General features: G+C 70.4%; 54 protein-coding genes (2 of these 54 only partly in view). 31 read left to right on the top strand and 23 right to left on the bottom strand.

Going from position 1 to position 56196, the window contains the following annotated elements:
• From AC07EQ_RS32190 to AC07EQ_RS32165, 6 genes are all read right to left on the bottom strand, one after another.
• Positions 1 to 396, bottom strand: the 5' portion of a protein-coding gene (locus tag AC07EQ_RS32190) for a roadblock/LC7 domain-containing protein (protein WP_478391596.1). It extends 30 nt beyond the left edge of the window; the window shows 396 of its 426 coding nt (coding positions 1-396); its start codon is at positions 394 to 396; the stop codon falls past the left edge of the window.
• A 30-nt stretch (positions 397 to 426) separates the two neighbouring features.
• Positions 427 to 2577 (bottom strand): sensor histidine kinase, encoded by a 2151-nt coding sequence (locus tag AC07EQ_RS32185; RefSeq protein WP_478391595.1) that lies wholly within the window; start codon positions 2575 to 2577, stop codon positions 427 to 429.
• 127 nt (positions 2578 to 2704) lie between these two features.
• Complete coding sequence (pepE, locus tag AC07EQ_RS32180) at positions 2705 to 3442, bottom strand: dipeptidase PepE (RefSeq protein WP_478391594.1); 738 nt, start codon at positions 3440 to 3442, stop codon at positions 2705 to 2707.
• A 57-nt stretch (positions 3443 to 3499) separates the two neighbouring features.
• On the bottom strand, positions 3500 to 4240 hold the full coding sequence (locus tag AC07EQ_RS32175) for an ESX secretion-associated protein EspG (RefSeq protein ID WP_478391593.1): 741 nt from the start codon (positions 4238 to 4240) through the stop codon (positions 3500 to 3502).
• A 101-nt stretch (positions 4241 to 4341) separates the two neighbouring features.
• The gene (locus AC07EQ_RS32170) at positions 4342 to 4734 is read right to left on the bottom strand and encodes a phage holin family protein (RefSeq protein WP_478391592.1); all 393 of its coding nucleotides are present in this window, start codon (positions 4732 to 4734) and stop codon (positions 4342 to 4344) included.
• 93 nt (positions 4735 to 4827) lie between these two features.
• Positions 4828 to 5793: a Ppx/GppA phosphatase family protein gene (locus tag AC07EQ_RS32165; protein ID WP_478391591.1), complete on the bottom strand. Its 966-nt coding sequence runs from the start codon at positions 5791 to 5793 to the stop codon at positions 4828 to 4830.
• A 252-nt stretch (positions 5794 to 6045) separates the two neighbouring features.
• Between AC07EQ_RS32165 and AC07EQ_RS32160 the strand changes: the two genes are divergently transcribed.
• Positions 6046 to 7092 carry an LLM class F420-dependent oxidoreductase gene (locus tag AC07EQ_RS32160; RefSeq protein WP_358575497.1) on the top strand — a complete coding sequence of 349 codons (1047 nt, stop codon included), beginning with the start codon at positions 6046 to 6048 and terminating at the stop codon, positions 7090 to 7092.
• Positions 7093 to 7105: 13 nt separating this feature from the next.
• Here AC07EQ_RS32160 and AC07EQ_RS32155 read toward each other — a convergent pair whose 3' ends face one another.
• Entirely contained in the window at positions 7106 to 7252 is a 147-nt protein-coding gene (locus AC07EQ_RS32155; protein WP_478391590.1) for a hypothetical protein, read from the bottom strand.
• A gap of 23 nt (positions 7253 to 7275) precedes the next feature.
• On the opposite strand from AC07EQ_RS32155, the gene AC07EQ_RS32150 reads away from it, so the two are divergent.
• A complete protein-coding gene (locus tag AC07EQ_RS32150) occupies positions 7276 to 7836 on the top strand; it encodes a TetR/AcrR family transcriptional regulator (RefSeq protein WP_478391589.1) in 561 nt (186 codons plus the stop codon).
• 83 nt (positions 7837 to 7919) lie between these two features.
• Here AC07EQ_RS32150 and AC07EQ_RS32145 read toward each other — a convergent pair whose 3' ends face one another.
• The gene (locus AC07EQ_RS32145; RefSeq protein WP_478391588.1) at positions 7920 to 9266 is read right to left on the bottom strand and encodes an MFS transporter; all 1347 of its coding nucleotides are present in this window, start codon (positions 9264 to 9266) and stop codon (positions 7920 to 7922) included.
• Positions 9267 to 9507: 241 nt separating this feature from the next.
• Here AC07EQ_RS32145 and AC07EQ_RS32140 point away from each other — a divergent pair, with 241 nt between their 5' ends.
• On the top strand, positions 9508 to 10287 hold the full coding sequence (locus tag AC07EQ_RS32140) for a cupin domain-containing protein (RefSeq protein WP_235883447.1): 780 nt from the start codon (positions 9508 to 9510) through the stop codon (positions 10285 to 10287).
• Here AC07EQ_RS32140 and AC07EQ_RS32135 read toward each other — a convergent pair.
• Positions 10235 to 10639: a hypothetical protein gene (locus AC07EQ_RS32135; RefSeq protein ID WP_478391587.1), complete on the bottom strand. Its 405-nt coding sequence runs from the start codon at positions 10637 to 10639 to the stop codon at positions 10235 to 10237. The genes AC07EQ_RS32140 and AC07EQ_RS32135 overlap by 53 nt on opposite strands.
• Before the next feature lie 417 nt (positions 10640 to 11056).
• Here AC07EQ_RS32135 and AC07EQ_RS32130 point away from each other — a divergent pair, with 417 nt between their 5' ends.
• The 3 genes from AC07EQ_RS32130 to AC07EQ_RS32120 all read left to right on the top strand — a co-directional run bounded on the left by AC07EQ_RS32130 (position 11057) and on the right by AC07EQ_RS32120 (position 13485).
• Entirely contained in the window at positions 11057 to 11479 is a 423-nt protein-coding gene (locus AC07EQ_RS32130) for a hypothetical protein (protein ID WP_478391586.1), read from the top strand.
• Positions 11480 to 11557: 78 nt separating this feature from the next.
• Entirely contained in the window at positions 11558 to 12472 is a 915-nt protein-coding gene (locus tag AC07EQ_RS32125; RefSeq protein WP_478391585.1) for an ABC transporter ATP-binding protein, read from the top strand.
• Entirely contained in the window at positions 12469 to 13485 is a 1017-nt protein-coding gene (locus tag AC07EQ_RS32120) for an ABC transporter permease (protein ID WP_478391584.1), read from the top strand. Before AC07EQ_RS32125 ends, AC07EQ_RS32120 begins: the two co-directional genes overlap by 4 nt.
• A 30-nt stretch (positions 13486 to 13515) precedes the next feature.
• Here the strand turns inward: AC07EQ_RS32120 and AC07EQ_RS32115 are convergent, their stop codons facing one another.
• Positions 13516 to 13971 (bottom strand): nuclear transport factor 2 family protein, encoded by a 456-nt coding sequence (locus AC07EQ_RS32115; protein ID WP_478391583.1) that lies wholly within the window; start codon positions 13969 to 13971, stop codon positions 13516 to 13518.
• A gap of 93 nt (positions 13972 to 14064) precedes the next feature.
• On the opposite strand from AC07EQ_RS32115, the gene AC07EQ_RS32110 reads away from it, so the two are divergent.
• A complete protein-coding gene (locus AC07EQ_RS32110; RefSeq protein WP_478391582.1) occupies positions 14065 to 14631 on the top strand; it encodes a TetR/AcrR family transcriptional regulator in 567 nt (188 codons plus the stop codon).
• 112 nt (positions 14632 to 14743) lie between these two features.
• A complete protein-coding gene (locus AC07EQ_RS32105) occupies positions 14744 to 16243 on the top strand; it encodes an amino acid permease (RefSeq protein WP_478391581.1) in 1500 nt (499 codons plus the stop codon).
• Positions 16244 to 16311: 68 nt separating this feature from the next.
• Here the strand turns inward: AC07EQ_RS32105 and AC07EQ_RS32100 are convergent, their stop codons facing one another.
• Positions 16312 to 16575, bottom strand: a complete 264-nt coding sequence (locus AC07EQ_RS32100; protein ID WP_397528071.1) for a UBP-type zinc finger domain-containing protein — start codon at positions 16573 to 16575, stop codon at positions 16312 to 16314.
• Between the two features lie 106 nt (positions 16576 to 16681).
• Between AC07EQ_RS32100 and AC07EQ_RS32095 the strand changes: the two genes are divergently transcribed.
• Positions 16682 to 18247 (top strand): Na+/H+ antiporter, encoded by a 1566-nt coding sequence (locus AC07EQ_RS32095; protein ID WP_478391580.1) that lies wholly within the window; start codon positions 16682 to 16684, stop codon positions 18245 to 18247.
• A 243-nt stretch (positions 18248 to 18490) separates the two neighbouring features.
• Here the strand turns inward: AC07EQ_RS32095 and AC07EQ_RS32090 are convergent, their stop codons facing one another.
• Positions 18491 to 19234 (bottom strand): IclR family transcriptional regulator, encoded by a 744-nt coding sequence (locus tag AC07EQ_RS32090; RefSeq protein WP_478391579.1) that lies wholly within the window; start codon positions 19232 to 19234, stop codon positions 18491 to 18493.
• 219 nt (positions 19235 to 19453) lie between these two features.
• On the opposite strand from AC07EQ_RS32090, the gene AC07EQ_RS32085 reads away from it, so the two are divergent.
• Positions 19454 to 20647, top strand: coding sequence for an NAD(P)/FAD-dependent oxidoreductase (locus tag AC07EQ_RS32085; RefSeq protein ID WP_478391578.1), 1194 nt, complete (start codon positions 19454 to 19456; stop codon positions 20645 to 20647).
• A 198-nt stretch (positions 20648 to 20845) separates the two neighbouring features.
• Here the strand turns inward: AC07EQ_RS32085 and AC07EQ_RS32080 are convergent, their stop codons facing one another.
• The 4 genes from AC07EQ_RS32080 to AC07EQ_RS32065 all read right to left on the bottom strand — a co-directional run bounded on the left by AC07EQ_RS32080 (position 20846) and on the right by AC07EQ_RS32065 (position 25887).
• Positions 20846 to 21460, bottom strand: a complete 615-nt coding sequence (locus tag AC07EQ_RS32080; RefSeq protein ID WP_478391577.1) for a sarcosine oxidase subunit gamma — start codon at positions 21458 to 21460, stop codon at positions 20846 to 20848.
• A complete protein-coding gene (locus tag AC07EQ_RS32075; RefSeq protein ID WP_478391576.1) occupies positions 21447 to 24299 on the bottom strand; it encodes a glycine cleavage T C-terminal barrel domain-containing protein in 2853 nt (950 codons plus the stop codon). Before AC07EQ_RS32075 ends, AC07EQ_RS32080 begins: the two co-directional genes overlap by 14 nt.
• Positions 24296 to 24562, bottom strand: a complete 267-nt coding sequence (locus AC07EQ_RS32070; protein WP_478391575.1) for a sarcosine oxidase subunit delta — start codon at positions 24560 to 24562, stop codon at positions 24296 to 24298. The genes AC07EQ_RS32075 and AC07EQ_RS32070 overlap by 4 nt, the downstream gene beginning before the upstream one ends.
• 104 nt (positions 24563 to 24666) lie before the next feature.
• Entirely contained in the window at positions 24667 to 25887 is a 1221-nt protein-coding gene (locus AC07EQ_RS32065) for a sarcosine oxidase subunit beta family protein (RefSeq protein ID WP_478391574.1), read from the bottom strand.
• A 96-nt stretch (positions 25888 to 25983) separates the two neighbouring features.
• On the opposite strand from AC07EQ_RS32065, the gene AC07EQ_RS32060 reads away from it, so the two are divergent.
• The 5 genes from AC07EQ_RS32060 (at position 25984) to AC07EQ_RS32040 (ending at position 33411) form a co-directional block, all read left to right on the top strand.
• The gene (locus AC07EQ_RS32060; RefSeq protein ID WP_478391573.1) at positions 25984 to 26640 is read left to right on the top strand and encodes a GntR family transcriptional regulator; all 657 of its coding nucleotides are present in this window, start codon (positions 25984 to 25986) and stop codon (positions 26638 to 26640) included.
• A gap of 249 nt (positions 26641 to 26889) precedes the next feature.
• Positions 26890 to 29361, top strand: a complete 2472-nt coding sequence (locus tag AC07EQ_RS32055; RefSeq protein WP_478391572.1) for a GcvT family protein — start codon at positions 26890 to 26892, stop codon at positions 29359 to 29361.
• A gap of 106 nt (positions 29362 to 29467) precedes the next feature.
• Positions 29468 to 30661 carry a glycine cleavage T C-terminal barrel domain-containing protein gene (locus AC07EQ_RS32050; RefSeq protein ID WP_478391571.1) on the top strand — a complete coding sequence of 398 codons (1194 nt, stop codon included), beginning with the start codon at positions 29468 to 29470 and terminating at the stop codon, positions 30659 to 30661.
• Between the two features lie 213 nt (positions 30662 to 30874).
• A complete protein-coding gene (locus AC07EQ_RS32045) occupies positions 30875 to 31717 on the top strand; it encodes a methylenetetrahydrofolate reductase (RefSeq protein WP_478391570.1) in 843 nt (280 codons plus the stop codon).
• Entirely contained in the window at positions 31714 to 33411 is a 1698-nt protein-coding gene (locus AC07EQ_RS32040; protein ID WP_478391569.1) for a formate--tetrahydrofolate ligase, read from the top strand. Before AC07EQ_RS32045 ends, AC07EQ_RS32040 begins: the two co-directional genes overlap by 4 nt.
• Positions 33412 to 33474: 63 nt before the next feature.
• Here AC07EQ_RS32040 and AC07EQ_RS32035 read toward each other — a convergent pair whose 3' ends face one another.
• Complete coding sequence (locus AC07EQ_RS32035) at positions 33475 to 33687, bottom strand: DUF397 domain-containing protein (RefSeq protein ID WP_478391568.1); 213 nt, start codon at positions 33685 to 33687, stop codon at positions 33475 to 33477.
• The gene (locus tag AC07EQ_RS32030; RefSeq protein WP_478391567.1) at positions 33684 to 34541 is read right to left on the bottom strand and encodes a helix-turn-helix domain-containing protein; all 858 of its coding nucleotides are present in this window, start codon (positions 34539 to 34541) and stop codon (positions 33684 to 33686) included. The genes AC07EQ_RS32035 and AC07EQ_RS32030 overlap by 4 nt, the downstream gene beginning before the upstream one ends.
• An 881-nt stretch (positions 34542 to 35422) precedes the next feature.
• On the opposite strand from AC07EQ_RS32030, the gene AC07EQ_RS32025 reads away from it, so the two are divergent.
• The 6 genes from AC07EQ_RS32025 (at position 35423) to AC07EQ_RS32000 (ending at position 40382) form a co-directional block, all read left to right on the top strand.
• Entirely contained in the window at positions 35423 to 35824 is a 402-nt protein-coding gene (locus tag AC07EQ_RS32025; RefSeq protein ID WP_478391566.1) for a helix-turn-helix domain-containing protein, read from the top strand.
• A 201-nt stretch (positions 35825 to 36025) separates the two neighbouring features.
• Complete coding sequence (locus tag AC07EQ_RS32020; RefSeq protein WP_478391565.1) at positions 36026 to 36298, top strand: hypothetical protein; 273 nt, start codon at positions 36026 to 36028, stop codon at positions 36296 to 36298.
• A 45-nt stretch (positions 36299 to 36343) separates the two neighbouring features.
• A complete protein-coding gene (locus AC07EQ_RS32015; protein ID WP_478391564.1) occupies positions 36344 to 38062 on the top strand; it encodes an alpha/beta hydrolase in 1719 nt (572 codons plus the stop codon).
• Positions 38063 to 38088: 26 nt separating this feature from the next.
• A complete protein-coding gene (locus AC07EQ_RS32010; protein ID WP_478391563.1) occupies positions 38089 to 38412 on the top strand; it encodes a hypothetical protein in 324 nt (107 codons plus the stop codon).
• 33 nt (positions 38413 to 38445) lie between these two features.
• The gene (locus AC07EQ_RS32005) at positions 38446 to 38679 is read left to right on the top strand and encodes a hypothetical protein (protein WP_478391562.1); all 234 of its coding nucleotides are present in this window, start codon (positions 38446 to 38448) and stop codon (positions 38677 to 38679) included.
• Between the two features lie 17 nt (positions 38680 to 38696).
• Entirely contained in the window at positions 38697 to 40382 is a 1686-nt protein-coding gene (locus AC07EQ_RS32000) for a hypothetical protein (protein ID WP_478391561.1), read from the top strand.
• Here AC07EQ_RS32000 and AC07EQ_RS31995 read toward each other — a convergent pair.
• On the bottom strand, positions 40377 to 42458 hold the full coding sequence (locus tag AC07EQ_RS31995; protein ID WP_478391560.1) for an NB-ARC domain-containing protein: 2082 nt from the start codon (positions 42456 to 42458) through the stop codon (positions 40377 to 40379). The genes AC07EQ_RS32000 and AC07EQ_RS31995 overlap by 6 nt on opposite strands.
• Before the next feature lie 103 nt (positions 42459 to 42561).
• On the opposite strand from AC07EQ_RS31995, the gene AC07EQ_RS31990 reads away from it, so the two are divergent.
• A complete protein-coding gene (locus tag AC07EQ_RS31990) occupies positions 42562 to 43416 on the top strand; it encodes an SAM-dependent methyltransferase (RefSeq protein WP_478391559.1) in 855 nt (284 codons plus the stop codon).
• Here the strand turns inward: AC07EQ_RS31990 and AC07EQ_RS31985 are convergent, their stop codons facing one another.
• The 3 genes from AC07EQ_RS31985 to AC07EQ_RS31975 form a co-directional block, all read right to left on the bottom strand.
• A complete protein-coding gene (locus AC07EQ_RS31985; protein ID WP_478391558.1) occupies positions 43417 to 44004 on the bottom strand; it encodes a DUF1349 domain-containing protein in 588 nt (195 codons plus the stop codon).
• Positions 44005 to 44043: 39 nt separating this feature from the next.
• Positions 44044 to 44457 (bottom strand): universal stress protein, encoded by a 414-nt coding sequence (locus AC07EQ_RS31980; protein WP_478391557.1) that lies wholly within the window; start codon positions 44455 to 44457, stop codon positions 44044 to 44046.
• Positions 44458 to 44555: 98 nt separating this feature from the next.
• Positions 44556 to 47069, bottom strand: a complete 2514-nt coding sequence (locus tag AC07EQ_RS31975; protein WP_478391556.1) for a DEAD/DEAH box helicase — start codon at positions 47067 to 47069, stop codon at positions 44556 to 44558.
• A 145-nt stretch (positions 47070 to 47214) separates the two neighbouring features.
• On the opposite strand from AC07EQ_RS31975, the gene AC07EQ_RS31970 reads away from it, so the two are divergent.
• The 9 genes from AC07EQ_RS31970 to AC07EQ_RS31930 all read left to right on the top strand — a co-directional run bounded on the left by AC07EQ_RS31970 (position 47215) and on the right by AC07EQ_RS31930 (position 55825).
• Positions 47215 to 47412 carry a hypothetical protein gene (locus AC07EQ_RS31970; protein ID WP_478391604.1) on the top strand — a complete coding sequence of 66 codons (198 nt, stop codon included), beginning with the start codon at positions 47215 to 47217 and terminating at the stop codon, positions 47410 to 47412.
• 46 nt (positions 47413 to 47458) lie between these two features.
• A complete protein-coding gene (locus AC07EQ_RS31965) occupies positions 47459 to 47740 on the top strand; it encodes a type II toxin-antitoxin system prevent-host-death family antitoxin (protein WP_358575539.1) in 282 nt (93 codons plus the stop codon).
• On the top strand, positions 47737 to 47997 hold the full coding sequence (locus AC07EQ_RS31960) for a type II toxin-antitoxin system RelE family toxin (protein ID WP_478391555.1): 261 nt from the start codon (positions 47737 to 47739) through the stop codon (positions 47995 to 47997). The genes AC07EQ_RS31965 and AC07EQ_RS31960 overlap by 4 nt, the downstream gene beginning before the upstream one ends.
• 143 nt (positions 47998 to 48140) lie before the next feature.
• Entirely contained in the window at positions 48141 to 48698 is a 558-nt protein-coding gene (locus AC07EQ_RS31955) for a hypothetical protein (protein ID WP_478391554.1), read from the top strand.
• A gap of 120 nt (positions 48699 to 48818) precedes the next feature.
• Entirely contained in the window at positions 48819 to 50684 is a 1866-nt protein-coding gene (locus AC07EQ_RS31950) for a methylmalonyl-CoA mutase family protein (protein WP_478391553.1), read from the top strand.
• A complete protein-coding gene (scpA, locus tag AC07EQ_RS31945) occupies positions 50681 to 52885 on the top strand; it encodes a methylmalonyl-CoA mutase (RefSeq protein ID WP_478391552.1) in 2205 nt (734 codons plus the stop codon). The genes AC07EQ_RS31950 and scpA overlap by 4 nt, the downstream gene beginning before the upstream one ends.
• Before the next feature lie 2 nt (positions 52886 to 52887).
• A complete protein-coding gene (gene meaB, locus AC07EQ_RS31940) occupies positions 52888 to 53889 on the top strand; it encodes a methylmalonyl Co-A mutase-associated GTPase MeaB (protein WP_478391551.1) in 1002 nt (333 codons plus the stop codon).
• Positions 53890 to 53934: 45 nt separating this feature from the next.
• A complete protein-coding gene (locus AC07EQ_RS31935; RefSeq protein WP_478391550.1) occupies positions 53935 to 54291 on the top strand; it encodes a GntR family transcriptional regulator in 357 nt (118 codons plus the stop codon).
• 331 nt (positions 54292 to 54622) lie between these two features.
• The gene (locus tag AC07EQ_RS31930; RefSeq protein WP_478391549.1) at positions 54623 to 55825 is read left to right on the top strand and encodes a cytochrome P450; all 1203 of its coding nucleotides are present in this window, start codon (positions 54623 to 54625) and stop codon (positions 55823 to 55825) included.
• A 64-nt stretch (positions 55826 to 55889) separates the two neighbouring features.
• Here AC07EQ_RS31930 and AC07EQ_RS31925 read toward each other — a convergent pair whose 3' ends face one another.
• Positions 55890 to 56196 carry the 3' end of a WD40 repeat domain-containing serine/threonine protein kinase gene (locus tag AC07EQ_RS31925; protein WP_478391548.1) on the bottom strand. 1841 nt of this gene lie beyond the right edge of the window, so only the last 307 of its 2148 coding nucleotides appear in the window; the start codon falls outside the window, past its right edge; it ends in the stop codon at positions 55890 to 55892.

Below are 56196 nucleotides of genomic sequence, written 5' to 3'. Positions count from 1 at the left end.
TGCTCTTGGGGCCGAGCTCAGGTAATTGCCCACCCTGATCACCAGGAGGTTCATCTCGTAGGCGATCGTTCCCACGTCCGCTCCTTCTTCTCCCAGTATCGCCAGGCATGCTCCGGCGCCCGCTGCCGTTATGAAGACGAACGCGTGGTCCAGCTCCACCAGCGTTTGCCGGACTCCGCCGCCGCCGAAATGCCTTCCCGTTTCCTTCGCCAGGCTTTGGAAGGCCGCCGCCATCGCCGCCAAGTGCTCCGCGTCCGCTGTGGACAGACCCGCCGAACGGGCCATCAGCAGGCCATCCGCCGAGAGCACCACTCCCTCGCGGGCTCCCACCACCCGGGCCACCAGGTCGTCCAGCAGCCAGTTCAGCTCACCATCGGGGCCGATCCTGTCGGTCATCCGCGCATTTCCCCTTCGTCGCCGGACTGGTCATTCCGGTTCCTCCGCCCGCCGCGCTGCGCGCGTTCCGCGTTGGAAAGCGGCCATGTTGCCACGGCTTCGCTCCGACGAGTGCCCGGCACGCCCGGAATCGCCGTCACCCGACTCCGAATTGCGGGCATCCGGGCGAATTCGCGGCGGGGTCGGCAATCTCGGTTCGGCTTCCTCCCATTCCGCCGGGCGGGTGAAATCCGTCCTGGTGTCGAACATCGGCTCGGTCGCCAGGATTTCGGTCGGCAGGAGAACCGTCGCCACCGTGCCGTTCTCGGCGGCCTCTTGCAGGACGACCTTGATGCCGCGGCGCGCGGCGAGCTGCGCCACCACGAACAGCCCGAGCCGGGGATCGCCGCGCAACGTGATGTCCTCGAACCGCGGTGGCGTCGACAGCCGCACGTTGGCGTCGTCGCGGTCCGCCGGGCGCATTCCCAGCCCTTCGTCCTCGATCCGCACCAGCACGCCGCGCCGCTCGTTGCTGCCGTACACCTGGACTTCCGAGCGCGGCGAGGAGAACGACGTGGCGTTGTCCATCAGCTCCGCCAGCAGGTGGATCACGTCGCCCACCGGCGCACCCACCAGCGACACGTCGGGCATCGGGTGAATCCGGATCCGGTCGTAGAGCTCGGTTTCGGCGACCGCCGCACCCACCACGTCCGCCAGCCGCACCGGCTTTCGCCACTGCCGCCCCGGCTGCTCGCCGGCCAGGATGATCAGGTTCTCCGCGTTGCGGCGGGCCCGGGTGGCGAGGTGGTCGAGCCGCAGCAGCGCGTCCTGCCGCTGCGGGTGCTCCTCCCCTCTCGCCAACTCGTCGAGCACCTTGAACTGGCGGTGCACCAGCCCCTGGTTCCGGTGGGCGATGCCCAGGAAGACCTTGTTGATGCCGGCCTTCGCCTGGTTCTCCCGCACCGCCGCGGCGACCGCGGTGTGGTGCGCGGTGTTGAAGGCCTCCGCCACCTGCCCGATCTCGTCGTTGCCGTGCTCCAGCGGGGAGAGCTCGGTCTCGACGTCGATCTGCTCGCCGCTCTTGAGCCTGGACATGATGTCGGGCAACCGCCCGCTGGCCAGCCGCAGCGTGTCGTCGCGCAGCTTCGCCAGCCTGGTCACCAGCGTCCGGTCGACCAGCCTCCGGGCGTTGCGCGCGGCGAGCACGATGCCGACCAGCACGGCCAGCAGCGCCGCGAGGCTGCCCACGATCACCTGGACGAACCGGTCGGTCCCGTTCTGCAGGCCGAGGTCGGAGGTGGTCTTGGCCTGCTCGATGGCGATCTCGACCAGGTCCTCGGCGACCGCGTTGGTGGACTGCCGCCACTCCTCCTCGTCGACGGCGAACGTCCCGCTGCGCTGCGGCGGGTGCTCGACGAGCGCGTTCTCGAAGCCGACCAGGCGCTGCCAGTCGGGGCTGGCGATGAGTCGCCGGTACAGCTCGATCGTGCTCGGTGCGGCGGCGGGCACCGCGGTTTCCAGCCTGGAGCGGTAGGCGCCGACCAGGGCGGCGAAGGACAGGTGGTCCTCGGTGTTGAACTCGCCGCCGACCAGCGCGGCACCGCCCAGCGATGCGGCCTGGGACATCTGGTCGGCGGCGCGGAACACGTCGGTCGCCACCAGGGCGGCCTGGCTGACGGCCAGGTCCGGCGTCACCCGCGACTGGGTGTCGAACAGGTTGACGCCGGCGTCGAGCAGCCGGTTGTAGAAGCGGAAGGTCTCCGCCCGCGACGAGTTCCCGGCATCCGCTCGGGCGCGCTGGTGCGGCAGCCGGACCAGCAGCGCGTCGAGGTCGCGCGCCCGGATCGCGATCCGCGACGGCGCCTCCTCGGCGAGCTGCCCGAGGTTGGCGCGCATCTCGCCGACGGCCGTGTCGGTCCTCGCGCGTTGCGCGATCAGCGCGGCCGGGTCGATGTCCGGGCGGCTGAGCCGCTCCATCGCCAGCTGGCGCTCCTTCTGCAGGGCCGCCAGGCTGTTCACCGCCGGGATCGAGGCGTTCTTCACCCCGACCGCGATCACCCTCGCGCTGTAGCCGTCGTAGACGGTCAGCGACGAGAACCCGAGCCAGAGGGCCAGCAGGATCACGCTCGGCACCACGCCGATGCGCGTCAGGCGGGCCCGGATCGTCCTGTAGTCACTACCCGAACTGCTCGTCCGCGTCACAGTGCTCCGCTATGTCGAACCGCCCTGCGACCAGCCCGCTTCCGCACCAGCGCGGGCGGTCGCGCGGCTGAACACTAGCACAGGGTGATCATGAAAACACGGAAACGTTTCATCACCGTTGCCGCGGTCAGGCGTCGTAGTGCGGCTCGGAGCGGAGCAGGAACGTGGCGTCGTCGCCGGGCCCGAGCTCGCGGGGCTCCGCGCCACGGGTGAACAGCCGCGCGCCGGTGCCGCCGCCGAGCTCGGCGTGCTCGCCGCGGACCCGCAGCCAGGAGCCTTCCCGGAGACCCAGCACGGGCACGTCGTTGTCCTCCAGGAACTCCGCGATCCGCTGCTCGCGGGTCTCGCCCATGTGCGTGCTGCCCGGGTCGGGGTCCAGGTAGTGCGGGTTGATCTGGAACGGCACCAGCCCGATCGCCTCGAACGACGGCGGCTCGACGATCGGCATGTCGTTGCTGGTCCGCAGGCTGGGGCAGGCCATGTTGGTGCCCGCGCTCGCGCCCATGTACGGCGTGCCGCCGCGCACGGCCTCGCGCAGCGCGGTGACCAGGCCGAGCCGGTGCAGCGTGGACAGCAGGCGGAAGGTGTTCCCGCCGCCGATGAACACGCCCTCGGCCTCGCGCACCGCCGCCACCGGGTCGTCGGCCCGGTGGATGCCGTCGACGGTGACGCCCAGCGGCGCGACCGCGGCCTGCACGGTCGCCGCGTAGCCGTCGTGGTCGCGCTTGGCGAACGGGACGAACAGCAGCCGCCCGCGACCGGCCAGCAGCTCGGTCACGGCCGGCATGGCGTGTTCGAGGAAACCCGTGCCGTGCTTCATCGAACTGGACAGCAGCAGCAACTCCACGTCGGCCTTCTTTCCCATCGGACGGTCTTCCAGGGCCAGGCTATCCCCGGCCGCCGCCCTCCACAGTGGACAGGCTCAGCGGGGCAGGGGCTGGGTGCGCTCGCTGGTGCCTTCCCACAGGTCCTCGACGTACTCCTGGAGGGTCTTGCCCAGCAGGTAGGCGCCCGCCGGGGCGACCACGGTGAACGTGTCGTCCGGTGACTCCGGGATCACGGCGGCGCGGCCGGACGGCGCGTGCTGCACCTCGACCCCGAACGGCCCGCTGCGCACCGCGCCGGAGGCGACGCGCAAGCCGACCGTCAGGTGGGCGGTCATCCTGTCCGCGCGCCGCAGCAGGTCGCCGATGGCCTGCGCGTCTTCCGGCGGCACGCGGCGGCGCTTGAGCTCGTAGGCCAGCCAGTCCACCTGGCGATCTCCGCGCTGCTCGGCGTCGGCGCGCGCCTCGGCCAGCACGCGGGTCGGCACGGTGACCTCGCAGCCCTCGGCCGGTTCGCGGTCCGGCAGGCAGCCCACCAGCGCCGGCCACGGCGCATCGGGGCGGACCTTCTTCGCGGTCACCGACCCGTCCTGCACCAGCACCCGCGCCGCGTGTCCGTTGCCGACCGCCACGACGGCGCGCAGCTCGGCCTCACCTGGGACGTTGACCTGCGCGAATCCGAACACCGATGCGCGCGCCAGGTTCGCGGTCAGCTCGGCCCAGGGGCCGTCCGGCGACTCGTGGGCGGTCTGCGGCCGCGCGATCAGGAACGCCTCGATCTCCGGCCCGACCGCGTGATCGCGCAGCAGGCCGCCGAACTCCCGCAGGCTGCATCGCATCGCCGGCTCCGTGGTCCATCAAGATCCCCTGTGGGCGGCAGGATATCCGGGGCGCTGCCCGCTTCGCGGCGTTTTGTTTTGGCCGGGATCGCCGGGTGTCGTCAGCGCTCTTCGACCTGGGGCCGGGCGGTGCGGCGCACGATGCCGGCCAGGGCGCTGCTGACGATCGTGACGATCAGCGCGCCCCAGAACGCCGACCAGAAGCCGTCGACGTGGAACGGCAACTGCAGCTCGCCGGCCAGGTAGCTGGTCAGCCAGAACAGCAGCGCGTTGACCACCAGGCCGAACAGCCCGAGCGTCAGCAGGTAGAGCAGGCAGCCCAGTGTCTTCGCGACCGGCTTGAGCACCACGTTGACGATGCCGAAGATCACCGACACCGCCAGCAGCGTGAGGATCTTCGCGGTGGTGTCCTCGCCCTCCAGCGTGATGCCGGGCAGCGCGGTGGTGATCCACACCGCGACCATGGTGATCAGGATGTACAGCAGCGTTGCCACGACGCGCCCCTCCCTGCCGGCTTCCGCAACGAACATCATCGACGCTACCGGTGTCCGGGGATCGCGCGCTCGCGCGGCGTTGTGATCTCCGGTTCAGCTGAAGAGGGTCGCCATCAACCGGAGCGCGTCGCCGTCGGTGTCGTCGTGCGCCTCGGCGAACCGGAAGACCAGGCCTTCGCGCAGGCCCCAGGGGCAGATCTCCAGCTCGTCCACGCCGATGGTGCGCAGGATCAGCTCGGCGACGATGGCACCGGCCAGGATGCGGCGGGCGCGGCTGCGCGACACGCCGGGCAGCGCCGCCCGCTGCTTCTGGTCCAGCTCCGCGAGCCGCGGGATCCAGGGGCGCAGCTTGGCGCGGAGCAGCCGGTCTGGGTGGCGGGCCATCCTGCCCGGCGAGCTCTCGGTGAGCACGGCCAGCTGCCGCAGCACTTTGGACAGCGCCACCGGATGCCCGAGGTCGCGGTCGGCGAAGGTGCGCAGCGAGCCCGGGATGGTGCCGCGGACCGCCGCGACCAGCTCGTCGACCTGCTGCGGCTCCGGCGGATCGTCCGGCAGGTACTGCCTGGTCAGCCGGGCCGCGCCGAACGGCAGCGAGACCACGTCGGTGGGTTCGCCGCCGGTGCCGGTGGCCACGTCGATGGTGCCGCCGCCGATGTCCACCATGGTCAGGACGGTGCCGCAGCGACCGTGCCAACGGCGGGCGGCGTGATAGGTGACGGCGGCCTCGTCGCGCGGGCTGAGCACGCCGATGCGCACCCCTGCCGCCTCGCTCAGCCGCTGCCGCAGCTCCGCGCCGTTGGCCGCGTCCCGCACCGCCGAGGTCCCGTACGCGATCAGCGCGTCGGGTTTCTCGTCGATGGCCGCGTTCACGCAGTGCCGCACCGCCCGCTCCGCGTGCTCGACGCCCAGCTCGGTGACCAGGCCGTCCGCCCCGGTGTGCTCGGCGAGCCTGGTCCGGGCCTTCGCGCTCCAGTCGGCGCGCGGCATCCGGGACCGGTCGAGGTCGACGATTTCCAGGCGCGCAGCAGTGGACCCGATGTCCAGCAGAGCCAATTTCATGCCGCGACCGTCCGCGCACCACGCGGCTCGCGGCGCGGCGTGGTGGAGGTAATTGGCGGCATGCTCCCATTGTCCGGGTCATTTCGGTCGAAAATCCCGCCACGCCAAGGTTTTCTTGAGAGTTGTGTCACATTCTCGGGGCCAGGCGCCATCTCCCGGCGCGACTTACCCGGCGGTAGCCTCTGGACTAACTCGGCGGCGTGGCCGACGCCCCGGCATCGCCGCTCGCCACAGACCGGAAAGGTTCGGCCGATGCGCATCGGGATGCCGCTGAACTACAGCGGAGGGTTCAAGGAAACCGTCGACGACCTGGCCACCTACGAGAAGGCCGGACTGGACATCGTGTACGTCCCCGAGGCGTACTCGTTCGACGCGGTCAGCCAGATGGGCTTCATCGCCGCCCGCACCGAACGCCTGGAGATCGCCTCCGGCATCCTGCAGATCTACACCCGCACGCCGACGCTGACCGCGATGACCGCGGCGGGCCTGGACTTCGTCTCCGACGGCCGGTTCACCCTGGGCATCGGCGCGTCCGGGCCGCAGGTCATCGAGGGCTTCCACGGGGTGCCCTACCACGCGCCGCTGGGCCGGACCCGCGAGATCGTCGACATCTGCCGCCAGGTCTGGCGCCGCGAGAAGGTCCAGCACGAGGGCAAGCACTACAGCATCCCGCTGCCCGCCGACCAGGGCACCGGGCTGGGCAAGCCGCTGAAGATCATCAACCACCCGGTGCGCGACCGGATCCCGATCATGATCGCCGCGATCGGGCCGAAGAACGTCGAGCTGGTCGCCGAGATCGCCGAGGCCTGGGAGCCGATCTTCTACCTGCCGGAGCGGGCGGCCGAGGTGTGGGGCGAGCCGCTGGCGGCGGGCAAGGCGAAGCGCGACGCGTCGCTGCCCCCGCTCGACGTGGTCGCCCAGGCGCCGCTGGCCATCGGCGAGGGGCTCGACGACCTGCTGGACTTCGCTCGGCCGCACGTGGCGCTCTACGTCGGCGGGATGGGCGCGAAGGGCAAGAACTTCTACAACAACCTGGCCCGCCGCTACGGCTTCGAGGCCGAGGCGGAGCTGATCCAGGACCTCTACCTCAGCGGCAAGAAGGAGGAGGCCGCCGCGGCGGTGCCCCGCGAGCTGCTGGAGAAGACCTCGCTGGTCGGCACCGCGAGCCACGTCAAGGAGCGGCTGGCGGCGCTGAAGGAATCGGGCGTCACGACCCTCAACGTGACGCCGCTGGCGGGCGATGCGGCCGGCCGGGCCAAGCTCATCGAGCAGGTCAAGCAGCTCGCCACCGACGTGTGAGGGTCCCGCAATTTCAATGGAAATCGGACCTCTGATTTCCATTGAAATTGCGGAAGTTGTCCACAGCCTCCGGCGTGTCGGGACCTGACACGCCGGAGGACCGCAGTTTCAATTGAAACTGCGGGAAGATCGGTTGGAACTGCGGGAAGATCGGCGTCATCTTGTCAATGGCAAGATGGGCGCATGAGCACGGAGCGGCCCTACCACCACGGAGATCTCCGCCAGACCCTGCTGGACGCGGCGGTCGAGATGATCGCCGAGAACGGCCCGGCGCAGCTGAGCCTCCGGGACCTGGCCCGGCGCGCCGGCGTTTCGCACGCCGCGCCGCGGCACCACTTCAAGGACAAGGCCGGGCTGTTCACCGCGCTGGCCGCGGAGGGCTACCGGCTGCTCGCGGAAGCCCTGGCCGCCGACCTGACGCTGATCGAGCTCGGCGCCCGCTACGTCGGCTTCGCGGTGGCGCACCCGTGCCACTTCGAGGTGATGCACCAACCGGACCGGTGCCACCTCGACGATCCCGACCTGCTCGCCGCGAAGGCCCGGGCTTGGGGCGCCCTGCGGGCGGGCCTGCCCGCGACGCTCGGCGACGCCGAAGCCGACCGGGCCGCGCTCGCCGCGTGGTCCATCGCGCACGGCTTCGCGACGCTCCGCCTGACCGGCAACCTCCCGGCGGCGGCGCGCGACCGGGATCCCGCCGAGGCGTTCCGCGAGATCGCCGGGCTCCTCGACGTCGACCCTGACTAGGGCGTTTCCGCAGGTGAATGCCCGTGAGCACGTTGGGCTGCCATGGCAACCCAACGTGCTCACGGGGCCTGACCAGGCGATACCTAGGCTTCCGCCGCCGCTTCGCGGGCGTGCTGGGGCTCCGCCGAACCGGCCTTGTGGGTCTCGCGCAGCAGCAGCACCGAACCGAGCGTGCACAGGCCCATCAGCAGCAGGTACACCGACACCGACGCCGAGCTGCCGGTGGCCGCCAGCAGGGCGGTCATGATGAACGGCGTGCCGCCGCTGACCAGGATCGCCGCCAGCTGGTAGGCCAGCGAGGCGCCCGAGTAGCGGACGCGCGGGGCGAACAGCTCGCTCAGGTACGCCGCCAGCGGCCCGTAGGTCAGGCTCGACCCGATGCTGCCCACCGTCGCCGCGATCGCCACCCCGGCGATCGACGCGGTGTCGACCAGCCAGAAGAACGGGAACGCCCACACCGCCAGCAGGACCGCACCGGCCACGATCAGCGGGCGCCTGCCCCAGCGGTCCGACAGCGCGCCGCTGGCGAAGATCACGACGATGCCGACCGCCGACGACACCAGCGTCACCGCCAGCAGCGACTGGCGCGGCATGCCCAGCTCGCGGGTGCCGTAGTCGAGCAGGCCCGAGATGCTGATGTAGAAGATCGAGTTGGTGGCGAACAGCAGGCCCGCGCCCAGCAGCACGGTCCGCTTGCTGGTGCGCAGCACCTCCATCAGCGGCGCCTTGACGACCTCCGCGTCCGCCTTCTCCTTGCGCTCCTTCAGCTCCTGGAACACCGGGGTGTCCTCGATCTTCATCTGGATGTACAGCACGACCGGCGCCAGCACCGCGCTGGCCAGGAACGGGATCCGCCAGCCCCACGCCTGGAACGCCTCGGGGCTCAGCGCCGCGCCGACGGCGAGGAACGTGATGTTGCCGAGGATCACGCCGAACGGCACGCCCATCTGCCCGAAGGTGCCCGCCATCCCGCGCCGGCCGCGGCCGGCGTTCTCCGTGAGCAGCAGGACGATGCCGCCCCACTGCCCGCCGACCGCGATGCCCTGCAGGAACCGCAGCGTCACCAGCAGGATCGGCGCGAACACGCCGATGGAGTCCGCGCCGGGCAGCACGCCGATCAGGAACGTCGCCGTCCCCATCATGATCAGGCAGGTCACCACGGCCGGCTTGCGGCCGATCTTGTCGCCGAGGTGCCCGAAGATCAGGCCGCCGACGGGCCGGGCGATGAAGCCCGCCCAGAACGTCGCGAAGGACAGCAGGACGCCGATCAGCGGGCTGGCGCCGGGGAAGAACAGGTGGCCGAAGACCAGTGCCGCGGCCGTTGCGTAGATGAAGAAGTCGTACCACTCGATGGAGCTGGCGATCAGCGCCGCGATCATCAGCTTCTTGGGGGTCCTGCTGGCGTGCGTCGTCGGGTCACTCGCCGTCATCGACAGACTCCCTTGACTTGATGGCTGGAGACCAAGATCACTTTCAGACCGACCGGTTGGTACGACTGTGATGTGCGTCTCTGCTCTCGTCAAGACCGAATTCACATCCAGACCGAAGCCGTCTCAGTGCCCCATTCGCGCGTTCGGCTGGTCACGACGGAGTAACTCGCCCGGCCTACCTCGCGCCAGGACTGGCGGTACTCGATCGCGTCGGCCGGTTCGAGCAGGAGAGACTGTCGGTGTGACTGGATCGACGCTGCTGCACCTGCTGCCGCTGAAAACCTTCCACGCCGACCGGAACTCCCCCGTCAGATCCGCCAGCCTCGAGACCGAGGGCTTCGTGCACTGCTCGCCGGACGAGCGCACCACGCTCGCGGTGGCGAACACCCTGTACCGCGAAACGACCGAACCCATGGTGGCGCTGGAGCTGGACCCCGCGAAGCTGTCGGCGCCGGTGCGCTGGGAGGAGCCGAATCCGGCGCCCCCGGCGGGGACGCCGGCGGATGCGCTGTTCCCGCACGTCTACGGGCCGCTGGAGCGGGAGGCGGTGATCGGCGTCCGCTACGCCCGGCGCGACGCGGCGGGGCGCTACCTGAGTCTGGAGACGCGCAGCCGGACCGCCGAGGAGTTCGACCTGCTGCCGCACCCGGAGGGCGGCTGGTACCGGCAGACCTGGGCCGGACCGGTCCGGATCGAGCACAACGGCGGCACCCGGTCGAGCGCGACGATGATCTACTTCCTGCTGCCGCCCGGCCAGTTGTCCGCCTGGCACACGGTCGCTTCCGACGAGCTGTGGCTGTGGCACCGGGGCGGGCCGCTGACCCTCTGCCTCGGTGGCGACGGGCCGCGCCCGGTCGACGAGCCCGAGCGGTTGGTGCTCGGCGCGGGCGCCGGGCAGGCGCCGCAGGCCGTGGTCCCGGCCGGCACCTGGCAGTGCGCACAGGCCGCCGCGACGGCCGAGACGCTGGTCAGCTGCGTTGTTTCGCCAGGATTCGACTTCGCCGACTTCCGCGTCCTGTAGGCGGGTCGAAGGAGTGCCGGGGCCCGGGGCGGCGCATCGCGCCGGGACCGCCGGCAGGTGCCGCGGCCCGGCCGCGGACCGCCTCGGCGGACGTCCGGAGCATCGCGAGGACCACTGCGAACGCGGCGGCGAGGGCGTTTCGCCGGGGTCGCCCGCCCGGCGCCGCTCGCTGCTGCCGGTACTCGGCGACGAGTCTGCCGGTCTCGCGATGCCGGCCCCGCGCGGTCTCGCGGCGCGGCACGCCGGAACCGAGCATCTTGCGCTCCACCCAGGACATCGTGATCAGCGAGCCGATGATCGCTCCGATTCCGATCGAGACAGCCCATGCGAACCCTGCCAGCGAATTGATCACCGGCACCACCCCCCCACGACGCAGCGGGCCACCGGTTCCAGCGACTCTTGCCGTCGACGCGAAACGACACCGCACCAATGCCGTTTTCGCTGTGGCCCTTGGAGATTCACCGTAATTCGGGACGTTCATGACCGCTGGGTGTGAACGGCGCCACTCGCCCGAACAGGTGAAAAGTGATCAGGTTCGCCGGTTCGCCGGACGGCGGGCTCGGCGTGATCGGGCGGACAGTTCTTGATCGGGCAAAACGCGCGGAACCGGAGCTACCATCGAAAACGGTCCGGCCGCCGCCGGCACCCGGTCGCCCGAGAAGGCGCGGCGCCGGGCAACCCGCCGCGATCGGCGCGCGTGTTCCACAGCAGCCCGCTGTTCGCACCGGGATCGCCGACGGGCCGCGATTTCAGGGGAGGTAATCGGGTCGTGAGGGGTTACACCGTCCACCTGCTGTTCCATCTGCTGGCGATCGCGGCCGGTGCCGCGTGCGGCATCGCGGGCGGGCTGTGGTGGTTCGGCGGCGACCCGAGCGGCCTGTGGCTGGGGATCGGCGCGCTCGCCGTCGGGGTCATCGTGCTGATCCTGGAATCCCTCTACATCAGCGCCGACCAGCCGGCCACGCCGCCGCGGCAGCCGGCGCGACCACCGCTGGAGTCGCGGCCGCGGATCCCGCTGCCGCCCCGCGAGCGCACCCGGCCCGATCTCGAACCCGTGGCGGCCCCACCGTCGGACACGCTGCTCCAGCCCTCGATGGACGCCGCCAAGTCCGTCGACCAGGAGACCAAGACCTCGGCGCTCGATGCGCTCGACGCGCAGTGGAGCGACGACCGGTCGACCCGCCAGGCCTGATCCGCGACCGATCGCACGCAACCCGAACGCACTCCGCCGCGTCCTACGGACGCAAGATCCACAACCAGGAGTGCCACGATGGCTACGCAGGACCATGCAGTCCTAGCCAGGGACGTGCGGCGCAGATTCGGTGCGGTGGAAGCCGTGCGCGGGCTGGACCTCGACGTTCCCTATGGCGAGGTGACCGCGCTCGTCGGACCGAACGGCGCGGGCAAGACGACATTGCTGTTGATGCTGGCCACCCTGCTGGCGCCCGACTCGGGCGAGCTGCGGGTGGCCGGCCTGGACCCGGTGGCGGATCCGCTGGCGGTGCGCCGGCGGCTCGGCTGGATGCCGGACGCCTTCGGCGTGTACGACCAGTTGACCGCTCGCGAGTACCTGGACTTCTTCGCGGCCGCCTACCGCCTCCCGGCCGCCGACGCGCGGACCCGGTTGGCCGAGCTGCTCGAACTGGTGCACCTGGCGGAGTTCGCCGACCAACCGGTGCACGTGCTCTCGCGCGGGCAGAAGCAGCGCCTCGCGGTCGCCCGCGCGCTCGTGCACCGGCCGTCGGTGCTGCTGCTCGACGAGCCCGCGTCGGGCCTCGATCCGCGTTCCCGCGTCGAGCTCCGCGACCTGCTGCGCGCCCAGGCCGCGGAAGGCACCGCGGTGCTGGTGTCCAGCCACATCCTCAGCGAGCTGTCCGAAGTCGCGGACCGGGTCGTGTTCGTCGACGGCGGCCGGACCGCCGGCCAGCACCGGATGGACGAGCTCGATCATCGCGCGGTGTGGCGGGTGCGCGCGCTCTCCGGCGACCTGTCAGTCGCGTTGGAGCGGCACGGGATCGAGCACGCCGCCCACGCCGCCGGGGTCGACGTGCAGGTCGCCTCCGAGCAGGCCGCGGCGGAACTGCTCGCGCGGCTGATCGCCGACGGCGTGCAGGTGTCGAGCTTCGCCCCGACCGGCAACCACCTGGAGTCCGCCTACCTGGCCTACACCGAGGAGCGCCGATGACCTTGAGCGGCATCAAGATCGTGGCCGAGCAGGAGTTCCGGGTGCGGCTGCGCACCGGCCGGTGGCGATGGCTGCTGGCCGCGTGGTTCGTCGTCGTCGCGGGCTTCGCCGCCCTGCTCAGATACTCCCTGGCGATCGTGTACGAGGACTCCCGCATCGCCTCCGAGAACACCGGTATCCCGCTGTTCGGCGGCGTGATGCTGTTCGTGCTCGCGCTGGCGCTGCTGGTGGCGCCGGCGCTGACGGCGCAGTCGATCAACGGCGACCGCGAGCGCGGCACCCTCGCCACGGTGCAGGCGACGCCGCTGTCGGCGTGGGAGATCACGCTGGGCAAGTTCGCGGCCGCCTGGATCACCGGGCTGGTCTTCCTCGGGCTGACGCTGCCGTTCGTCGTGTGGGCGCTGTTCGAGGGCGGCGTCGGGCCGTTGCGCGCGCTCGCGGTGCTCGCGATCGTCGCGCTGCTGATCGGCGTGATCTGCGCGATGGCGCAGGGCCTTTCGGCGCTGTTCGCGCGCGGGATCACCTCGACGCTGATGTCCTACCTGCTGGTGTTCGCCCTGACCGTGGGCACGGTGATCGTCTTCGGGCTTTCCCTGCCGCTGACGATGACGGAGAAGACGTACACGCCGACCGCGGAGGAGGCAGCCGCCTACGGATCCGAGACCTACACCTACGACGTGCCGCAGCCGCAGTACGTCTGGTGGCTGATGGCACCGAACCCGTTCGTCGTGCTCGGCGACGCCGCGCCCGCCCCGCCGAGCTGGATCAACCCGCGCACCGGTGAGGAGGAACCGATCGTCGCGATGGATCCGCTGAGCTCCATCGGGCTGATGGCGCGCAGCATGCGGGCGGAGCAGGACGGCTACGACAGGGATGCCTTGGCGGCGAGCCCGGCCGTGTGGCCCTACGGGCTCGGGTTCAACCTGCTGCTCGGGGCCGGTGCGCTGTGGCTGAGCGCGAACCGGCTGCGCACGCCGGTGCGCGGGCTCACCCGCGGCGTGCGGATCGCCTGACGCCGCCGATCCGCTGAGCCGCTGCCCGGCTCAGCGGATCGGCAGCAGCACGCCGCGCTCGGATTCCGGGCGCTGGCCCCGGATCCGGCGTTCGGCCTCGGTGATCGCGACGTCGTTGATGCTGGCCTCGCGGCGGCTCATCAGCCCGTCCTCGGTGAACTCCCAGAGCTCGTTGCCGTAGCTGCGCCAGCACTGCCCGGCGGCGTCGCGGCACTCGTACTGGAAGCGGACCGCGATGCGGTTGCCGCGGAAGTCCCACAGTTCCTTGCGCAGCGCGTAATCCAGTTCGCGCGCCCATTTGTCGCTCAGGAAGGCCACGATCTCGTCCCGGCCGGTGACGAACCGGTCCCGGTTGCGCCACACCGAATCCGGCGTGTAGGCCAGCGCGACCCGCTCGGGGTCGCGGGTGTTCCAGGCGTCTTCGGCGGCCTGCACCTTCTGGGCCGCGGTCTGCTCGTCGAACGGCGGGTAGGGCGGACGTGACATCGCTCGTGGCTCCCAACTGGAGAACGGTCGTTCTCCGCAACGTCCGCTAGGATAGAGAACGATCGTTCTCCCGACAACCCCGGAGTGTTTCGCGTGCAGCGCCACGAGGCCGAGTCGAAACTGCTGGACACCGCCGAAGCCCTGTTCTACGAACGCGGCATCCAGGCCGTCGGCATGGCCGAACTGCGCACCGCGTCCGGGGTGTCGCTCAAGCGCCTCTACCAGTGCTTCGCCTCCAAGGACGAACTGGTCGAGGCCTACCTGCGCCGCCGCGACGAGCGCTGGCGCAGCGCGCTGTCGGCCCACGTCGCGCGAGGCGACCGCACCCCCGAGGAGGCCGTCCTCGCGGTCTTCGACTGGCTGCACGACTGGTTCGACGAGCCCGGCTTCCGCGGCTGCGCGTTCCTCAACTCCTTCGGCGAGCTCGGCGGCAGCTCGCCGGGGGTCGCCGCCGCAGCACGCGACCACAAGGCCGAACTGCGCCGCTACCTGGGAGAACTGGTCGGCGGACTTGGCGTCGCCGACCCCGACCAGCTCACCGAACAACTGCTCGTCCTGGTCGACGGCGCGACCGCCACGGCCGCCGTCGGCGGGAACCCCGGCCCGGCCCGCAGCGCTCGCGCCGCCGCGGCCGCCCTGATCACGGCCGCCCCACGATGAGCCGGATCATCTTGCCGGGAGTGACCTGAGCCACAATCCTGTCTTCAGGTATGCCGATGCGGCGCGAGCGGGCCGACGGTCCGCCCGGGCACCTGGGTGAGGAGGGCCACCCATGTCAATCATGCGTGTCAAGTCGGTCGAACAATCCATCCGAGATGCCGAGGCCCCGGAATTTCGCCTGCGCCGCGTGCTGCGTGCGGTCGATCTCCTGGGCATCGGCATCGGCGCCATCATCGGCACCGGCATCTTCGTGCTGACCGGCGTCGCCGCGGCCACCGATGCCGGGCCCGGCATCGCGATCTCGTTCGTCATCTCCGGAATCGCGTGCGGCCTGGCCGCGCTCTGCTACGCCGAGTTCGCGTCGGTCGTGCCGGTGGCCGGCTCGGCCTACACGTTCTCCTACGCGTCGATGGGCGAATTCCTGGCCTGGATCATCGGCTGGGACCTGATGCTGGAGTTCGTCCTCGGCGCGTCCACCGTGTCCGTCGGCTGGTCCAGGTACTTCGTCGCGGCGCTCGACACGATCGGCCTGGGGCTACCGGCGGCGTTGACCGCCGCGCCCGGCGCCGGCGGCGTGGTGAACCTGCCCGCCGCGATCATCGCCCTGATCCTCACCGTCGTCCTGGTGGTCGGCATCCGGCTCAGCGCCGCGGTGACCAACGTGGTCGTGGCGATCAAGCTCGTCGTGGTGCTGTTCTTCATCATCTTCGGCGCGTTCTTCATCAAGGTGTCCAACTGGAGCCCGTTCATCCCGCCGCACCAGCCGCCGGAGCCCGGCGCAGTGTCGGCACCGCTGGACGAACCGCTGGTCAACGCGTTCTTCGGGCAGACCGGGTCGTTCGGGCTGAGCGGCCTGGTGGCGGGCGCGGCGCTGGTGTTCTTCGCCTACATCGGCTTCGACATCGTCGCCAGCGGCGCGGAGGAGACCCGCAAGCCGCAGCGCGACATGCCGATCGGCATCCTCGGTTCGCTGGCCGTCTGCTCGATCCTGTACGTGCTGGTGTCGCTGGTGATGACCGGCGTCGTCAAGTACGACCAGCTCAACACCGCGGCGCCGATGGCCACCGCGTTCCAGGCGATCGGCGCGCCGTGGGCGGCCGGACTCGTCTCGCTCGGCGCGATCGCCGGCCTGACCACGGTGATCCTGATCCTGATGCTGGGGCAGGCCCGGGTCGGGTTCGCGATGAGCCGGGACGGCCTGCTGCCGGTGTGGTTCGCCAAGGTGCACCCGAAGTTCCGCACGCCGTACCGGATCACCGTGATCACCGGGATCGTGGTGGCGGCCATCGCCTCGCTGACGCCGATCAACGTGCTCGCCGAGATGACCAACATCGGCACCCTGTTCGCGTTCGTGCTGGTGTCCATCGGCGTCCTGGTGCTGCGCCGCACCCGGCCGGACCTGCCGCGGGCCTTCCGGGTGCCGTGGGTGCCGGTGATCCCGATCCTGGCCGCGGCGGCCTGCCTGTACCTGATGCTCAACCTGGTCGGCTGGACGTGGATCCGGTTCGGCATCTGGATGCTGATCGGCCTGATCGTCTACTTCGTGTTCAGCAAGCGGCACAGCAGGCTCGGCAAGGGCGAGAGCGCCGAGAAGGCCACCGGGGAGGGCTGATCCGCTGCGCGAACCGCTCGTGAGCGATGGTTCCGGTAAGAACCGGAGTCACCGCTCACGAGCGGGGCTCAGCCGAGCCGTTCGTCCACGTAGCACCAGGTCCAGGACTCGCCCGGTTCGAAGGAGCGCACCACCGGGTGGGCGGTCCGGTGGAAGTGGGCGGTGGCGTGCCGGTTGGGGCTGGAGTCGCAGCACCCCACGTGCCCGCACTGCGTGCAGATCCGCAGGTGCGCCCAGACGTGCTGGCCGGCGGCGAGGCAGTCCTCGCAACCGTCCTCGCGGCCGGGCGTCGGCGCGAGGTCCGCCGCCTCGCGCAAATGCGCACAACTCATCAGAACCTCCAGGTGCCGAGCGCGGCGTCTGCGGCTCGAACGACAATGTGCTGTCGAACGTAAGCCACCGGCTGCGGATTCCGCAGGCGCCTCGACCGGAGACAGCATGCACGACCTACCCGCGTTGATGGCCCTGCTCGCCGGGGCGCTCGCCGTGACCGCCGTTTCCCGCCGGACCGGGATCTCCGCGCCGCTGGCGCTGGTCGTGGTGGGCCTGGCCGTGTCGTCGATCCCCGGCGTGCCGGACTACACGATCGATCCCGACCTGGTGCTGCTGGTGATCCTGCCGCCGCTGCTGTACTCGGCCGCGCTGAACAGCTCCACCATCGGGATCCGCGCCAACCTGAAGCCGATCGGGCTGCTCGCGTTCGGGCTGGTGCTGTTCAGCACCGCCGTGGCGGGGGTGCTCGCGTGGTGGCTGGTGCCGGGCATGCCGCTGAGCGTGGCGCTGGTGCTGGGCGCCGTCATCGCGCCGCCGGACGCGGTCGCGGCCACCTCGATCGGCCGCCGGCTCGGGCTCCCGCGCAAGATCATGACCGTGCTCAGCGGCGAGAGCCTGGTCAACGACGCCACCGCGCTGACCGCCTACCGGGTGGCCGTGGCCGCCGCGATCGGCACCGGCTACTCGCTGCTGGCCGGGGTCGGCATGTTCCTGCTGGCCACGGTCGGCGGCGTGGTGATCGGCTACGCCATCGGCTGGGTCGTGCACCGCGTCCGGCGGCTGCTGCGCGACGACATGCTGGAAAGCGCGGTCGGGCTGATCGTGCCGTTCTTCGCGTACCTGGTCGCCGAGGAGGTGCACGCCTCCGGGGTGCTGGCCGTCGTGGTGGCCGGGCTGTACCTGGGGCATCACGCGCCGTCCGGCAGCGCCGCGACGCGGCTGCAGGACCGGGCGGTGTGGAACGCGGCGGACACGCTGCTGGAAGCGGTCGTGTTCGCGCTGATCGGCCTGCAACTGCGCAGCGTCTTGGAAAGCGTGTCGACGGGCTTCGGGCCGCTGGTCGTCGCCGGTCTCGCCCTCACCGCCGGGATGGTGCTCGCCCGCGGCGCGTGGGTCTTCCTCGTGATGTACCTGCCGGAACTCCTCCGGCGGCGCAGCCCGGACTGGCGGCACAAGGTGATCGTGTCGTGGGCCGGGATGCGGGGCGTGGTGTCGCTGGCCGCCGCCTCCGCGATCCCCACCGCGACGCTGGCCGGGGAACCGTTCCCGCACCGCGACGAGGTCCTGTTCCTGACCTTCTTCGTGACGCTGGCGACGCTGCTGCTGCACGGCACGACGCTGCCCTGGCTCATCGGGTTCCTCGGCGTGCGGGGCACCGAGGACTACACCGACGCGCTCGCCGAAGCCGAAGCGCAGCACAACGCCGCCCGCGCCGCGCAGGAACGGCTCGACGAGCTCACCGCGGAAGCGGAGCCGCCAGGCGACGTGGCCGAGCGGCTGCGCCGCGCCGCGCAGCAGCGCAGCAACCAGGCGTGGGAGCGGCTGGGCCGGTCCGCCGACGAAGTCGGCGAGAGCCCGACGGCGGCGTACCGGCGCCTGCGCGGCGAGATGCTGGCCGCGGAGCGGGCGGTGTTCGTGCAGTTCCGCGACGACCGCCGCATCGACGACGAAGTGCTGCGCCGCGTCATGCACCAACTGGACCTGGAAGAACTCTGGCTCTCCCGCGACTGAAATCAACATTTGGGTCACGTTGCGTAGCGGTGCGGGTAGCGGAACCTCAGAGGCCGCCTCGACTGCGGGATCCCCGACTTGAGTATGTCCAAATACGCGGCATCGGGGCTGTCCTCGCGAGACGACCTCTGAGAACCCGCGGCGGTGCCGGTCGCGAGCGTGGCGAAAGAGAAAGCGGCTGCGCCGCTTGCCTCGCGGCAGGGCAACAACAGGCACGTGGGAATTTCCTGGTTGTAGCCGCGGCTACGTCAGGAAGCCGAGCTGCGAGGAGAGTTCCTTGGCGGCGATGCGCATCGCGCCGACGACCTCGCGCATTCGCTTGCGGGAGAAGCGGTACGACGGGCCGGAGGCGCTCAGCGCCGCGATCACGTCGCCCTCGTGGTTGTAGACGGCGACCGCCGCCGCGTTGAGCCCGAGTTCCAGTTCTTCGTAGCTCGTCGCGTACCCGTCGCGGACGATCAGCTCGAAGTCCTTGCGCAGCTCCCCGGCGTTGGTGACCGTTCTGGTCGTGTAGCGCTCCAGCTGCCGGACGAGCACCTCGTCCTGGTCCTCCCGCGGCGCGTGCGCCAGCAGGACCTTGCCGCTGGACGTGGCGTGCAGCGGGGTGCGCTGGCCGACCCAGTTGTGCGCCGTGACGGCCGCCGTGCCGCGGGCCTGGCTGATGTTGATGGCGACGTCGTTGTCCCGGATCGCGATGTTGACCGTCTCGCCCAGGTCGGCGGCCAGCGATTCGCAGAACGGCCGGCCCAGCCGGGGCAGGTCCATCCGCTCGGTCGCCGCGCCCGCCAGCCGCACGATGCCGAAGCCGATCGCGTACTTGCCGCGCTCCCCCAGCTGTTCCACCAGGCCCCGGGCTTCCAGCACGCTCACCAGCCGGGAGGCCGTCGACTTGTGCACTCCCAGCTCCCCGGCGATCTCGGTGATGCCGGCTTCCCCGTTGCGCGCCAGCAGTTCCAAGACGGTCACAGCCCGGTCGACGGACTGCACCAGAGCGCCAGAACTCCTTCCGCGTGCTTCAGCTGCGCTACCCACCGGTCAACCGTATCCGTTCGAGGTGCACATCCCGGAACCATCCGTTGTCCCTCTTGACGTTGTCGCAACATAAGGGTCAGATTTGTTGCGAATACTACGCTCTGTTCCTCATTGTGCAACGGAGGTCGGCTTGTTGTCACTCTCTGCGGCCGCCCCACCGGCCGTGATCGAGGCATGAACACGGTGGTCGTCGTCGGCTCGTCGGTGGCGGGCTGGCGGGCCGCGCAGGAGCTGCGCGAGCAGGGCTTCGACGGGCGGCTGGTGATCGTCGGCGCGGAACCGCACCGGCCCTACGACCGGCCGCCGCTGTCCAAGGAATTCCTGGCCGGGAAGCTGCAACCGGAGGAACTCGCACTGGGCAACGAGCAGGAGGAGGCCGACCTCGCCGCCGAGTGGCGGCTGGGCGTCCCGGCGGCGCGGCTGGACTCCCGGCGCGGCGCAGTGGTGCTCACCGACGGCAGCGAGGTCCGCGCCGACGGCGTCGTGCTGGCCACCGGATCCGCCCGGCGGAGCCTGCCGGGCAGCGCCGAAGCCGCCGGCAGCCACCGGCTGCGGACCGTCGACGACGCGATGGCGCTGCGCGGGGACATCCGCGCCGGCGCTCGGGTGGCGGTCGTCGGCGGCGGGCTGATCGGCACCGAGATCGCCTCGACCTGCCGGTCCCTGGGCGCGGAGGTGACCCTCGTCGACGCCCAGCACCTGCCGCTGGCGCGCACCCTGGGCATCGAGCTGGCGCCGCTGTGCTTCGCGCAGCACGAGGACCACGGGGTTCGCGTGCGGTGCGGAACGCCCGCCCAGCGCGTGCTCGCCGACGACCGGGTCACCGGCGTGGAGCTCGCCGACGGCCGGGTGATCCCGGCCGACGTGGTGGTCGTCGAGGTCGGCGCGGAGCCCGCCACCCGGTGGCTGCGCGGGTCGGGGCTGAAGCTCCGCGACGGCGTCGTGACCGACTCCGGGTGCGTGACCGCGCTGCCGAACGTGGTGGCGGTCGGCGACGTCGCGCGCTACCAGCCGTCACACCGGTCGCGCACGGTGCGCAGCGACCACTGGTCGACGGCGATGAACCAGCCGCCGGTCGCGGTGCGCAACCTGCTCGCCGGGCGCACCGCGGCGGCCTACACCGGGGTGCCGCACTTCTGGTCGCAGCAGTACGGTTCGACGCTGCAGTTCGCCGGGTACGCCGGGCCGAAGGACCGGATCACCGTGGTGGACGGCTCGCTGAAGGCCCGCCGGTTCGTCGCGACCTACGAGCGCGGCGGCCGGACGATCGCGGTGTTCGCGATGAACAGCCCCAAGCAGTTCGCCACCCACCGGCGGCGCCTCATCACGGCCCTGGCGAACTCCGCGCAGCCCAGAACCGTGAGGTGAACGGTCCGTTCGCTCCCCCTAAGCAGGCGAACGGTCCGTTCGCGTCGTTCCCTACGCCACCGCAGAGCGAACGGACCGCTGGGTCCGCCTATGGGAGTGAACAGGCCGTTCGCTCCCATCCGTCCAAGGCGCGCGCTGGAGCGAACGGACCGTTCGTCTCAGGGGGTGAGGTGAACGGGCCGTTCACTTCACCCCGGATCAGCCGGCGGTGAACTCCTGCACCGCGTCCAGGAGCAGGTCCGCCAGGTAGTCGGCGAAGGAGTTGCGGACGAGGATCCGGTAGGCCGGCTCCGGGGTCAGCTGCCAGAGGACCGCCTGGGTTCGGCCCAGCAGGGTCTGGGCGCAGCGGCCCGGGGTGAAGGACCTCGGGTGCAGGTCCAGGGAGCAGATCTTCTCCAGGACCTCGCGGGACAGCGGGCCGGACAGGCGCAGTGCCGTGCGGTTCGCGGATACGTCCACTGTGGATCCCAGCGAGTCCGCGAGCGCGCCGCGGACCGAGGCGACCAGCTCGGCCGCGCGGCCGTCCGGGGCCACCAGGAGCCACTCGTCCGGGCCGAGCCAGAGGGCCGCGGCGTTCTCGTCGCCCGAGACGAGGTTCGGTTCGTGGTGCGGTAGCGCGAGATCCAGCGCGTGCTCGACGCGCGCCACCGCCGGGCTGCCCGGGTGCACCCGCAGGTTCACCTGGGTCAGGAACGGTTCCTCCGCCAGCCGCAACCGATCGGTGCCGATCGCGGCGAACTCCGCCGCGCGGCCGGCGAGCGGGCTGCGGCGCAGGGACAGGGTGTCGACCTGTGCGGGGCTAGCGACCGTCACGGCGGGCTCCTTCGACGTCGTAGAACAGCGGTTTGGTCACCTCGACCGGGATCGACCGGCCGTCGACCGGCACGTCCAGCACCTCGCCGATGCGCTGACTTCCGTTGCGCACCAACGCCATCGCGAACGTCCGGTCCAGGATCGCGCTGCGGTAGCTGGACGTGACGTGCCCGAGCATCGGCACCGGCGGCTCCAGCGGGATGCCGGGCTCGACCAGGTGCGCGCCCTCCGGCAGGAGCTCCGCCGGGTCCAGCGGCAGCAGCCCGACCAGCTGCTTGCGGTCGGTTCGCGCGGTGTCCGGGCGGGCGAACGAGCGCCTGCCGATGAAGTCCTTGCGCTTCGACACCACCCAGTCCATGCCGAGGTCGTGCGGGGTCACGGTGCCGTCGGTGTCCTGGCCGACGATCACGAACCCCTTCTCCGCCCGCAGCACGTGCATCGTCTCGGTGCCGTAGGGCGTGATGCCGAAGTCCCGGCCCGCCTCGTGCACCGCCTCCCACACCGCCAGGCCGTACCAGGAGGCGACGCTGACCTCGAACGCCAGCTCGCCGGAGAACGAGATCCGGCTGATCCGCGCCGGAATCCCGTTGCCCAGCACGGTTTCCCGGAACTCCATGAACCCGAACGCCGCGGCCGAGACGTCCAGGTCGGGCGCCAAGCGGGCGACGACCTCCCGCGAGTCCGGGCCGACCACCGCCACCGTCGCCCACTGCTCGGTGACCGAGGTGCAATGCACCGCCAGGTGCGGCCACTCGGTCTGCAGCCACTCCTCCAACCACTCCAGCACCACCGCGGCGTTGCCGGTCGTGGTGCTCATCAGGTAGCGGTCCTCGGCCAGCCGCATCGAGACGCCGTCGTCGAAGACCATGCCGTCCGCGGTGCACATGACGCCGTAGCGGGCCTTGCCGACCGGGAGCTTGGCGAAGGCGTTGGTGTAGATCCGGTTCAGGAACTCCGGCGCGTCCGGCCCGACGATCTCGATCTTGCCCAGCGTCGTCGCGTCCTGCATCGCCACCCCGGTGCGGGCCGCCAGGCATTCGCGCCGCACCGCCGCGGCCATGTCCTCGCCGGGACGCGGGTAGTACCAGGGACGCTTCCACTGGCCGACGTTCTCGAACTCCGCGCCGTGCGCCACGTGCCAGGAGTGCATCGGCGTGGTCCGCACCGGGTCGTGCAGCACTCCCCGGTCCCGCCCGGCCAGCAGGGCGAACGACACCGGCACGTAGGGCGGCCGGAACGTCGTGGTGCCCACCTCGCCCGGCGATTCGGCCAGCAGCGCGTCGGCGATCACGCCGATGGCGTTGACGGCGGAGGTCTTGCCCTGGTCGCTGCCGGTGCCGATCGTGGTGTAGCGCTTCACGTGCTCGACCGAGCGCATCCCGGCGCCGACCGCGCGCCACACGTCGGCGACCGTGGAATCCCGTTGCAGGTCGACGAAGTGGTCCGTCCACCGCGCCGGGTCGCCTGACTCGCCGGGCACCAGCCACAGCGGGCGCGGCTGCGTGACCGGCCGGTCGCCGGTCACCGGCGGGACGGGCGGCGCGGCGATCCGGAAGCCGCTCGCGGTCGCCGCCTCGGCGCCGGCCGACAGGCCCTGGGCGAGGCAGCCGGCGAGGTCGTAGGTGCCGCGCGCGGCCCCGATCACCTTGGGCAGCCCGGGTTTCTGCGCCGGCACGAACCCGGCCACCAGCTGGTCCCAGCGCACCGCGCCGCCCGCCTGGCTGAACAGGTGCACGGCCGGGCTCCAACCGCCGCACACCGCCAGCAGATCGCAATCGACTTCCACCGGCGGGCCTGCGATCAGTCCCGCGCCGTCGATCTCGGCGATCCGCGCGGACGACACCCGCCGGTCCCCCGCCGTGCCGACGACGGCGGAGCCGGTGAACACCTGGGCGCCGATCGACCGGGCCTGCTCGACGAGCCGTTGCGGCGGTTCGGGCCGGGTGTCGACGACCGCGCGGACGTGCGCGCCCGCGGCGGCCAGGTCGAGCGCCGCTCGGTAAGCGCTGTCGGACGTCGTGACCACGACGGCCTCCCGGCCCGGCAGCACCGCGAAGCGCTTGATGTAGCTGCGCACCGCCGAGGCGAGCATGATGCCGGGCCGGTCGTTGTCGGCGAAGACCATCGGCCGCTCGTGCGCCCCGGTGGCCAGCACGACCTGCTGGGCGCGCACGTGCCACAGCCGCTGGCGGCTGCCGCGGCGCTCGGCGATGAGCAGGTAGTTGTGGTCGTAGTGGCCCACGGCGGTGGCGCGGGTCAGCACCCGCACCTCGGGCAGGTCGACGAATTCCCTTCCCGCGCGGGAGATCCATTCGACGGCGGGCCGGCCGTCGATGCGCTCGCCGCCGTCCAGCAGCGACCCGCCGAGCTCGCGGCCCTGCTCCACCAGCACCACCCGGGCGCCGCTGCGCCCGGCCGCCAGCGCGGCGGCGATCCCGGCGGGACCGGCGCCGACCACGACGACGTCGGCGTGCACGTACTTCTTGTCGTAGACGGCGGGATCCGGCGCGTTGCTGAGCCAGCCGATGCCCGAGAGGCTCGCGACCTGCAAGCCGTCGTAGAGCTCCAGCCGCGTCGCGGGCACCAGCGGCTCCGGGCCGCCGTCGAGCACCTGCACCAGCGCGTTCGGTTCGGTGCAGTCGGCGGTGACGATGCCGCGCGGGCGGTCCCGGTAGATCGACGGGCCCACCTCGATCCGGCCGCTCGCGAGCAGCGCCGAGGCGAGCGTGTCGCCGGGATGCCCGGCGAAATCCATGCCGTCGAAGGTGAAGCGCAGCGTTCGGGTCCGGTCGATGCGACCACCCTCCGGCAGACGGGGAGGAGGAGTGAGCCGTGTCATGGCGCCACCTTTCCGGGCATCTCCGGGTGCATCTCGTTGGTCGCGGTGTCGCGGACGACGTTGAACCAGCGCCGGCAGCCCGCGGAGTGCGTCCAGCGCTCGTGGAACGACCCGCGCGGGTTGTCGCGCACGAACAGGTACTCGGCCCAGGCGGCGTCGTCGACGTCGGCGGGGATCTCGGGGTAGTCGACGTGGGCCTGACCGCCGTAGTGGAACTCGGTCTCGTCCCGATCGCCGCACCAGGGGCAATGGATCAGAAGCATGAGGACTCCAAACCTGATCGAGATCTTGGGGTCCGCAATTTCCATTGAAATCGGACCTTCGATTTCAATGGAAATTGCGGAGGACGGGAGACGAGGCGACCTCCTCAGTGGGCGACGGCGGCCGCGCCGTGCTCGTCGATCAGGGCTCCGGTGCGGAACCGGTCGAGGCCGTAGGGCTCGTTGAGCGGGTGCGGGCGGCCGGTGGCGATCGTGTGCGCGTACACCCAGCCCACGCCGGGCGTGGCCTTGAAACCGCCGGTTCCCCAGCCGCAGTTGAGGAAGAGGTTCTCGAACGGCGTCGGCCCGATGATCGGCGAGGCGTCCGGCGTGACGTCCACGGTGCCCGCCCAGGTCCGGATCACGTGCGCCCGCGCGAAGATCGGGAACAGCTCCAGCGCCGCGGCCATCTGGCGCTCGATCACGTGCACCGATCCGCGCTGGCCATAACCGTTGTAGGAGTCGATGCCCGCGCCCAGCACCAGTTCGCCCTTGTGCGCCTGGCTGCAGTAGACGTGCACGTGGTTGGACATCACGACGCACGGGTGGATCGGCTCCAGCAGCTCGGAGACCAGCGCCTGCAGCGGGTGGCTCTGCAGCGGCAGGCGCAGCCCGAGCGTGTCGGTCAGCAGCGTCGTCCGGCCGGCCGCCGCGAGCGCCACGCGGCCCGCGCCGATCGGGCCGAGCGACGTCCGCACGCCGGTCACCCGGTCGCCGTCGGTCTCGAATCCCGTTACCTCGCAACCCTGGATCAGGTCCACGCCCAGCTCGTCGGCCTTGCGGGCGAACGCCCACGCCACGTGGTCGTGCTTGGCGATCCCGCCGCGCCGCTGCAGCGTCGCGCCCAGCACCGGGTACCGGATATCGGCGGAGAGGTTCAGGATCGGGCACAGCTCCGCGATCTCGGCCGGCTCCACCCATTCCGCGTCGACCCCGTTGAGCCGGTTGGCGAACACCCGCCGCCGGGAGTCCCGGACCTCCTGCTCGGTGTGCGCGAGGTTGAGCACGCCGCGCTGGCTGAGCAGGAAGTCGTACTCCAGCTCGGCGGGCAGCTGCTCCCACAGGTCCAGCGCGTGGTTGTAGAGCGCCGCGCTGGCGTCGAAGAGGTAGTTGGAGCGGATGATCGTGGTGTTGCGCGCCATGTTGCCGCCGGCCAGCCAGCCGCGTTCGAGCACCGCGACGTCGGTGATGCCGTGGTTGCGCGCCAGGTAGTAGGCGGTCGCCAGGCCGTGGCCGCCGGAACCGACGATCACCACCTCGTAGTGCCGTTTGGGTTCCGGGGTGCGCCACAGCCGCGGCGGCGGCTCTGGCAGCAGGGGATGTGACACCGCAGCCTCCCGCAGAAGCAGGTTCTACCAGGTGAAATGACATGAGTAGAAGTCAGCGACAACTGATATATCAGTCTTTCGGGTAGGCTACGAGACGTGCCCGCAGACGTCAATTCCCGATCCGGCGACCCGCTCTCCCAGGCCGAGCGCGCGTACCTGACGCTGCGCGACCTGATCCTGACCCTGCGGCTGCCGCCCGGCGCACCGGTGCAGGAGGAGCCGCTGACCACCGAGCTCGGCATCGGCCGCACCCCGTTCCGGGAGGCCGTCAAGCGGCTGGAGGCCGAGTCGCTGGTGGCGATCTACCCGCGCCGCGGCAGCTTCGTCACCGAGGTCAACATCACCGACCACGCGCTGATCGCCGACGTGCGCCGCCGCCTGGAGGGGCATGCCGCCCGCCGCGCCGCCGAGCGCGCGACCGAGGCGGAGCGGTCCGAGCTCGACGAGCTGCGGGTGCTGGCCGATGGCCTCGGCGGCGAGCAGGCGGTGATCATGGACGTCGACTCGCGGGTGCACCGCACGATCTACCGCTGCACCCACAACCGCTACCTCGAAGGCACCCTCGGCCAGTACTACAACCTGGCGCTGCGGATCTGGCACCTGTTCTTCGACCGGCTGCCGGACGTCTCCGAGCACGTCGAGGAGCACGCGGAACTGCTCAAGGCGGTGATCGCCGCGGACGCCGACCGCGCGGACCGCATCGCGGTCGCGCACGTCGACCACTTCGAGCAGGCCATCCGCCGGCTGATCTGAGCCCGGCGCGCCGGGTCGAGATCCTGGCGATTCCCCTTTGCCCGCAGCGGTATCCGCGTTGATCCGTTCGGGTTCGCCGCCACCCGGACGGCCTCGCCGAGGTGTATCGCGCGTGGCCGCCGGGCCGTCCCGACCCCCGGTCGGCCGACGCCGAAATTGACTAGCGCGCGTCCTTGACGCGGCCCTCGGCCGAAGCGCACTGTTGCGATACACGCGGAGAGTTGTCGTAGACGCAACAAGGCGGCAGCGATGGATTCGAGCACCCGAGTACTCGTCGTCGGGGCCGGCATCGTGGGGTGCAGCACCGCATACCACTTGGCGCGCCTCGGGATCACCGATGTCCTCGTGGTGGAGCAGGGACCGCTGTTCGCCACCGGCGGATCCAGTTCCCACGCGCCGGGCCTGGTCTTCCAGACCAACCCGTCCGAGACGATGAGCCGTCTGGCCGCCGACACCGTCCGCTGCTACGCCGGGCTGGAGCTCGACGGGCTGCCCTGCTTCCACCAGGTCGGCGGGATCGAGGTCGCGACGACGCCGGAGCGCTGGGCGGATCTCCAGCGCAAGCTCGGCTTGGCCACCGCGTGGGGCATCCGGGGCGAGCTGCTCGACCCGCGGCAGGTGCACGAGCGCATCCCGCGGATCGACCCGGCGCGCATCCACGGCGGCCTGCACGTGCCCACCGACGGCATCGCCAAGCCGGTCCGCGCCGCGGAAGCGATGGCGCGCGAGGCGAAGCGGCTCGGCGTGCGCTTCGCCGGTAACACCGAGGTGATCGGCTTCGACGTCCAAGGTGGAGAGGTCCGCACCGCGCACACCTCGAACGGCGACGTGGCGGTGCAGACCGTGTTGTGCTGCGCGGGGATCTGGGGCCCGAAGGTCGGCCGGCTGGCCGGGGTGTCGATCCCGGTGCAGCCGCTGGCGCACCAGTACGCCGTGACCAGCCCGGTGCCGGGCCTGGAGCCGGGCGACGGCGAGGTCCGGCAGCCGATCCTGCGGCACCAGGACAGCTCCATGTACTTCCGGCAGATCCACGACCGCTACGGCATCGGCTCCTACCAGCACCGCGCGATCCCGGTGCGCAGCGACGACCTGCTGCCCACCGCCGCGCCGGGCGCGGGCGCCGAGGCGCCGTCGGAGGGCGGCGGCTGGAAGGGCATGGCGTCGGTGCAGCCGTTCACGCCCGAAGACTTCGCCGGGCCGTGGGCGGACGCCTGCGAACTGCTGCCCGCGCTGCGCCGCACCGAGATCACCGAAGGCATGAACGGCCTGTTCCTGTTCACCGCCGACGGCATGCCGGTGCTCGGCCCGTCCAACGAGGTCGGCAACTTCTGGGTCGCCGAGGCCGTCTGGATCACCCATGCCGCCGGGGTCGGCCGGGCGATGGCGCAGTGGCTGGCCGGCGAGGTGCCCGGCATCGACCTGCGGCAGGCCGATCTCCGCCGCTTCGAGGACTTCGCGCACAGTCCGTCCTATGTGGGCGAACGCGGCGCGCAGAGCTTCCGCGAGGTCTACGACATCATCCACCCGCAGCAGCCCCCGGAGCATCCGCGCCCGCTGCGCACCAGCCCGTTCCACGACCGGCAGCGCGAGCTCGGCGCGGTGTTCCTGGAGGCGAACGGCTGGGAGCGCCCGCACTGGTACGAGAGCAACAAGTCCCTGGTCGACGGCCGCGACATCGCCGAGCCTGGGCCGTGGGCGGGGCGCTACTGGTCCCCGATCGTAGGCGCCGAACACCAGGCCACCCGTGAGCGAGTCGCGATGTACGACATGACTTCCCTACCCCGGGCGGAAGTCTGCGGTCGCGGCGCCCTGGACCTGCTCCAGCGGCTGACCACCAACCAGCTCGACCGGCCGCCCGGCTACGTCACCTACACGCTGATGCTGGAGCCGACCGCGGGCATCCGGGCCGACATCACGGTCGCCCGGCTGGCGCGGGACGCCTTCCAGGTCGGCTGCAACGGCCCGCGCGACATCGCCTGGCTGCGCCGCCACGCCGACGAGACGGTCCACGTCCGCGACATCACCGGCGGCACCTGCTGCATCGGCCTGTGGGGGCCGCGGGCCCGGGACGTGCTCGCGACGCTGGCCGACCGGGACGTCTCGCGCGAGGCCTTCCGGTTCTTCCGCGCGAAGCGGCTGTTCGTCGGCGAGGTGCCGGTGCTCGCGCTGCGACTGTCCTATGTGGGCGAACTCGGCTGGGAGCTGTACGCCTCGGCGGAGTTCGGCAGGCGGCTGTGGGACCTGCTGGCCGCCGCCGGCGCCGAGCACGGCATCTTCCCCGGCGGCCGCGGCGCGTTCAACGGACTTCGCCTGGAGAAGGGATACCGGGCCTGGGGGGCGGACATGTGGAGCTTGCACGATCCCGATGAAGCGGGCCTGGCCTTCGCGGTGAAGGCCGACAAGGGCGAGTTCGTCGGGCGAGATGCGTTGCTGCGGCGCCGGGAGCGGAGCCCGCAGCGGCGGTTGTGCTGTCTGAGGATCGACGACGGCACCGTGTTGATGGGATCCGAGCCGGTGTTCGCCGACGACGCCCCAGTCGGCTTCACGACGAGCGCCGGCTATGGGCACAGCGTCGGAGCGAGCCTCGCCTACGCGTGGCTGCCCGCCGAGCTGTCCGATCCGGGCGCCCACGTGCGGGTGGCCTACTTCGACCAGCGACATCCGGCGACGGTCGTCGCTGACCCCGTGTTCGACCCCGAGATGACCAGAATGCGCTGCTGATCGGCGCATTCCCCAGCAGACCTGCAAAACGCCCGGGCCGCGGTGATCGGCCAGCGGTGCGGGTGCCGCACACCCTGCCAGACCTTGATCACGGAGGAAACCAGTCATGAGCATCAACCCGAACCCCGGCGTCCTGCTCTACCCGCGCCTGCGCAAGTCGCCGTTCTTCCACGCCTCCCGGCGGCACGGGGTCGGCCTCTACAGCGTGTACAACCACACCTACCACGCCCGCCACTACGGCGACCCGATCGGCGAGTACTGGGCGCTGCTGGAAGGCGTGACGCTGTGGGACGTCGGCGTCGAGCGGCAGGTGGAGATCACCGGACCCGACGCGTTCGAGTTCACCAACATGCTCGTGCCGCGCGACCTGACCAAGTGCAAGGTCGGGCAGTGCAAGTACGTGTTCGTCACGGCCGAGGACGGCGGCATCATCAACGACCCGGTGCTGCTGCGGCTCGGCGAGAACCACTTCTGGCTGTCGCTGGCCGACAGCGACGTGCTGCTGTGGGCGAAGGGCCTGGCGCACAACCTGGGGATGGACGTGCAGATCCGGGAGCCGGACGTCGGGCCGGTGCAGGTCCAGGGGCCGAAGTCGCGGGACGTGCTGGTCGACCTGTTCGGCGAGTCCATCTTGGACGTTCCCTACTACTACGCCGTCGACCGCGAGCTCGACGGCATGCGGGTGGTGGTGTCGCGCACCGGCTACACCGCCGAGCTCGGCTACGAGATCTACCTGCACGACGCCAGTCGCGACGGCGTGAAGCTGTGGGACGCCATCTGGGAGGCCGGGAAACCGCACGACCTGAAGGTGATCGGACCGTGCCACATCCGGCGCATCGAGGCCGGCATCCTGTCCTGGGGCTGCGACATCACCTACGACACCAACCCGTTCGAGGTGGGCTACGGCTTCGAGAAGACCTGGATGGTCGACCTCGACCAGGAGGCCGACTTCATCGGCAAGGCCGCCCTGCGCCGGATCAAGGACGAGGGCATCAGCCGCAAGCTCGTGGGCGTCGAGATCGGCGGCCCGAGCGTGGGTTCCTTCAACGACGGCGCGATGATCGACACCTTCGACGTGCACGACCCGCACGGCCTGCGCATCGGCGAGGTCACCTCGGCCTGCTACTCGCCGCGGCTGGAGCGCAACATCGGCTACGCGATGGTGCCGATCGCCTACCACGAGCTGGGCACCGAGCTGGTGGTGGACACCCAGCACGGCCCGCAGGAAGCGGTCGTCGTGGAGAAGCCGTTCCTGGATCCCACCAAGGACATTCCAAAAAAGCTCGTCCGGACGGCGTGAAAAGGATTGATCAGGAATGGCCTTCGCAGCGGTGCAAGTAGCGGAACCTCAGACGCCCCCTCGGTCCGGGATCCCCGACTCATGTATGTCCAATACACAGCGCTGGGGCTGTCCTCCCGAGGAGACGTCTGAGAACCCGCGGCGGTGCGAGTTGAGTCCCACGCTGCAAGCGGCTGACGCCGCTTCTAGAGACGGCGGACGGAGGTGATCGCGATGGACGCCAACGCCGGGCAACTGGAGCAGTACCTGATGAACGCCCGGTTCGAGGTGCTGCCGCTGCGCGGCGCGGTCGAACAGGCCGAGCTGCTGCCGGCGGGGACGACCGTGACGGTCACCGCCTCCCCGTCGAAGGGCACCGAGGCGACCCTCGACGTCGCCGCCCAGCTGGTCGGCCGCGGCCTGCGCGCGGTGCCGCACCTGGCCGCCCGCCTGATCGCCGACACCGCGCACCTGACCGCGCTGCTGGACCGCGCCGACGGGCTCGGGTTGTCCGAGGTGTTCGTGGTGGCCGGCGACTCCCCCGAGCCGCGCGGTGACTTCCCGGACTCGTTGGCGCTGCTGCGCGCGATGGACGAGCTGGGCAGGCGGCCCGCGCGAGTGGGCATCACCGGCTACCCCGAGCGGCACGCGTTCATCTCCGACGCCTCGACGATCCGCGCGATGGCCGAGAAGTCCCGGTACGCCGACTACGTCGTCTCGCAGATCTGCTACGACCCGCACACCGTGGCGGCCTGGGTGAAGACCGTGCGGGCCCGCGGCCTGGCGCTGCCGATCCACATCGGGGTGCCGGGCGTGGTGGACGCGCACCGGCTGCTGCGGATCTCGCTGAAGATCGGGCTCGGCGAGTCGATGCGCTTCCTGCGCAAGCAGCACGGCGTGGTGTCGAAGCTGCTCACCCGCTACACGCCCGAGGAACTGCTCGGCGAGCTGTCCCCCCACCTCGCCGACCCGGACCTCGGCATCGCGGGCTGGCACTTCTTCACGTTCAACGAAATCGCGAAGACCCTGCAATGGCGCCACGACCTGGTCGCCAGACTACGGGAGGTCCCCGCATGAGCATTCCGTCCGATCTGGACATCTCCCGGGCCACCGCGCTGCTGCCGCTGGAAGACGTCGCGGCGCAGCTGGGCATCGGCGCGCACCTGCTCGAACCCTACGGGCGCAGCGCGGCGAAGATCTCGCTGGACGCGCTCGACGAGCTGCCCGAGCGGCCGACCGCGCGCTACGTCGTGGTCTCGGCCATCACGCCCACCCCGCTGGGCGAGGGCAAGACCACCACGACGGTGGGGCTCGGCCAGGCGCTGCGGCATCTCGGCAAGCGGTCCGCGGTCGCGATCCGGCAGCCGTCGATGGGCCCGACGTTCGGCATCAAGGGCGGCGCCGCGGGCGGCGGCTACAGCCAGGTGGTGCCGATGGAGGCGCTGAACCTGCACCTCACCGGCGACATGCACGCGGTCACCGCGGCGCACAACCTGCTGGCCGCGATGCTGGACAACCACCTGGACAAGGGGAATTCGCTGGGCATCGACCCGAACCGGATCACCTGGCGGCGGGTGCTGGACGTCAACGACCGGGACCTGCGCAACATCATCACGGGCCTGGGCGGCAGGCTCGACGGCACGCCGCGGCAGACCGGCTTCGACATCACCGCGGCCAGCGAGGTGATGGCGGTGCTCGCGCTCTCCACGTCGCTGCAGGACATGCGGCGGCGGCTGGGCCGCATCGTCGTCGGCTACACCCGCGACGGCTCACCGGTCAGCGCCGAGCAGCTGCGGGCGGCGGGGGCGATGACGGTGATCATGCGCGAGGCGATCAAGCCGAACCTGATGCAGACCACCGAGAACACGCCGGTGCTGGTGCACGCGGGGCCCTTCGGCAACATCGCGCACGGCAACTCGTCGGTGGTGGCCGACCGGATCGCCAGCCGCTGCGCGGACTACGTGGTCACCGAGGCGGGATTCGGCGCCGACATGGGCGCGGAGCGGTTCTTCAACATCAAGTGCCGCACGTCGGGCCTGCGCCCGGACGCGGCGGTGCTGGTGGCGACGGTGCGCGCGCTGAAGGCGCACTCCGGGCGCTACAAGGTGGTGGCGGGCAAGCCGCTGCCCGCGGCGATGCTGGCGGAGAACCCCGACGACGTGCTGGCCGGGGCGGCGAACCTGCGCAAGCAGATCGACAACATCCGCCTGCACGGGGTGTCGCCGGTGGTCGCGATCAACGCGTTCCCGACCGACTACCGCAGCGAGCACGAGGCGATCCGGCAGGTCGCCGAGGCGGAAGGGGCGCGCGTCGCGATCAGCAACCACTTCCTGGGAGGCGGCAAGGGCGCGCTGGAACTGGCCGAAGCAGTGGTGGCGGCGGCCGAGGAGCCGACCGCGTTCCAGCTGCTCTACCCGGATTCGGCGGACCTGCGGGCGAAGATCGAAACGATCGCGACCAAGGTGTACGGCGCGGACGGCGTGTCGTACCTGCCGGCGGCGGCCCGCGCCCTGGACGGCTACGAGGCGAACGGCTTCGGCGACCTGCCGGTGTGCATCGCCAAGACCCACCTGTCGCTGAGCTCGGACCCGACCCTGCTCGGGGCCCCGACGGGCTGGACCCTCCCGGTCCGCGAGGTCCGGGCGTCGGTGGGAGCGGGCTTCATCTACCCGATCTGCGGCGAGATGAGGACGATGCCGGGCCTCGGTTCCCACCCGGCGGCGGAGACGATCGACATCGACGACCACGGCCAGATCACCGGCCTGAACTGAGGTGCGTTGAGATCGTGAGTGAATATCAGTGCTAGAGCCTGGATATTCACTCACGACCCCACGTCAGCCGTCGAAGCGACCAGACTTGATGCTGTCGATCATCGCAGCGAAGGTGCTCGGTGGAAGCAGCAGCGCGGGGCCAGTCGGGTTCTTCGAGTCTCGAACCGCAGCGAACTCCGCGGTGGCGCCGACCTCAACGCACTGCGAGCCTTGCTGGCTTCGGCTGCTCTTGCGCCACCGAATCGGTAAGTCGGATGCCCGGTCAACGTGGCTCACGTCAGCTCCCTCTGTACCTTGCGGATGAACGCCAGCGACTTTATCGGCTCCAGCGCGGTGCTGGTCAGATGATGAAAGTTCGTCTTCATCCTGCGTACCTGCGCCGGCTTCTCCGGGTAGACGTTACCCGCAGCGCAATCCACGTAGCCGATCTCGGGATCAGTGGGTTCTGAGAACTCGACAAGCGTGAAGGAGCCGCTTGCTGCAACGTGCTCGCCTGCGCTGAAGGGCAAGACCTGAATCGTCACGTTGGCGCTTTCGCACAACGTGAGCAGGTGTTCGAGCTGTTCGCGCATGATCTCCGGGCCGCCCACGCGCCTGCGGAACACCGCCTCGTCGAGCACCGCCCAAACCGTGAGCGGATCATCTTCTCGCGTCAGCGCCTGCCGCCGCGCCATCCGCAAGCCGACGAGCCGCTCCAACTCGGCGTTGGGCCTACCGGGATCCTCTGCGCGAAGCCAGGCCCGGGCGTAGTTCTCTGTCTGAAGCAACCCGTGCATGATCGACGTTTCGAAGACGAGGAGTGACGCGGCAGCCTCTTCAACGCTGAGGTACAGGTCGAAGTCCGCTGGTAGGACGTCGTCGAATTCCTGCCACCACCCGCTTTGCTCCGCAGCTTGAGCGAGTTGCAGAACTTTGTTCCGCGTCTTCCCATCGGCGTTGTAGGCGTCCAGCAGCGCGCGAACATCCTTCAGGAGCACCACGTTGTGGCCGGTTTCAAGCCGCGAGAGCTTCGCAGTGGACATGCTCGCGCGCTGCCTGGCCTGCTCGTTGCTGAGCCCAGCACCGAGGCGCAACGTCTTCAGCACGCCGCCCAATCGACGTCGTCCCATCGTCGGGGCTACCCCGGCCATGACACCTCCTGCGTTGTGTGACGGCGATCAGTCTCCCTGGCGATCGATCAACTGCCAACCAGCGACACGACCCGATCGATGGACTTACACGCGAACATATTAAGTGTAACTTACACAGTGTCGATCACGTGATCATCAGATTCGAAGTTGCATCCACTCAAGGAACACGCCGAAAGCCGAGGCAGATGCGATGACACCTACGCACGCCATGAACCGCCACTACTGGCTGCCGATCCCGAAAGCAGGCGATATCGGCGGGACACGCCACGCCTTCCGTGGGGCACGCTGGGAAGGGCAGCCTTCGGAAACGACCGTTTGCGGCCAGGAAGTGGCGATGGCCAAGCCGTCCGAAATGGACTGGTGCACCTTTCCAACCTGCCTTCGATGCAACGAAATTCTCCGAGCCGAGCAGAGCGCTGAACGCGAGGGGGTGTGATCGTTGAGCACGTTGAGCACCGTCACCATGCTCGCCACAGCGTTCGCCGTCTGGTGCATTTACCACTGCTGCTCGCATCGCCCGCAGCATGCTGGAGGCGGCGAAGGCACACTGACGGTGCGCTACCTAGTCGCTCGAATAGAGGCGGAGACCAACGGCGGCGGCCGCCATCGACTACGCGAACCCACCACGACCCGCGGGGCTCCGACCGACCAACAAACCCGGACTCCCCTGCCACAACCCGAAAACCAAGCGCGATTGCCGGACGAATGGGCGCGTGATCCCGCAGCGCTGCACCGCATCCTCGCCGGACTGCGGCGCCGCTAGACCGGCTCGGTGCCGACCCCCCTCCCCGACCCCCGGCACCGAGTCACCACCGGCCGGGCGGCCCCTCCCCCAAGGCCGCCCGGCCGGCCCAGCAACACGGCGCATCGAAGGAAATGACATGCCGAGCTACCTTACAACCCGCACCGAAGAAGCCCTCGCGCGGCGGATGGCAGCCGATTACCTCGAACATGGCGCGTCGATCCGCGTGCTGATGTTCCAGGAAGGCCTGTCCTACGGTGCGGTGCATCGGCTGCTAACCAAGGTCGCCGGTGTCGAAATGCGACGACGCGGCAGCCCGGAGAATCACCGCGCGGTGCGCAGCGAGTTCGACGACCTTGATCACAATCGCCGCGACAGACTCGCCGCCGAATGCGCCGACGCCTTCACGCAGGGAACCCGAATCACCAAGCTTGCCCAGCAGCTTGACCTGTACCAGTTGACGGTGCTGCGGCTGCTCGAACACGCCGAGGTCGCCCCACCCCGGCTCCTCGATCGAGCACCACGCCATCGGCGTTTCTAACGCAACCCGAGGCCGCGGGTGGATGTTCACCCCCCGAGACATCTGCCCGCAACCAGCGCCGCCCCGCAGCAGATCCACCTGCTGCGGGGCGCTGCTCTGTCCGGGTGAGGTACGCGGTGAATTGAGTAGAAACCCCGTACCTGCTGCGTAGTCGCTTCGCTACGGTCGCGATCATCACAACGATCACAGGGAGGGATCGGGGTGAACGTCCGGATCGATCCGGCGAAGCTCTCCGAAACGGCAGGTGGCGTCGAGCGCTCGACCGATGAACTGGGTAAGGCGCAGCCGCTGCCGCCGGGAGATGCGGGGCCGTCCAGTGCGGCGGTGTCGGCGACCGCAGCCGACCTGATGCGCGCCGCCGCCGGATACGTCGAGACCGTGCACAAGGGCGCTGCGGACCTGGACGCCAACAAGGCGACGTACAGCGGCACCGATGACGGCAACGCCGGGATGTTCGAGCAACTGGGGCGCTAGCAAATCATGACTTTGAATACGTGGGTTGCGGGAAGCCCTGGCACGATGCGCGCCTACTCGCAGCAGATGCGCGGAATCGGGACCGCCACTGAACGCGTCGCCACCGCCCAATACACGGCGCGGAACCAAGCTTCCAGCGGGTGGGAAGGCCCGGCATCGGAAGCTTTCCAAGGCTGGGCCACCCAGCAGGGCCGCGACGGCGACGCACTGGCCCAACTGTTCCCGGCCGTGGCGCAGGCCGTGGACGTGTGGTCGGACGAGATCGACACCGTGAAATCACGGATGGAACAGGCCAAACAGGTCGCACGCAACGGCGAGCTAATGGTGGCCGACAACATGATCTACCCGCCGAAACCGATTGACCGCCAGCCTCCGGCACCCCTGCCTCCAAATCCCACGCCAGAGGACACCAGGCTCCACGACAAGGCGGTTGCCGAATACCAGGCAGTCATGGCGCTGAAGGAAAAGCAAGAAAAAGCATGGGCCGAAGCACAGGCAACGGTGGAGCAGGCACGGGTGACCGAACGCGTCGCCCACGAGAAGCTGATGCAAGCGCTCGATGCCGCCAAAGACAACCTTCAGGCAATCCCACAGGCCAGCGCATGGGGTGAAGCTGGAGCACACCCGACGAGCCCAGCCGGGATAGCCCTGGCCGACGCAGCCACCGTGGTGGAGACGCGAGCCGCCGAGGCCACTAAAGGCATGTTCGAGCAGGCCATGCGACAGGGCCCCGCAGCCGTACACGCAGCGTGGGCATCTCTGTCTATGGCCCAGAGGGCAGACCTGATCGACCGGTATCCGCAGATGGTGGGCAACACCAACGGCGTGCCGGTTGTGTTCCGGGACCAGGCGAACCGGAGGGTTCTGACGACGAGCCGGGAGGAAATTCTTCGCAAGCTCGACGAGGTGCGGCAGGCGCAGAGCCAGATCAGCGACCCGAAGGATCCGATGGCGCGCCAGCTGGCCGAGAAGTCCGCCCAGCTCAGCGAAGCGCTGCAAGGGGTACAGGACTTGGAAACCAGCCTCGGGCAGGGCGTGAAGTACCTGATCGGCTTCGACCCCACGGCCGACAGCCGCGGCCGCGCCATCGTCGCCAACGGCAACCCGGACACAGCCAACCACGTGATGACCTACGTTCCCGGCACCTTCTCCGACGTGGGCGGTGTCCAGAACGACATGGCGAATAACCAGGCCATTCTCGACCGGGCTCAACAGCTGCTACCCCAAGGCGAGAAGGTGGCGACGATCGTGTGGGAGGGCTACGAGTCACCGCCGGACCTGGCTTCAGCCGGGAAGGACTACTACGCGACCAACGCCAAGCAAGACCTGTCGGAGTTTCAGCAAGGACTTCGAGCCACCTACGAAGGCACCTCGTCCCACAACACAGTCTTGGGGCACAGCTACGGGTCGACAGTCGTCGGCTTTGCCGCTCGCGATCACGGCGTGTACGCCGATGACATCGCCTTCCTGGGTTCGCCAGGCGTCGGCGTCGACAACGCCCGTGATCTGGGCGTGCCGCCCGAGCACGTGTGGGCAGGGACCTCGGAGGCCGACTCGATCAATGTGGCCGGACCGCCTGGGTTCCTTGATCGGATCGATGGTGTCGACGACCAATGGTTCGGGGTCGCTCCCTCCGACCCGACCTTCGGGGGCAATACCATCGCTACCGACCCCACCACGGCACACTCGGACTACTGGAAAAAGCAGCAGACAGTCGACGACGTCGCACGAATCGTCACGGGCCAAGCAGGGCCGCAACGATGACGCGATCAGTTCAGGGAGGCAGTCACGTGAACAGCACTCGCGCTGGGTGGCAATCGACACTGGCCCGCATGGCGGGGTCGGTCGTCGCCGGAGTGCTGGCACTTTGCGGGCTTACCCTCTGGGCAGCGATGATCGACAGCAATCTTCGTTACGGCTCTGGTGGCGTGGCCCTGCCCTTCGCACTGTTCTGGACCCTCGCCTGGCTCGTGCTGTGCTGGGCTGCTGCCGGCATTCTCGTCGCTGGCTTCGGCACACGAAGTTGGACAGGAAAGATCACCCTGTGGGCCAGTATCGTGATCACCGTCGTCGGCCTCGTGATCTGGGGCATCGGTCTCGGGATGTCGAACTAAGGCGCCGCGCCAATTGGTTCGGCGCGGCGCGAGGTGCCGACCGAGCGCCGGGCGGAGGCGATCGCCCCGTTCAACACGGGCGGATACCTGCCCGCGGGCGCGCTGCCGGTCGCGGTCGGGTACCTCAGCGACGCCGTCGGACTGCCGATCGGCTCCACCGCGTTTGGCCTCTTCGTGATCGCAGTTGCGGTGGCCGGCGGAGCTGCGGCTGGAGCGGTTCCCAACGGCCTGCGCCTGCTCGGCGAACGCGCCTGGCGCCGCCGCTGACCGGTTAGTGTTGCGCCATGGCGGAATCCCCGGGCGATGTCGTGAGCGGTCGTGGTCGTTGCGGCGACCACTCTCGACTGGAAACCGTCCGCACCCAGCGCCGCGTGCGGATCCTCGTCGACAACGTCACCGCCATGACTCGGCTGCTCGACGTGGTGGACCTGTTCGAAGGGGACTTCCGGGTCGGCCTCGACTTCGCCTGGAACAGCGCCGACCCGCAGCCGAACGGGCTGGCGGAGCTGTTCGCCGCCAAGGGCGTCGTCCCGGTGCATCCGGGATGCGAGCGGGAGTACCACCTCGCCATCACGGCTGGCCACAGTGGACTCCGAAACCTGCAGGCGCCGATTCTTTCTGTGCCGCACGGGATTCGGTACACTAAGGTGGTCCCGGAAGCCCGGAAGCCCGGAAGCCCGGAAGCCCGGAAGCCCGGAAGCCCGGAAGCCTTCGGCCTGTCGCCTGAGCTGCTGCTCCAGGACGGCCGTCCGATCCCGTCCGCGATCGTGCTCTCCCACGACGAGCAGCTCGCGCGGCTGCGCGCCTCGGCTCCGCGGGCCGCTGAGGTAGCGGCCGTCACCGGCGATCCCTGCTACGACCGGCTCCGCGCCGGCCTGCCGTGGCGGCCGCTCTACCGCCGGGCGCTCGGCGCGGACGGCGACCAGACCATGATCGCGGTCAGCTCGACGCACCGAGCCGATTCGCTGCTGGGCGAGGTTTCCGGACTGTACGAGCGCCTCCTCGCCGAGCTGCCGGTCGACGAGTTCCGCGTGGTGGCGATCCTGCACCCGCACATCTGGCACCAGCACACCCCGCACCAGATCCGCCTCTGGCTGGCGCCATTCCAGCGCTCCGGCCTGATGGTCGTGCCTCCGGAGCGGGGCTGGCGCGCGGCACTGGTGGCCGCCGACCTGCTCATCGGCGACCACGGCTCGGTGACCGCGTACGGCGCGGCGCTGGGCCTGCCCACGGCGCTGGCGGCGTTCCCGGAGTCCTCGGTCGCGCCCGACTCGGCGGTGGCGCTGCTCGGTTCGCAAGCGCCCCGGCTGGATCTGGGGCAGCCGATCCTGCCGCAGCTGCGGAAAACGGTGGCCGAACACACCTCAGAGCAGTCCGCCTCCCTGCACCAGATGATCACCTCACGCCCGGACGAGGCGGCGGAGCGTCTGCGGAGGTTGTGCTATTCGATGCTCGGCCTGGCGGAGCCCCGGACCGAGCCTGGCGTACCGCCCGACACGGTGGCAGGGCTCCCGGATGAAGACTGGCCGTGGCGCCCAACGGCCATGCACGTCACCGGGCGGGTCCACGGCGGACAGAACATCGCATTGGAACGCTATCGGGCGGAAATGGTTCCCGTATCGCGGATTCCGCAGCGAAGCCACTTGGTGGCGACTGCCGATCACCCCGGTCCACGGACGCGTTCCGTCGCGGACGTGCTCGTGCTGACCGAAGCCGGTCAATGGGGTCGCCACGCCCAAACCTGGCTCGGTGAAGCCATTTCGGCTCATCCCGGCCTGCAGCTAGCCGCTGCGGTGCGCGGCGACACCTGCGTCGTCCGAACCCGCAACGGCGACCAAGTGCGTCTCAGCGGCACCGATGACCCGATGCTCTACGCCTCTGCGGTGTTCGAATGGCTCGGCTCCGGGCGCGAGCTCGCCGGCCTCTCCCCTGGCCTGACCGTCAACGGCCGGCCGGTCGCGGTGTCATGACTTGCGTGCCAACAACGCCTGCGCCCGCCGATTTCCCAGCACGGTGAGGATCTCCGCTGCCTCCCGGCGCCGCTCCGCCGCGGCGTGCTCGTCGCCGTTGCGGGCGCTGAGCTCCGCCAGCAGTTCCAACGCCGTCGCCTGGTCGGCAGCCATACGCGCCGCTCGGCTCAGTTCGAGGGCCGCCTGGCCCCACCGCGACGCCTCCGCCAGGTCGTTGCACTGCAACTGCGCTTCGGCCAGCGACAGCGCCAGCTTCGCGCTGTTCGCGCGCTCCTCAAGCTCGACGAAGGTCTCGTAGGCCTCGGCCAGCCGGGGCAGCGCCTCCGCGGCCCGCCCAGCGCGAACCAACACTCGCCCGGAGTGCATGCGGTACAGCGCCAACGGCCGGCGCCGACGATCCGACGGGAAGTGCCGCTCCACGATGTCGCGGGACCGTTTGAAGCAATCCAGTGCCTCGTCGTACTCGCCGTGCTGCTCGTGGATGAGCCCGCGCCATTCGATGGCGCTCTGCTGGCCCCATTCGTCGTGGTTCGCCTCGGCGATGTCGTAGGAAAGCCCGAAATGCTCTTGCGCAGTGCGGTAGTCACCGACCGAGTAGTGAGCCGATCCGGAATGCGAGTGCATGCGCACCAGCGCGCGCCGATCGCCCAGTCGTTCGGCCGCCGCGATCCCGAGCGGGAGGATCTCGATCAGGTCCACGAAGTAGTTGCGATCGGTGAAGTAGCTGAACAGGCTCTCGCACAGCTGCCAGGCGCGGTCGCTCAACCCGACCTCGACGGCTATGCCCGCCAGCGCCGACAGCGTCTCGCGCTCCGCTTCCAGCTCCTCCAACGCCCGCTCCGCCGCGCGCTCGCCGTCATGCGCCGGCCGCACCGCGTCGTAGCGCGGGCTGAGCCGGCGCCGCTTCGACAACACGACGTCCCGCGCCATCAGGAAATCGTGGTAGTGCTCGACGATCCGTCGCCATGCCGCCGGAGAATCGTCGTCCGCGGTGATCTTGGCCTTCGCGTGCTGCCGCAGCAGGACGTGGATGCGGTACCGCCCGCCGACCGGAACGACGAGGTTCGCCCGGGACAACGCGAGCAGCAGCTCCTCGGCATCCGCAACCGGCTGGTCGAGCAGCGCCGAGGCCGCCGCCAGGGAGAATTCCGCCGCCGGATGGCAGCCCAGCAGCCGGTAGGCGTGCTGCTGGTCCGCCGACAACGCCTGGTAGGCGAACTCGAAGGCACCGTCGAAGGGCCGTTCCCCGTCCACCTCCAGGCGGCGCAGCAGATCCGGCGCGATTCTGTCCACATAGGACGTTATCGAGGAGCGGCCGGGCAGCTGCGCGGCCGCCACCTGCAAAGCCATCGGGTGCCGACCGCACGCTTCGCTCAACTTCCGCAGCGCGGCCTCGTCCGCCTCGGCGTTGTCCCCGAGCGGCCCCGCCAGCAGGGCGATCGCCGCGTCCTCCTCGAACGGCGCCAACCGCATCGGCTCGACGGCACCACTCAGAAACGTGAGCTCACGACGGCTGGTGACGAGCACCGTGCTGGTCGGCGACGACGGCAGCAGCGCCCGCACCTGCGCTGCGGAATGGGCGTCGTCGAGGATGACCAGGATCCGGCGACCTGCGGTGATGCTGCGGAATGCGGCGGCTCGCTCGTGCTCCGTCGCAGGCAGCGCCGCGCCGGTCAGGCCGAGCATCCCGAGGAAACCGCCCAGCACGTCGCCCGCGGTTCGAGGCCCGGCGGGATCCGATCCGCGCAGGTCACCCACGAAGATCCCGCCCGGGAACTCCGTCCGCACCTGGTGCGCCCAGCGCAGCGCGGTCTGCGACTTGCCGATGCCCATCATCCCGCTGAGCGCCACGACCAGCGGCTTTCCCGCGCGCTCCGCCTCGCGCCACAGCCGGTCCAGCTGGGCGAGTTCCGCCTCCCGGTTGGCGAACCCGAAGTGCTCGGGGTTGATCGTCAGCATGTCCGGGTACAGCGGCTCCGAATGGCCGCCGAGGTTCATCACGACCCGCTCGATACGGCCCGCCTGGATCACGTTGCCGTCCACCGGAGCGTTGTTGGCGTTGTGCCACTCGTCCATCTCGACCCCCCACCGGCGCTGTCGATCTGTTCCCCGGCGACGATACCGGGAGGGGAATCGGAGCGTGACAGCCTCGGCACTCGCTGACAACGGAGGGGGAACCGTGCCGGCAAACGAGGATTGGGACGTCGCGTCGGGCGTCGGGCTCACCGCGCTGATGGTCGCCGCGGCCCGGGCGCTGGAGACCGAGCGCGCCGACCGGCTCATCGACGACCCGTATGCCGCGGCCCTGGCCAAGGCCGCCGGGGCGGCGGTGCCCACGGCGGCGGCCGACTTCGGCGAGGGCTGGCAGGACACCATCGACTACATCGGCCTGCGCTCCCGGCTGTTCGACGAATGGTTCGAGCTGGCCTGCGCCGGGGGTGTGCGGCAGGTGGTCGTCCTGGCGGCCGGCCTGGACACCAGGGCGTTCCGGCTGTCCTGGCCGCCCGGCTTGCGGCTGTTCGAGGTCGACCAGCCGCAGGTGCTCGCCTACAAGGACGCGGTCCTCGCCGGCCTCGGCGCCCGCCCCGCCTGCGACCGCCACGAGGCGCCGGCGGACCTGCGCGACGACTGGCCCGCCGCGCTCCGGCGCGCCGGATTCGACCCGGCCCTCCCCACCGCGTGGCTGGCCGAAGGGCTGATCTACTACCTGCCCGTCGAGACCGACGTGCGGCTGCTGGCGGCCGTGGACGAGATGTCCGCGCCCGGCAGCAGGATCGCGATCGAGAACCCCACCGCGAAGCGGAGCGCGCTGCTCGGCGACGACATGGCCCGGTCGTCGGAGAAGCGGGGCGTCGACCTGGACGCGCTGTTCGGCCCCGACGAGCGGCCGGACCCGGCCGAGCGGCTCACCGGGTTCGGCTGGCGGGTGCGGCGCGAGACCGCCGGCGAGGCCGCCGACCGGTTCGGCCGCGCCCTGACCTCCGGCGGGCGCGGCCTGACCCGCGTCGGCGACTTCCTCACCGCGGAACGCTGATCAGTCCGCCACCAGGGACACTTCGGAGAAGCGGATCGCGAAGCCCGCGCCGTCCGGCGAGGCGCACATCGGGCCGGCCTCGGCCGGGAGGTCCGGCGGGAAGTACGCCACCCGCAGCACCGACTTCGGCTCGCCGCCGTCGGCGGCGTAGCGGACCGTCACGGTGTCGCCCGCCCGCTCCAGTTCCAGGGTGATCGACTCGACCGGCCCGCACACCGCCTCCAGCGGCACCACGCTCCAGTCCGAGACGTCGCGGGTCACCACGGCGCTGAGCAGCTGCTCGCCGTCGACCAGCTCGATGCCGGCCTTGATCCAATTGCGCTCGTCCAGCCGCAGGAGCAGTCCGGCCTGGTCGTACTGCTCGCGGTAGTCGCCGAATAATCGGGTCCTCAGCTTGAACCGCGGCCCCACCGGCCGCAGCAGCGCGTGCCCGCTGTCGCGCACGAATCCGTAGTGCGTCGTCCGCCAGAAGTCCGTGCCGGAGTCGGCGGTCACCGTCAAACCCCCGTAGGACAACCAGTTCACCGGCGGGTTGAGCCACCGCCACCCACTGAGCCCGAACAGCGTGATGTCCTCGGCCTGCTGCATGCCCACCCGTCTCCACTTGTCCGGTGGGGCCGGCTGTCGTCAGCGGACGACGACCACCGGGCAGGCCGCGTGGTGCACGAGCTTCAACGCCACCGACCCGACCAGCATGCCGGTGAAGGCGCCGTGCCCCTTGTTGCCCACCACCAGCAGATCGGCCTGCTTGGACAGTCCGACCAGCTCGTCGACCACGTGCCCGCGGATGAGCCTGGATCGCAGGTCCACGTCGGGGAAATCGGCCTCGACCGCCTTCACGGCGGTGTTCAACGCCTTGCCCGCCCGCTCTTCCAGCTCGGTGTCCGGGGTCGGCAGACGATATCCGAATTGGACCGGCTGGTGCCAGACCATGATCGCGTGGGCGATTCCGCCGACCTCGCGGATCTGGTTGGCCGCCCAGCGCAATGCCCGCACCGACTCGTCCGATCCGTCCACTCCGACTGCGATGGTCTGCGGCATGCCCGGCTCCCTTCGGCGACGTTCTGGGTGATCCCGCCGGGATGCTAAGGCAGCTGCTTCGGCTCCGCCACCGCCGAAGAGGTCGTCTTTGCAGACCGTCAGAGCTGGTTGACGTCGGTGATCCGGATGACGGCGGCACCGGCCTCGTCGGACGCGGCGAGGTCGACCTCGCCGCTGATGCCCCAGTCGTGGTCCTCGTCCGGGTCGGCGAAGATCTGCCGGACCAGCCAGCGCTCCGCCTCCTCGGTGATCAGCAGCAGCGCCGGGCCGCGCGCGTCCGGGCCGGCGCCGATCTCCTCGTGCTGCTCGAAGTACTCCTCCAGCGCGTCGGCCCACGCGTCGGCGTCCCAGCCGCTGTCGCCGTCCAGCTCGCCGAGCTCGTCGTAGCGGCGGCGGGCCGCGAGCTCCACGCGGCGGAACAGCGCGTTGCGCACCTGCACCCGGAAGGCCCGCTTGTTCAGCGTGATCCGCTCCGGGCCCTCGTCCACCGCCACGACCGTCGGCTCCGCGCCCGGGTGGCGCAGCTTCTCCCACTCGTCGAGCAGGCTGGAGTCGACCTGCCGGACCAGCTCGCCGAGCCACTCGATGATGTCGGTGAGCTCCTCGGTCTTGGCGTCGTCGGGCACCGTGTGCCGCAGCGCCTTGTAGACGTCGGCCAGGTAGCGCAGCACCAGGCCCTCGGAGCGGGCCAGCCCGTAGAAGTTGACGAACTCGACGAAGTTCATCGCCCGCTCGTACATGTCGCGGGCCACCGACTTCGGCGACAGCTCGTGCTCGCCGACCCACGGGTGTCCCTTGCGGTAGGTCTCGTAGGCGGCTTCCAGCAGCTCGGCCAGCGGCTTCGGGTGGGTGATCTCCTCGAGCAGCTCCATCCGCTCGTCGTACTCGATGCCGTCGGCCTTCATCTGCGACACGGCCTCGCCGCGCGCCTTGAACTGCTGCTGCGAGAGCACCTGCCGCGGATCGTCCAGAGTGGACTCGATCACCGACAGCACGTCCAGCGGGTAGCTCGGCGACTCGGAGTCCAGCAGCTCGATCGCGGCCAGCGCGAACGGCGAGAGCGGCTGGTTGAGCGCGAAGTCGAACTGCAGATCCACGGTCAGCCGCACCCGGCGGCCCTGCTCGTCGGGCTCGTCGAGCTGCTCGACCACGCCGGCGGACAGCAGCGCGCGGTAGATCGCGATGGCCCGCAGGATGTGGCGGCGCTGCGTCGGCCGGTCCTCGTGGTTGTCGGTCAACAGGTGGCGCATCGCGGAAAACGCATCGCCGGACCGGTTGATGACGTTGAGCAGCATCGCGTGGTTGACGTTGAAGCTGGACCGCAGCGGCTCCGGCTCGGCGGATTCCAGCTTCTCGAAGGTCTTCTCGCTCCAGGACACGAAGCCCTCGGGCGCCTTCTTGCGCACCAGCTTGCGCTTCTTCTTCGGGTCGTCGCCGGCCTTGGCGATCGCCCGCTCGTTCTCGATCTCGTGCTCGGGCGCCTGCACCACCACGTAGCCGGCGGTGTCGTACCCGGCGCGGCCGGCGCGACCGGCGATCTGGTGGAACTCGCGCGCCTTCAGGTGCCGGGTGCGGACCCCGTCGTACTTGGTCAGTCCGGTGATCAGCACGGTGCGGATCGGCACGTTGATGCCCACCCCGAGGGTGTCGGTGCCGCAGATGACCTTGAGCAGCCCGGCCTGCGCGAGCTGCTCGACCAGCCGCCGGTACTTCGGCAGCATCCCGGCGTGGTGCACGCCGATGCCGTGCCGCACCAGCCGGGAGAGGGTCTTGCCGAACCCGGCGGTGAACCGGAAGTCGCCGATCGCCTCGGCGATCTGGTCGCGCTGCTCGCGGGTGGCGACCTTGACGCTCATCAGCGCCTGCGCCTGCTCCAGCGCGGAGGCCTGGTTGAAGTACACGACGTACACCGGGGCCTGCTGACCGGCCAGCAGCTCCTCGATCGTCTCGTGCAGCGGCGTCTTGGCGTAGCGGAAGGTCAGCGGGATCGGCCGCTCCGCCGAGGTGACCACGGCGGTCTCCCGGCCGGTGCGCCGGGTCAGGTCCTCCTGGAAGAACGTGACGTCGCCGAGCGTGGCGGACATCAGCACGAACTGGGTGCGCGGCAGCTCCAGCAGCGGCACCTGCCACGCCCAGCCCCGGTCGGGCTCGGCGTAGAAGTGGAACTCGTCCATCACGACCTGGTCCACGTCGGCGCGGTCGCCGTCGCGCAGCGCGATGTTGGCCAGGATTTCCGCGGTGCAGCAGATGATCGGGGCGTCGGCGTTGACGCTGCTGTCGCCGGTCATCATGCCGACGTTCTCGGCGCCGAAGACGTCCACCAGCGAGAAGAACTTCTCCGACACGAGCGCCTTGATCGGCGCGGTGTAGAAGCTGCGCTTGCCGGCGGCCAGCGCGGTGAAGTGCGCCCCGGTGGCGACCAGGCTCTTGCCGGAGCCGGTCGGCGTGCTCAGGATCAGGTTCGCTCCGGTCACGACCTCCATCAGCGCTTCTTCCTGCGCCGGGTAGAGCGCGATGCCCTGGTCGGTGGTCCAGGACACGAACGCGTCGAGCAGCGCGTCGGGGTCCGGGGTGTCGGTCGTCAGGGCCGGGAGCTGATCGGTGAGCTTCATCAGTCCCCCATCGTCCCTGGTCAGCTCGGGCCGGAGTGACCCGGGGTGGCCGAACCCGCGGCCCCGGGAGCCACGCCGGTTCGCGTGCTGGTGCTCGGGACCTGCGATCGGGGACCATTGGGGCACGTGCGGGAGGAGGGGTGTCATCGTGAGCCGGAACGTGCGCTTCGTCGGTGGGCCGCTGGACGGCCGGATCCAGGACCTGCGCGACTCGGAGGCGGTCGCGGGGCGGCTGCTGCGGCACGTCCACCTGCACGACGGCCCGAAGATCGAGACCCACTACGAACTGCACTACACCCCGGAAACCGGCTGGGTCTACCACCTCTGCGGCCGCCGCCCGTGACCCAGGGTGATCGATCAACTACTTGTACGGACTGTACAATTCGCGCATGAGCGTCGAAGCTGTACACATGGACGACAGCGCCGCCATCGAAGTCAACGTCTCGTCTGCCCGCGCCCAGCTGCCGAACTACATCGAGCTGGCGAGCGAGGGCCAGTACGTCTACCTGACTCACCGGGGCAAGCGGGTTGCCGCACTGGTGGCAGCGGACGTCGCCGAGCATTGGGAAGCCGAGGAAGACGCGCACTGGGCGCGCCGCGTCGCCGAGGCGGAAGAGTCGGGCACGGTTTCCTGGGAAGCGGCGATCGTCGCCTTGGAGCGGGATCAGTGACCTACCAGATCGAGATCACCCGCGATGCCCTGAAGACCCTGGCCAAGCTGGACAAGCCGATTCGGCGACGGCTGCAGGTCGCGATCGATCAGCTCGCCTCGAATCCGCGCCCCGCCGGGGCCATCGCGCTCAAGGGCGTTTCCGGTTACCTGCGGATCCGGGTCTCGGATTTCCGGGTGATCTACCGCGTCGAAGATGGACGCCTCGTTGTGGTGGTGGTCGCGGTCGGCCACCGTCGCGAGATCTACGAGCGCTGACAGCTGCACGGGCGACGCCTAGAACGACGAGCGCTCCGGGTGCGAGGCGGAAACACCACCTGCGCACCCGGCGCGCGCCGAAGTACCGCCGCTACGACGGGATCCTCGAACCGTCCAGCGCCCTGGCGCAGACGATCGAGCCGGTGCTCGGCCCGTCGGACAGCAAGCTGCGCACCTTCGCGATGGAGGACATCGCCACGGTCGGCCCGGACCTCGCGATCCACCGGGTCCGCACCCGGACGGTGCTGCGGGCGCTGGAGGACGGCCCCGACCGTCACCTCTTCGTGTATCGCGGCGAGCCGGGCAGCGATTCGCGCTCGCTGGTGCTGGCGCCGACCGAGAACTGCCGCTTGGGTCGGGTCAGCCGGCATCCGGCGGTCCCGATCATGGCCGCGGAGCTGTTGTTCGACCGCAGCCTGCGGGCCGGCGAGACGCAGCTGCTGGAGTACGAGCTGCGCATCGAGCACCCGGCCATCAGCCTGGACCACCGCCGCGCCTTCCGGTATCCGGCGGATGCCTACGTGATGTCGGTGCGCTTCGCCGAGTCCGCACTTCCGGTGCGGTGCCGCTCTTTCCGGCAGGATCCGTTCGACGCCGAGAGCCCCGGCGCGGAGCTGGCCATCACCGGCGGCCGGTCGGTGCACCTCGCGACCCGCGACGTGCCGCGGGGCACCCTCGGGATCGCCTGGGAATGGGACTGACCGGGCCGCCGCCGGACTACCGCACATCGCCGCTAAGTGAATCGCCGCTAGGTCGCCTTGCGACCTGATTCACAGATCAGGGGTATTCCCAGAACCGGTCACTCGGCTAACCTCACCTCCATGGTGGCGCACTCGATGTCGAGCGGCGGCGGGCCGGACCTCTCCTCCGCCACACCCGTGGACCGCGAGCAGTGGCGGGCTCAGGTCAAGAAGGTGCTGCAGCGATCAGGACTGATCGGCGAGCAGCCCCCGGCCGGTCCGGTGGAGGACGTGCTCGCCTCGACGACCTACGACGGCATAGTCGTGCACCCCCTCTACTCCGAGGGGCCGCCCGAGGCCGGCTCGCCAGGGCTGGCGCCGTTCGTGCGCGGCAGCCGCCCGCAGGGCAGCGTCGCCGAGGGCTGGGACGTGCGGCAGCGGCACGAGAACCCGGATGCCGCCGAAACCAACCGGGAGGTCCTGGCCGACCTCTACAACGGCGTGTCGTCGCTGTGGCTCCGGCTCGGTTCCGGCGGACTGGCCGTCGACGACCTCGCGGACGCGCTGGAAGGCGTCCACCTGGACATGATCGGCGTGGCCCTGGACGCGGGCGAGGACTTCGTCGCCGCCGCCGAGGCGTTCCTGGCGGTCGCCGCCGAGCAGGGCGTGCGCGGCAGCGGCCTCAGCGGCAACCTCGGCGCGGACCCGCTGGGCGTGCAGGCCCGGACCGGCCGCCCCGGCGACCGGGACGGCGCGGTGCGGTTGGCGCGCCGCTGCGCGGCGGAGTTCCCGGAGCTGAAGGCGCTGGTCGTGGACGGGTTGCCGTACCACGAGGCGGGTGGCTCGGACGCGCAGGAGCTCGGCTGCTCGCTCGCCGCGGGCACGACCTACCTGCGGTTGCTGACCGAGGCCGGGCTGGACGTCGACACCGCCGCCGGGCTGCTGGAGTTCCGCTACGCCACCAATGCCGACCAGTTCCTAGGCATCGCCAAGCTGCGCGCCGCGCGGCGGCTGTGGGAGCAGGTCACCCGCGCCTGCGGCGCGTCGGAGCCCGCGCGGGCGCAGGCCCAGCACGCCGTGACATCGGCGGCCATGCTGACCAGGCGCGACCCGTGGGTGAACATGCTGCGCACGACGATCGCGACCTTCGCCGCCGGGATGGGCGGCGCACAGGCGGTCACCGCGCTGCCGTTCGACGCCGCGATCGGCCTGCCGGACGGCTTCTCCCGCCGCATCGCCCGCAACACGCAGACCCTGCTGCTGGAGGAATCGCACCTGGCGCAGGTGATCGACCCGGCGGGCGGCTCCTGGTACGTCGAGTCGCTGACCGACGAGCTGGCGCAGGCCGCCTGGCGGTGGTTCCAGGAGATCGAGGCCGCGGGCGGGCTGCCCGCCGCGCTGGAATCCGGCCTCGTCGCCGAGCGGCTCTCGGCCACGTGGGAGGAGCGCCGGGCGGCGATCGCGCACCGCGCGGACGCGATCACCGGCGTCAGCGAGTTCCCGAACCTGGACGAGGCGCCGCTGGAGCGCGAGCCCGCACCGCAGCAGCCTTCGGGCGGCCTCCCGGTGCACCGCTACGCCGAGGACTTCGAGCGGCTGCGCGACGCCGCCGACGCGCGGCTCGCCGAGACGGGCAACCGCCCCACGGTGTTCCTCGCGACGCTCGGCTCGCTCGCGGCGCACAACGCGCGCGCCTCGTTCACGCGGAACCTGCTCGCCGCAGGCGGCATCGAAAGCACCGACGCCGGAGCGACGGAGTCCACAGAGGACGTTCTGGCGGCGTACGCCGGCGCGCCGGTGGTCTGCCTGTGCTCCAGCGACAAGGTTTACGCCGAACGCGCCGCGGAAACCGCCGCGGCGCTCAAGCAGGCCGGGGCGAAGCACGTGCTGCTGGCCGGAAAACCGGGCGATCCGCCACCGGAGGGCGTCGACGGGTTCGTCTTCGCCGGGTGCGACGCGCTGGCCGTCCTCACCGACGTCCACGAGAAGCTGGGAGTGGGCCGATGACGCAGATCCCGAACTTCGCCGACATCCCGCTGGATGCCACCCCCGCCGCCGACCCGGCCCGGTGGCAGGCCGAGATCCTCGCCGCCACCGGCAAGGAGGCCGACGCCCTGGTCTGGGAGGCGCCGGAGGGCATCGGCATCAAGCCGCTCTACACCTCGGCCGACGTCGAGGGGCTCGAATTCCCGCACACCTACCCGGGTTTGGCGCCGTTCCTGCGCGGGCCGTACCCGACGATGTACGTCAACCAGCCGTGGACGGTGCGGCAGTACGCCGGGTTCTCCACCGCCGACGAGTCCAACGCCTTCTACCGCCGCAACCTGGCCGCCGGCCAGAAGGGCCTGTCGGTGGCGTTCGACCTCGCCACCCACCGCGGCTACGACTCCGACCACCCGCGCGTCGCGGGCGACGTCGGCATGGCCGGGGTGGCGATCGACTCGATCTTCGACATGCGCCAGCTCTTCGACGGCATCCCGCTGGACCGGATGAGCGTGTCGATGACCATGAACGGCGCGGTGCTGCCGGTGATGGCGCTCTACATCGTCGCCGCCGAGGAGCAGGGCGTCGCGCCGGAGAAGCTGGCCGGGACCATCCAGAACGACATCCTCAAGGAGTTCATGGTCCGCAACACCTACATCTACCCGCCGCAACCGTCGATGCGGATCATCTCCGACATCTTCGCCTACACCTCGCAGCGGATGCCGAAGTTCAACTCCATCTCCATCTCCGGCTACCACATCCAGGAGGCCGGGGCGACCGCCGACCTGGAGCTGGCCTACACCCTCGCGGACGGCGTCGAATACCTGCGCGCCGGGCGGCAGGCCGGGCTGGACATCGACGCCTTCGCGCCCCGGCTGTCGTTCTTCTGGGGCATCGGGATGAACTTCGCGATGGAGGTCGCGAAGCTGCGCGCGGCGCGGCTGCTGTGGTCGAAGCTGGTGCAGGCCTTCGAGCCGCAGAACCCGAAATCGCTGTCGCTGCGCACCCATTCGCAGACCTCCGGCTGGTCGCTGACCGCCCAGGACGTCTACAACAACGTGGCGCGCACCTGCGTCGAGGCGATGGCCGCCACCCAGGGCCACACCCAGTCGCTGCACACCAACGCGCTCGACGAGGCGCTGGCGCTGCCCACCGACTTCTCCGCGCGCATCGCCCGCAACACGCAGCTGCTGCTGCAGCAGGAATCCGGGACCACGCGGGTGATCGACCCGTGGGGCGGCAGCTACTACCTGGAGCGCCTCACCAAGGACCTCGCCGAGCGCGCCTGGGCGCACATCGCCGAGGTCGAGGACGCGGGCGGCATGGCGCAGGCCATCGACGCCGGCATCCCCAAGCTGCGCATCGAGGAGGCCGCGGCCCGCACCCAGGCCCGCATCGACTCCGGGCGGCAGCCGCTGATCGGCGTCAACAAGTACCGCTACGACGGCGACGAGCAGATCGACGTGCTCAAAGTGGACAACGCCGGGGTTCGCGCGCAGCAGCTGGAGAAGCTGCGTCGGCTGCGCGAGGAGCGCGACAGCCAGGCCTGCGAGGACGCGCTGCGCCGGCTCACCGCGGCTGCCGAGGCGTCGATGTCCGACCAGCGCCCCAACGACATGGCGCACAACCTCCTGGCGCTGGCCGTGGACGCGGCGCGGGAGAAGGCGACCGTCGGCGAGATCTCCGATGCGCTGGAGAAGGTCTTCGGCCGCCACTCCGGGCAGATCCGTACGATCACCGGCGTGTACCGGGACGAGTCGGGGCCGTCGGAGCAGCTGGAGGCGGCCCGCCGGCAGGTGGTGGACTTCGCCGACGCCGAAGGCCGCCGGCCGCGCATCCTGGTCGCCAAGATGGGGCAGGACGGCCACGACCGCGGCCAGAAGGTGATCGCGACCGCGTTCGCCGACCTCGGCTTCGACGTCGACGTGGGCCCGCTGTTCCAGACCCCGGCCGAGGTGGCCCGCCAGGCCGCCGAGTCGGACGTGCACATCGTCGGCGTCTCCAGCCTCGCGGCCGGGCACCTGACCCTGGTGCCCGCGCTGCGCGACGAGCTGGCCGGGCTGGGCCGGGAGGACATCATGGTCGTCGTCGGCGGGGTCATCCCGCCGGCCGACTTCGACGCCCTCCGGCAGGCCGGGGCCAGCGCGATCTTCCCGCCCGGCACCGTGATCGCCGACGCCGCGCTGGGCCTGCTCGAAGAACTCCGCACCCGACTCGACCACTGATCATGCCGCGACAGATCGACGTCCAGGACTACGCCAAGGGCGTGCTCGCCGGTTCCCGCACCAAGCTGGCGCAGGCGATCACGCTCGTCGAATCCACCCGCGCCGACCACCGCGCGCTGGCCCAGGAACTGCTCGTCGAGCTGCTCCCGCACAGCGGCGGCGCGCACCGCGTCGGCATCACCGGCGTGCCCGGGGTGGGCAAGTCGACCTTCATCGAGGCGCTGGGCTCGATGCTGACCGCGGCTGGGCATCGCGTCGCGGTGCTCGCGGTCGACCCGTCGTCGACCCGCAGCGGCGGCAGCATCCTCGGCGACAAGACGCGGATGGGCCGGTTGGCCAGCGACCCCGCGGCGTTCGTGCGGCCGTCGCCGTCGGCGGGCACGCTCGGCGGCGTCGCGCGCGCGACGCGCGAGACGATCGTGCTGATGGAGGCGGCCGGATTCGACGTCGTGCTGGTGGAAACCGTCGGCGTCGGCCAGTCCGAGGTGACGGTCGCGGGCATGGTGGACTGCTTCCTGCTGCTCACCCTGGCCCGCACCGGCGACCAGCTGCAGGGCATCAAGAAGGGCGTGCTGGAGCTGGCGGACGTCATCGCGGTCAACAAGGCCGACGGCGACCACGCGGCCGAGGCCCGCAAGGCGGCCCGCGAGCTCCGCGGCGCGCTGCGCCTGCTCACCCCGGTCAGCGCGGCGTGGACGCCGCCGGTGCTGACCTGCAGCGGCCTGCAGGAGCTCGGGCTCGACACGGTGTGGGAGCAGATCGAGCAGCACCGGGCGGCGCTGGACGAGGCCGGCGAGCTGGCCGACAAGCGCAGCCGCCAGCAGGTCGAGTGGACCTGGGCCCTGGTGCGCGACCAGCTGATGTCGGAACTCACCCACCACCCGGCGGTCCGCGCGATCGTCGGCGACGTGGAAACCCGGGTGCGGGCGGGAGAACTCACCGCGAGCCTGGCGGCGGAACAGCTGCTCGACGCCTTCCGGAAGCCCGGCCGGGAATCCACGTAGGACGGGGGCGGATACTGGCCCGAGCAGACTCGACCCGGGAGAACCATGCGGATCAGCGTTGACAACACCTCGGGCGTCGCGCCCTTCGAGCAAGTGCGGTCGGCGATCGCGGAGCAGATCAACAGCGGCGAACTCCCGGTGGGCACCAAGCTGCCGACGGTCCGCGCCCTGGCGGCGGAGCTGGGCATCGCGGCGAACACGGCGGCGAAGGCATACCGGGAACTGGAACAGGCGGGGCTGCTCGAAACCCGTGGCCGCGCAGGCACTTTCGTCTCCGACGCGGGCAACCAGGCGGCGGCCCGAGCAGCGGAAGCGGCGGCGACCTACGCCCAGATCACCCACGCGCTGGGCATCTCCGCCGACGAGGCCCTGGCGATCGTCCGAGCGGCCCTGAAGGCCTGACTCCGCAGCATCCCGCCAAAAGGCCGTGGGAACCGTGCTGGGCTGGCGGATCTGGTAGCCGCCCACCTGCACCCGGTTCAGCCGCTCCCGCGGAAGAAGCCTCGCCGCCGAGATTAGTCCTATCGGGCAACGGTTCTGGCCATTCTAAATTGATCGACGACAGCTCAGCAGAGCGATAGCCTGCTGGTGGTGGGTGCCGCACCGAGCGGAAACCACCGAGGTCCCCAGAGTTGAGCTACCGGCAAGGTTCCGCCGGAGCGGTTCCTCCCCGGGACGGCTCCACCATGTCCGCGCGCGACCGGGCCGGTCAGATCCCTCCCCAGGAGGCGTTGTGCGCGCGACCGAGAGCGAACTCCCGGTTTTCCCGTTCACCACCGCGGACGGCAGCAGCGACCACCACGAACGATTGGTCCGGCTGAGCGACGAGCAGCCGATCACCAGGGTCCTGCTGTCCGGTCGGCCGGTCTGGCTCGTCACCCGCTACGCCGAGGTCAACGCCGTGCTGCTCGACACGCGGTTCAGCCTGGCCCGCGCCATCGACCCGGGCATCCCCAGAGTGGGCAACTTCGAGCTGCCGCCGGAGCAGATCCTCGCCACCGACCCACCGGAGCACACCCGGCTGCGCAAGCTGGTCGCGAAGGTGTTCACCTCCCGGCAGATCGAACAGCTCCGGCCGCGCGTGCGGGAAGTGACCGACCGGCTGCTGGACCGGCTCGCCGAGCTGACGCCCCCGGTCGACCTGATCGAGCACTTCACCGCCTCGCTGCCCATCGAGATCATCTGCGAGATGCTCGGCGTGCCCCACCAGGACCGGGACGACTTCCAGGACTGGACCGAGCGCATCCTCACCGTGACCGGGCTGCCGCCCGAGGAGGTCCAGGCGGGGTATGCGCGGATGGGCGGTTACATCGCCGGACTCGTCGCCGACAAGCGCCGCACCCCCACCGACGACCTGCTCAGCCTGCTCATCGCGGCGCGTGACGAGGACGACCGGCTCACCGAGGACGAACTCGTGACGCTCGGATTCACACTGCTGATCGGCGGGCACGAGACCACCAAGAACCAGCTGGCGAACTCGGTGGCCATGCTGCTCGCCGACCACCCCGACCAGTGGCGACAGCTGATCGAGCACCCCGAGCTCATGGGGCCCGCGGTGGACGAGCTGCTGCGCTACCTCCCGCTGTTCAGCTACGAGGTGGCCTTCCCCAGGGTCGCCACCGCGACGGTCGAGCTGGGCGGGGTGACCATCGCCGAGGGTGACACCGTGCTCGTCTCGCTGAGCTCGGCGAACCACGATGCCGCGGTGTTCGACGCTCCCGACGACTTCGATCCCGCCCGCCTGCCCAACCGCCACCTGGCCTTCGGCAACGGCATCCACCGCTGCCTCGGCGCGCAGCTGGCCAGGATCGAGCTGGAGATCGGGCTCGGCGAACTCGCCCGGCGCTTCCCGCAACTGCGCCTGACCGACGCCGAACTGCCCTGGAAGACCGGCGGTCTCGTCCGGGGCCTGCACCAGCTCCGGGTCGAGTGGTGAGCCCACTCGGCCCACCCCGGCCCGCGGAGTGACCAGGACGTCCTGCACCCGCCCGAAGCGCAGGTCAGCTGGCGGGGACGCTCCACAGCCGCACGACGCCGTCCTCGCCCGCGGTTGCCAGGGTGCGGCCGTCCGGGCTGAACGACATGGTGGTGATGCGGTCGATCGAGGAGCCGATCTGCTCGCTGCCGGGCACGCTCCACAGCCGCACGGTGTTGTTGTCCACGATGGCGAGCACACTTCCGTCCGGGTTGGGCACTTGCCAGGAGCCGTCCGGAACGGTGCTGGGCTGGCGGATCTGGTTGCGGCTGGACAGATCCCACAACCGCAGCCAGCTGGTCTCGGTGGACGCGCTGTCGGTCTCGTCGTCG

Source organism: Saccharopolyspora sp. NPDC045839, assembly GCF_056431645.1.
This window is presented reverse-complemented; position numbering and strand designations above follow the sequence as displayed.

Excerpts from the sequence above, each read along its gene's own strand:
- AC07EQ_RS31975 (WP_478391556.1), bottom strand. The coding sequence starts at position 47,069 with ATGAAGCTCACCGATCAGCTCCCGGCCCTGACGACCGACACCCCGGAC.
- AC07EQ_RS32025 (WP_478391566.1), top strand. The coding sequence starts at position 35,423 with ATGCCGAGCTACCTTACAACCCGCACCGAAGAAGCCCTCGCGCGGCGG.
- AC07EQ_RS32045 (WP_478391570.1), top strand. The coding sequence starts at position 30,875 with ATGGACGCCAACGCCGGGCAACTGGAGCAGTACCTGATGAACGCCCGG.
- AC07EQ_RS32150 (WP_478391589.1), top strand. The coding sequence starts at position 7,276 with ATGAGCACGGAGCGGCCCTACCACCACGGAGATCTCCGCCAGACCCTG.
- AC07EQ_RS32120 (WP_478391584.1), top strand. The coding sequence starts at position 12,469 with ATGACCTTGAGCGGCATCAAGATCGTGGCCGAGCAGGAGTTCCGGGTG.
- AC07EQ_RS32030 (WP_478391567.1), bottom strand. The coding sequence starts at position 34,541 with ATGGCCGGGGTAGCCCCGACGATGGGACGACGTCGATTGGGCGGCGTG.
- AC07EQ_RS32050 (WP_478391571.1), top strand. The coding sequence starts at position 29,468 with ATGAGCATCAACCCGAACCCCGGCGTCCTGCTCTACCCGCGCCTGCGC.
- AC07EQ_RS32125 (WP_478391585.1), top strand. The coding sequence starts at position 11,558 with ATGGCTACGCAGGACCATGCAGTCCTAGCCAGGGACGTGCGGCGCAGA.
- AC07EQ_RS32040 (WP_478391569.1), top strand. The coding sequence starts at position 31,714 with ATGAGCATTCCGTCCGATCTGGACATCTCCCGGGCCACCGCGCTGCTG.
- AC07EQ_RS32085 (WP_478391578.1), top strand. The coding sequence starts at position 19,454 with ATGAACACGGTGGTCGTCGTCGGCTCGTCGGTGGCGGGCTGGCGGGCC.
- AC07EQ_RS31935 (WP_478391550.1), top strand. The coding sequence starts at position 53,935 with ATGCGGATCAGCGTTGACAACACCTCGGGCGTCGCGCCCTTCGAGCAA.
- AC07EQ_RS32160 (WP_358575497.1), top strand. The coding sequence starts at position 6,046 with ATGCGCATCGGGATGCCGCTGAACTACAGCGGAGGGTTCAAGGAAACC.
- AC07EQ_RS32100 (WP_397528071.1), bottom strand. The coding sequence starts at position 16,575 with ATGAGTTGTGCGCATTTGCGCGAGGCGGCGGACCTCGCGCCGACGCCC.
- meaB (WP_478391551.1), top strand. The coding sequence starts at position 52,888 with ATGCCGCGACAGATCGACGTCCAGGACTACGCCAAGGGCGTGCTCGCC.
- AC07EQ_RS31995 (WP_478391560.1), bottom strand. The coding sequence starts at position 42,458 with ATGGACGAGTGGCACAACGCCAACAACGCTCCGGTGGACGGCAACGTG.
- AC07EQ_RS32165 (WP_478391591.1), bottom strand. The coding sequence starts at position 5,793 with ATGAAATTGGCTCTGCTGGACATCGGGTCCACTGCTGCGCGCCTGGAA.
- AC07EQ_RS32075 (WP_478391576.1), bottom strand. The coding sequence starts at position 24,299 with ATGACACGGCTCACTCCTCCTCCCCGTCTGCCGGAGGGTGGTCGCATC.
- AC07EQ_RS32095 (WP_478391580.1), top strand. The coding sequence starts at position 16,682 with ATGCACGACCTACCCGCGTTGATGGCCCTGCTCGCCGGGGCGCTCGCC.
- AC07EQ_RS32055 (WP_478391572.1), top strand. The coding sequence starts at position 26,890 with ATGGATTCGAGCACCCGAGTACTCGTCGTCGGGGCCGGCATCGTGGGG.
- pepE (WP_478391594.1), bottom strand. The coding sequence starts at position 3,442 with ATGGGAAAGAAGGCCGACGTGGAGTTGCTGCTGCTGTCCAGTTCGATG.
- AC07EQ_RS32105 (WP_478391581.1), top strand. The coding sequence starts at position 14,744 with ATGTCAATCATGCGTGTCAAGTCGGTCGAACAATCCATCCGAGATGCC.
- AC07EQ_RS32000 (WP_478391561.1), top strand. The coding sequence starts at position 38,697 with ATGGCGGAATCCCCGGGCGATGTCGTGAGCGGTCGTGGTCGTTGCGGC.
- AC07EQ_RS32145 (WP_478391588.1), bottom strand. The coding sequence starts at position 9,266 with ATGACGGCGAGTGACCCGACGACGCACGCCAGCAGGACCCCCAAGAAG.
- AC07EQ_RS31950 (WP_478391553.1), top strand. The coding sequence starts at position 48,819 with ATGGTGGCGCACTCGATGTCGAGCGGCGGCGGGCCGGACCTCTCCTCC.
- AC07EQ_RS31980 (WP_478391557.1), bottom strand. The coding sequence starts at position 44,457 with ATGCCGCAGACCATCGCAGTCGGAGTGGACGGATCGGACGAGTCGGTG.
- AC07EQ_RS31985 (WP_478391558.1), bottom strand. The coding sequence starts at position 44,004 with ATGCAGCAGGCCGAGGACATCACGCTGTTCGGGCTCAGTGGGTGGCGG.
- AC07EQ_RS31965 (WP_358575539.1), top strand. The coding sequence starts at position 47,459 with ATGAGCGTCGAAGCTGTACACATGGACGACAGCGCCGCCATCGAAGTC.
- AC07EQ_RS32115 (WP_478391583.1), bottom strand. The coding sequence starts at position 13,971 with ATGTCACGTCCGCCCTACCCGCCGTTCGACGAGCAGACCGCGGCCCAG.
- AC07EQ_RS32015 (WP_478391564.1), top strand. The coding sequence starts at position 36,344 with ATGCGCGCCTACTCGCAGCAGATGCGCGGAATCGGGACCGCCACTGAA.
- AC07EQ_RS32070 (WP_478391575.1), bottom strand. The coding sequence starts at position 24,562 with ATGCTTCTGATCCATTGCCCCTGGTGCGGCGATCGGGACGAGACCGAG.
- AC07EQ_RS32155 (WP_478391590.1), bottom strand. The coding sequence starts at position 7,252 with ATGACGCCGATCTTCCCGCAGTTCCAACCGATCTTCCCGCAGTTTCAA.
- AC07EQ_RS32175 (WP_478391593.1), bottom strand. The coding sequence starts at position 4,240 with ATGCGATGCAGCCTGCGGGAGTTCGGCGGCCTGCTGCGCGATCACGCG.
- scpA (WP_478391552.1), top strand. The coding sequence starts at position 50,681 with ATGACGCAGATCCCGAACTTCGCCGACATCCCGCTGGATGCCACCCCC.